The organism is uncultured Winogradskyella sp. (assembly GCF_947498005.1).
GTDB lineage: Bacteria > Bacteroidota > Bacteroidia > Flavobacteriales > Flavobacteriaceae > Winogradskyella.
Map to the genome: position 1 here is coordinate 173,015 of NZ_CANMIW010000002.1, position 57,671 is coordinate 230,685.

A 57,671-nucleotide genomic window follows, 5' to 3' on the forward strand; every position below is an offset into this window, starting at 1 on the left:
AATTAGTAAAAAAAGGAGCTATGTACCTAACGTTTTTAATAAGGTATCAGTTTTAAAAAAGAGTATTCAGAATAGATTAACATTAGCTGAAATTCATTACATAAGCAATCCAGATGTGTTTTTTAAGAGCTACTCTAATACAAGTAATGCCTTAAAAATATGCAGAAAATTGGGTTGGTCTATCGGTATTTTAATAGCAGATAGGTTTATTCCGGAAGATAGTACGGTCAAAAAAAAGTATTACCCTAGAAAAAGACCGTATGTTTATAGACATGCGGAAAATGATGAATTAATTGATACATTATATTCAGAATTTTTTATCTTAAATTTTTAATATGGATACTACCAAAGGAAAGATTTTTATTAAAAATGCACTTTCTCCCTTTTTTCGTGGATTATATCAAGGATTGGGTCAAATTGTTGTACTTCATCGTGTAATTCCTAAGTCAAGTAACGAGCGGCTTCGTAATACTGGTATTGAAATTACCGAAGAGCATTTAGAAGATTTAATTGTTTATTTTAAGAAAAGAAATTATGATTTTATTTCTTTAGATGACTTACCAGATTATCTTCAAGGAAAAATAAAAAGGAAATTTGTAATTTTTACATTAGACGATGGTTATGTAGATAACTTAACTCACGCGCATCCTATCTTTAAAAAACACAATGTGCCATTTACAATTTATGTAACAACAAATTTTCCAGATAAAAAAGCAGTCTTATGGTGGTATTTGTTAGAAGATTTATTACTTAAGGAACAGAGATTGACTTTTAATTTTAAAGAAGAAAATTTTAATTTCAATCTTCAAAGTTATACTGACAAAGAAGAAACTTTTAATTATTTACGCCACTTTATTAAAAGTTATGAAGGCGCAGAACAGTTGAACCTCATTGATACAATATTTTCAAAGTATAGCATGCCTCTTTACGAAAAAGTGGAGGATTTGGCATTAAATTGGAATCAAATTATTCAACTAAATTCAGATCCATTAGTAACAATAGCAGCTCATACTGTAAATCACCCTTCCTTTAAGGCTATTAGTGATAGCCAATTATTACAAGAAGTTAATCAATCTGTAAAAATTTTAGAGTCAAGATTAAATACTCCAATAGAGCATTTCGCATATCCATTTGGTTCTCCAGTAGAGGTTGGGGATAGAGAAGTTGAATTAATGTATAAAACTAAAATTAAAACCTCAACAACAGGCAGAAAGGGTAATATTATGGCAGAACATCAAAATCATATGCATGCCTTACCGCGTCTATATGTTGGTCCGCAAACAACAGAACGTTATTTAAATGATTTTATCAGTGGTAAAATATCTTTTGTGTCAGGTTCTAAACAACGCATTGTTACGGTATGAAAACAGGAGATACTTTAGTGCTTTTTACTTTGCATTATCCTTACGGAAAGAAATCTGAGACTTTCATTGAAAATGAAATTGAGCATTTGGCGGATGCATTTAAACGAGTTATCATAATTCCTAGGGAGAAAACACATTCAGGACAACGTGCGTTACCTCAAAATGTTGAAGTCAACGATTTTTTAGTAAATAGTGGAAAGGTTGATAATCATTTTAAATATATTTTAAGTTCTTTTAACCGTTTAAGAGCAGTTCTTAAAATTTATACGTATACGATTTTAAACGATAAAAAAAGAGTACATTATCTTACGGGAGGTTATTTTATATATTATTTAGCCAATGCTTTGAAAGAAGCAAAACTAATTGAATCATTTATAGAAAAATCGAATTTGAATAATCCCGTTTTTTATGATTATTGGTTTGTAAATTCTACATTGAGTTTAGCATATCTTAAATCTAAAAAAAGCATTTCTAATCTTTATTGTAGAGCACACGGATTTGATGTTTTTAATGAACGTTGGGATTGTGGTTCCGTTCCGTTTAGACAGTATATTCTCAAAAATATTGATAAAGTATTTGCTATTAGTAATTATAATAAAGAATATTTTAATCAGCAGTTAACTAAATATAGTGAAAAAGTAAAGGTGGCCTATTTAGGGGTTAGAGCGAATAAATCTAAATTGGAGTCTCAGCTTAAAGTTGATGAAAAAACGACATTTTTGATTGTCAGTTGCGCCAACCTTTTTCCTTTCAAACAAATTCAAAGGATTCCTGAGTTATTATGTTTAATGAAATTAGAGCATAAAACCATTAGATGGGTACATTTTGGAGATGGTCCTAAAGAAAAAGAAGTACTAGAAGCAGCTCAACATCTACCGTCTAATATAACATTTGATTACAAAGGGCATGTTGCAAATCAAAAAGTCCTTGATTTTTATTCAGAAAATGATGTAGATTTATTTTTATCTTTAAGTTTAAAAGAAGGATTGCCAGTCTCAATGATGGAAGCTCAAAGCTTTGGTGTCCCAATTATGGCTTACAGCATTTTTGGAATTCCAGAAATTGTAAATGATACAACAGGGGTTTTATTAGATTTGAGTGCGACTAACGAAGACATTGCACAGGAAATAGCTTTGATCGTAGAACATAAAATTAGTTTTAGCAAGTCAGAAATAAAAAGTTTTTTTAACAAAAACTTTAGTGCCGAGTCAAACTATAAAAATTTTACTAAAAACCTTTTAGATAAAAATGATTAGTAAACTTAAAAACAAACTATTTAATAAGGTTTATCTCTTATTGCGATTTGGGAATTTTATACCCATGTCTAGCAAGGTTAAAATAAATAAGAATTCAAAAGTATATGGATCGCGTTTAGATGGTAATATTGATATCGCTGAAGGTGCTATGGTTGCGAGATGTGAATTATATGGTAATATTGAAATAGGAAGATATACGAGCTTAAATGGACCTAATACTGATGTTGTAGCTCATGGAGGGAAAGTAATTATTGGTCAATTTTGTTCTATTGCTAGAAATGTTTCAATGCAAGTAAGCAATCATGCAATGGCTAGGGCAACAACGTATCCAATATTTAAGAACATTTTTAACGAAGAAATAAATGATGACTTTATTTCAAAAGGAGATATTGTTATTGGAAATGACGTTTGGATTGGTGCACATTCTTTAATTTTATCTGGCGTAAAAATAAATGATGGAGCTGTTATTGCGGCTAACTCTGTTGTAACTGTAGATATTCCTGCGTATGCAATTGTTGCAGGTTCGCCAGCTAAAGTAATAAAATATCGTTTTTCGCCAGAAACTATAGACCAGCTATCTGTAAAAAAATGGTGGGATTGGCCATTAGAAAAAATTAAAAAAGAAAGGGATTTTTTTAAAAATAGCTTAAAATAATTTAAACCCTTACTGTATTTATAATTTAGATATAAACAGGATAAATACAACTTACATCGCCTATAGAAAATAGAATGGTCTAAGAAATTGTTTTTTAAATACAATGTTTACTGATAGTATGAAAATAAGAAGATATGAAATTGATTACATTTTTAAGACGCTAGCGACTGCCAATTTGCACGATAAAACTATCAAAGCATCTGAAAAATTTATTTGTATTCCTCGTTATAACGTCTGTATTAATCTCAAAAGATCGTCAATACGTTTTTTCTTTAATTACGTTTATAAGGTAAGAACTTATAAAACGTACCTAATTTGGTCATTGCTAAATATTGTTGCCATTTTTCCTGTTTTCCATAAACTTTTGAACTTAATAGGACTCCAATATGACATTAAATATTTAAAAGCACCCAGCTCTATTCATTGGAATAAAATTGACTTAATATACGTAGAATGGCATTTTTTTGGTGTGTTTTCTAATAGTGATAAAACAGTGACTCATGTTTTAGCAAAGAAATCTTATGCTGAGCGATTTCAAAATGAAATTAATGCTCGTAAAATGGGTAAACAATTTAAAAACCTTTCTAAAGTGTTTCCAAGGCTTTTAAAAATATCTGATAATCCAAAGTATTATATTGAAGAGTTGGCTGTTGGCGCTGGAAATCAATTAATAAATGAGAACCAATTAATCAAAGCTCAGAAAAAAATCAAAAAACTTAATCGTAAAACATTAAAAAATATCCAATTAGACGAATATTATAAAACTTTAGTTAATAAATTAGGTGAAATTAACAATGATCGCTTGTTTCGGGCATCTCAAGAGTTAAGAGCCTCAATCGAAAATGACTATTTAGAAAAAGATATTAAGTTAGAATTAGCGTTAGTACATGGCGATTTTAATGCAGGACAAGTGTTGTCTAAAAATAACCGTATAAAAATTATTGATTGGGGTGATGGTGGTTTATTAAATCGTTTTTTTGATTATATTTCCATAACTATATATAAATCTCCAGATCATGCCTTTAATAAAGACTATTTTCCCAATGACCTTTCAGTATTAGAAAAATTCTTTTCAAAGAAATTAAATAGAATAGCTCATATGAATTTATATGTTAGAATTACATTATTAGAAATCCTAATTATTTCTAAAGGTGAGTTTGAAGCTAAAGAAGGTGCATATGACAGGTGGCTTACAGCGGTTAAGTCTAATACTTAGAAGTTTGCACAGTTAAAACAAAAGTATTCAAGAATTTATAGATTATCTATTTTGCTATGTCATTAGTTTCAGTAATAATACCCAATTATAATGGTTTAAAGTATATTAAAGATACTTTAGATTCTGTATATAATCAATCTTATAACAATATAGAAATAATTGTTGTTGACGATGGTTCTACAGATGGATCATTAGAATATCTTTTAACTTTAAACAAAACGAATGTTACAGTATTAAAAAATCCATTACAAGGGGCTTGTTCTGCTAGAAATTATGGGTTGAGTATGGCTAAAGGGATGTATATTCAGTTTTTAGATAATGATGATTTACTTAGTTTAGATAAAATTGAGTCGCAGGTAAAAGCATTATCTAATAATGAAAAGGCTATTGCAGTTTGCAATACAAATCATTTTTATGATACTATTGAGAATGGTGTGATTACAGATTGGAATTTTCTTTATACAACAGATAATACAGAAGAGTTTTTATTAAATCTTTATGGCGCAAATGGCCCTCAAAATATGGTTCAGACAAGTGCGTGGTTGGCACCAAAGAAGTTGTTAGATTCAACAAGACCATGGGATGTGACCTTAAGTAAAGATCAAGATGGTGAATATTTTTGTAGAGTTGTCACTCGAGCAAATCAAGTAATTTATGTGCCAGAAATATTAAATCATTATAGAAAACACATTAAAGGTTCTAATATTGCTAACCAAAAACAGAGAGAACATTTTGAGAGTCAACTAAAAGCATTAAACTCTAAATCGAAACAGTTTAAATATTCAATCGATACAATCGAATATAAAAATGCCATGGCCTTACAATATAAGATTATAGCAATTGGTGCATATCCTGAATTTAAGGACATATCAGAAGAGGCTATGTTTTTATCAAATCAATTTGGCGGTTCACAATTTGTTCCCGTTCTTGGAGGAAAATTAATAGAATTTATTAAAAATTGTTTTGGTTGGCGCATTGCAAAGTTGTTTTCAAAAGTGATACATAAAATAATATAGTTGGGTGTAATATGAATAAATTAAAGTTTTATCTTATTAAGGTTAGTGAAATCCTTAATTTTATAGTTAACATTAAGTTGGCAAAAGTAAAGCATAATCAAAATATATTGATTTATGGGATTTCTAGAGGAGGTACAACTTTACTAGCAGAAACTTTAGTTGGTGTTCTAAAAGCAAGATTAATATGGGAGCCCTTATTTAACCATAGAGCGGTTGGTTTTAATACTATAAATCCATACTCATTAAAGAGTTATAAAGAATTAGATTTGGGTTGGCATCCTCATATAGCCTCAATTGAAGACTCTGAAGTAAATACGTATTTTGACGCTTATTTTAATTTAGATAAAAGGAATATTCGATTTTTTCGCTTTTCCAACCCTAAAACATTTAGTAGAAGTAAGCACACAATTCATAAGATGTGTTTTGGGAATTTTATGTATTCTTATTTTCAAAAGAGGTACAATTTAAATTCAATTATTTTATTAAGACATCCATTTGCTGTGGCTGCCTCTTCATTGAATTTTGGTAAAAATTTTGACTATCATAAAGAAAATTTTTCATCATGGAAATATGAATCCTCAAACAAAAGTGATAGCTTTTTTTTGCAATATGAAGATAAATATACACTAATAAAATCTGCATTCACATTATTGGTCTTTCAGTCAGTTAGCCAATTTTCATATGCTTTAAATCATATGGATAAAGAAAAATCCATAATATTGTTTTACGAGGATTTAGTAATGGATAAACCATCATGTCATGAACAATTAGAACAATTTTTAAATTGTAAAATTGATTTTAATTATTTTGAGGACGCATTAAGTAAACAAAGTTTTAGTTCAGGTAAAGGTCATACAAATACGGACCCAATGGCTCAACTTTCAAAATGGAAAAAGGTAGTGTCTGACGATGATGTTAAAGCGGGTCTTGAAATCTTTGAGAGTTTTAATTTTAAATTATATAGTGATGATACACTGCCTGTCAAATCAATCATTTAGCTTTTTAAGTTTTTAAGATATAAAGAAGATTAAAAAACAATTGGCAAATGAAAAATATTCTCATCGTTGTTGGTACAAGACCAAATTATATAAAAGTAACTCAGTTTAAAAAAGTAGCAGAGCAACAATTTAAAAGTCAATTTAATATAAAAATTGTACACACAGGGCAGCATTTTGATAAGTCTATGGCAGATGTGTTTTTTCAGCAATTAGATATTTGGCCAGATTATTTTTTGAATATTTCACAAGCCACACCTAATACTCAAATGGCTGAAATAATGCTGCGCTTAGAAAAAGTAATTACTGAAGAATTTGAGCCTGACGTAATGTTGGTGCCTGGAGATGTTAATTCCACATTAGCCGCTGCTCTAACGGCTCAAAAATTAGGTATTACGTTAGGCCATATAGAAAGTGGGTTAAGAAGCTATGATAGGTCAATGCCAGAGGAAGTGAATAGAATCTTGGTTGACGAAATTTCAGATTTGTATTTTGTGACAGAGCAAAGTGGTATAGATAATTTATTAAAAGAAGGTAAGTCGGCATCTAAAATACATTTTGTTGGTAATACAATGATTGATACTCTTGTATCATTTAAAGACAATATAGCGGCTAAAACTATTTTACAATCTTATAAATTAGTAAAGGATGAATTTATATTAATAACTATTCATCGACCTGCAACTGTAGATAATATAGGAGGATTAAAAAAATTATTTTCTCTTTTGAAAGAAATACCTGATGATGTTTCTATTGTATTTCCAATACATCCACGAACTCTAAATAATATCAAAAAATTTAATCTAGAAGAACAGTTCAATAAAATAGAGAATTTACAATTATTAACGCCATTAGATTATTTTAGTTTTCAAAATTTAGTCCATAATTGTAAAATGGTACTTACTGACAGTGGAGGTATACAAGAAGAAACAACATTTAAGCAAAAACCTTGTTTAACATTAAGACCCAATACGGAGCGACCTAGTACTACAGAAATTGGTTCTAATACTTTGTTAGATTTTAGTAAAGAAGACATTTTAAGTAAGATAAACTTAATCATGGCTAATAAGTATAAGGAAGGGCAAATCCCTAAATATTGGGATGGTTCTGCCACTGAACGAATTTTAAAAGTTATTTTAGAGCCTTAATTAATCTTTTTTTCATATCAATTAAAATTTTCTTAATTATAGAAGGTATCCAATGCGAGACTCAATGTTGTCGTTTATCTGTGATTTGCTTCATGCATTTCGAATAATTAAACTTAGAAAATCTATCCTTTCAATTTATATAAAACCTTAAATTAAGGATTTCTATTTTAGGTTTTTGCAGTAATACTATAACTATTATAAAGACCTTGCTTAAATTAATATTATAACCAAGATCAAATGGTATATACCACTAATGAATTCTACAATATTAGGGCAAAAGGATTAAATGAGTTTGTTAAAGGATAATCTGAAAGATTTAAAAATATTGATTAAAATTAATTTTAAGTTGCAATGAGATAATCATCAAATAGTTTTAAACATTTGAAAGTTAGTAAGAGAGATTATTAAAAATAGCCATAAGAACTAATAATGCTAGATTATTTCGATTATTTTTGCAGTATAAATATCAAGTAAAAATTAAGTGTCAATTTGAAAAAAAAGCCTCATCTTTTATTTATTACAACTTCAAGTTTAGCAGCTAACCCTCGTTTAGTAAAAGAATTTGAAGCGTTAAAAAAAGATTTTAATTGTTTTGTTTTGAGTTACATACATCACGATTGGACGTTGGAGCTTACTGAGGCTATAAAAATAAGGAATCCAGAAGTACAATTTGTAGAGATAGATAGGAAAAACAAAGTGCTCCAAACAGTGCAATTTAAGATCAAACATAAATTGGCTATTTTACTGAATTCTGTTTTTTTAAATAGTTTTAAGATAGCTGCCTATGCTAGTAATGATAAAGCACCTCAACTTTGGTTGGCAGCAAAAAAAATGGCTAGAGAGTTTGCTTTTAGTAGGGTTTTTGCGCATAATTTAGGCGCATTCTATGCAGCTGTGAAGTTGTCAGATAACAGCCAAGTATCATTACAGTTAGATATAGAAGATTATTATCCTGGAGAGGCCTTATATTTTAATAAAAAATATGAAAAGCGAAATAGAATGCTGATCATGTCTCATGGGTTTTTAAAAGCAAATAGCATTACCTATGCTTCGAAAGGTATTGAAATAGAATGCGAAAAGCATTTTAATGTTAGTGCCCAAACAAAGCAAGCCACAATTATCAATGCCTTTAATGCAATAGATTTTAATCAACCAAAACCACAAGACTCAACTCACATAAAATGTGTTTGGTTCTCTCAACATATAGGGCCTAATCGCGGACTGGAACAGGTTTTTGAAGCTGCAAAAGCAATGAGTCAAGTGAAATTTCATCTCATAGGTAATAAAAATGAACCCTATATTGACACCATGACTTTAAGTTCAAACATCATTCTGCATGATATAATGAGTCAGGAAGATTTGCATAATTTTTTAGGTGAAATGGATATTGGTCTTGCATTAGAAAGTGAACAGGTAGATTATAATAGAGATATTTGTCTTACGAATAAATTTTTGGCTTATGCACAATCTGGTCTGTATATTTTGGCTACAAATACATTTGGACAATCTCAATTTTTAAATTCCTTAAATTATAATGCTGGTTTAATAATGGAATCTTCATTAAATGATAGTCTAATGCAGATAAATAGAGATGTTTTATCCACGGAAAATAAGATAGAGAGATGGCACAATGCCAAATTATTTTCATGGGAAAATGAACAAATAAAATTAAAGAAATTACTGGAATGAAAACCGTTTTAATAATATACCCACATTGGGTGCCTGCAAATTTAGCAGGTGTTCAACGTCCTCGTTTAATTGGGAACTACTTAAAGCAATTTGGCTGGAAACCTCTGTTGTTAACCGTAGATTCTAAATTTTATGAAGAAACACCAGATCCGCATATCGCTAAAACAGCATCAGAAGATATTGAAGTCATCTATACAAAAGCTTACAAAGTAGGGAAACCTAGAATAATAGGCGATATTGGTTTACGCGCTTATCCGTTTCTTAAAAAAGAAGCCTTGCGTATATGTAAGGAACGCAAAATAGATTGTATTTGGGTGCCGATACCATCATTTTACACTGCAATTTTAGGTAGAGTAGTTCATAATAAAACTGGCATTCCGTATGGTATTGATTATATAGATCCTTGGGTAAGAGATATTACAAACCAAAATGATACAAGAGCAAAATTAAGTCAATCTGTAGCGAGAACATTAGAGCCATATGCTGTAAAAAAGGCTGCATTTATAACAGGTGTATCTACACCATATTATTGGCCAGTAATAGAACGAAATTTTAAAAAGCCACCTGTACATGCAGGAATGCCATATGGTTTTGATCCAAATGATCATAAAATAAAATTAGAAGGATTAAAGATGCCTTGGGATGAGATTGAAAACTGTAAACCTTGGATTTATGCAGGTGCGTTTTTACCCAATTCGCATTTATTTATGGATTGTTTCTTTAATGCCATAAAAGAATTAAAAGATGCAGGTAACTGGGATCCTAATATAAAATTATTTTTTATTGGTACAGGTCCTTATCCTGCAAAACGCATAACGGCTTATGCTGCAGATTATGGTTTAGAAGAGATGGTTGTAGAACAAAGAGAGCGACAACCCTTCTTAAACATATTAAATTATTTGTCACATGCAGATCGCGTGATGTTATTTGGTAGTACTGAAAAACATTATACAGCATCAAAAACGTTTCAATGTTTGTTAAGTGAGCGTCCATTGTTTACTGTTTTGCATGCCGAAAGTTCTGCAGTACAAGTCATTAAAGACGTAAAGGCGGATGCTTATTTAGTAGCTTATGAAGAAGGTGATACTAAACCAAAAATTGTTAAAGCCATAAGTAACGTACTAGGTCCCTTTCAAAAGAATGAAGATTGGTCTCCAACACTTGAATCCTTAGATCAGTATTCGTCGAAACAATCAGCTAAAGTGTTAGCAGAGGCTATGGATAAAGTTGTAAGTAATTAATATCTATTGATTTGAAAAAGTTAGCTATAGTTACTACGCATCCTATTCAATATTATGCGCCTTGGTTTAAATTGATTGCAGAACGAGGTAATGTTGATATTAAAGTATTTTATACGTGGTCTCAGGCATCTGAAGAGGTAAAGGATAAAACCTTTGGCAAAACTATAAAATGGGATATACCATTATTACAAGGCTATAATTTTGAGTTTGTAGAGAATATTTCAACAGATCCAGGCACACATCACAAAAATGGAATTGATTGCCCTGCACTTAATGAGCGAATTAGACTTTGGCAACCAGATACTGTATTAATATTTGGTTGGTATTTAAAAAGTCATTTAAAGGCTATGAAATTTTTTAAAGGAAAAATTCCTGTGTGGTTTAGAGGAGATTCTACTTTATTAGATGATGTTCCAGGTATTAAACAATTATTGAGAAAATATTATTTAACCTACATTTATAGATACATTGACAAGGCATTGTATGTTGGTACTCAAAACAAAGCTTATTTTAAATCAGTAGGTCTAAAGGATGAACAATTAATTTTAGCACCTCACGCTATCGATAATGATAGGTTTTTTGATTCTGAAACTAAAAACTATGAATCTTTAGCTCTTCTTTGGCGTAAAGAGTTAGGGTTTAATGCCGATGACTTAGTGGTCTTATTTGCTGGTAAATTTGAAGATAAAAAACAACCCGATTTTTTATTAAAAGCCATACAGACAGCAAATAAAAAATTAGAACGCCCAATAAAATTATTATTGGTGGGTCATGGACCTTTAGAAGAAGGGTTAATGATATCAGCTAAGAATGATACTAATGTAAAAATGATGCCATTTCAAAATCAGAGCAAAATGCCAATTTTATACCGATTAGGTAATGTATTTTGTTTACCTTCTAAAGGGCCAGGAGAAACTTGGGGACTTGCTGTTAATGAAGCCATGGCATCGACTAGAGCGGTTATTGTCGCAGATATGGTAGGTGGAGCTTCAGATATGTTGATAGAAGGGATTAATGGCTATTGTTTTAAACATGATGATCAAACGGAATTGGTAAATATTATAGAAAATTTATCTATTGCTACACTTAAAGAAATGGGTAAGAATGCCAAAACTCATGTGAACAATTTTACAATGGGTAATATAGTAAAAGCTATAGAAAATGAAATTTAAATATTGAATATAGGTTAGAAAATAATGGAGACATGGTCTTACATAGGTATCATAACCGTAATATTTGTTGCTTTTAAATTTGTTAAGCGGTTAGGGAAAGGATTACCAATACTTGAGTTAATGTTGCTTATCGCTGGTTTGCAATGGATTGTTGGTCCTATAGTTGAATATGCATCTCCTTCAACACATTGGAAATATTACATGTATGTAACAGAAGTATCGTATATGTCTTTCGTTGTGCCAGCGTATTTAATTTTTTGTTTGTCAGTATTTCTTACCATTAGAAAAAAAGGGGCTTTTAACCTGAATTTAGAGGTGTTAAAGAATTATTCTAGTTATGGATTAGTAATATTTCTGATTGGAGTGGCTTTTGAATTATTAGGGAGTGCGCTACCAAGGTCTCTTGGTTTTTTAGTGTTTATACTGTTGAATTTTAAATTCGTAGGCGCCATAATTTTATTTTATTCTGAAAACAAAAAGCTAAAAAGAGTATTTTATTTGGCAATTATATATTTGTTATTAGTAGCAATTTCTAAAGCACTATTTCATGATTTTATTCTGTGGTCAATGTTTTTCTATATGTTCTATGCACTAAAATATAAGCCTGCAATTCGTACGATAGTGTTGACTTTTGTGATAGGTATTTTCTTTGCACTCACATTACAAACGGTTAAGGCTGCTTTTAGAATGCAAGTTTGGAATAACTATTCGGGAAATAAATTAGAATTATTTGTTAATTTAATGATGACTTCCTTAATAACCGAAGAAACCAACGGTCCTGAATCTGATGACGAAATTGGTGTTAACGTAAGATTAAATCAAGGATGGATTATAAGTGCTATTATAGATAATATGCCTAAAAATCAAGACTACTTAAATGGTTCAACTATAAAAGATGCTGTATTTGCCTCTGTTTTGCCGAGATTTTTAAACCCAAATAAGGCGAAAGCTGGTGGGCAAGAGAATTTTGCTTTATTTACAGGACTTTCGATTAGCGAAGGCGTATCAATGGGTATTAGTATCATTGGCGAAGCATATGGGAATTTTGCAACATCTGGAGGGATGATATTCATGGGAATTTGGGGCTTTTTTTTAGGAAGGGTTTGGTTGTTTTTGATAAGACTAATAAAAAATAATGTTTTATACATAGCCTTTATTCCACTAATTTTTTTACAAGTTATAAAGGCAGAAACAGAATTAGTTGTAGTATTAAATCACTTAATTAAATCAATGATTGTTGTTATGTTGTTTTTTTGGTTCGTTAAAAAACAATTAAGATGGAGCTTTAATAAATGAAAAGTACAATAACATACATATTTCGAAAACCAGATCCAAAATATAAAAGTATTGAAGGGGTTTTTACTAATATTCTAAAGCTAGTTAGTGAAAAAACTAAAACGTCATTATTAAATCTTAACGAATCAGGAGGCGGTTTAAAAACACTTTGGTCTAATGTTACTTCGTTTAAAAAAGACAAAACGAGTATCTATCATATTACTGGAGATGTACATTATATGGCATTGGCTACAGGCAAAAAGACAGTATTAACTATACATGATGTGCAATCCATTTTAAAAGGCTCATTTTTTAAGCAATTATATTTAAAAACGTTTTGGTTTTGGTTACCAGCATTGTTTGTTAATCGTATTACTGTAATCTCAAATTTTACAAAATTAGAACTAGAAAAAGTAATTCCTTTTGCTAAGAAAAAAATAAAAGTGGTGCACAACCCTGTAAATGAATTGTTTAGTTGTACTAATTATATTTTTAATAATAAGAAGCCCAGAATTTTACTTCTAGGTACTAAACCTAACAAGAACTTAGAGAACGTTTTTCAGGCTCTATCTACAATAGCTTGCGAAATTGTACTAATTGGCAAGATGACAAAAGAGCAAGAAAATTTGGCAATTGCTTTAGATGTAAAAATTAACTCAGTCTTTGATTTAAATATAGATGAAGTTATTGAAGCATATAAAGCTTGTGATATATTGTGTTTTGCATCAACCTATGAAGGGTTTGGAATGCCAATAATTGAAGCACAAGCCATGGGTAGACCTGTAATAACTTCTAATCTTGGGGCAATGAAAGAGATATCCGCTAATACAGCTTATTTGGTTAATCCATATAGTATTGAAAATATACGATCTGGAATTGTTGAGGTTATTGAAAATTCGGAGCTCAGAGAAAGTTTGATCCTAAAAGGATTACAAAATGTAAAACGATTTAAGTCTGAAGAAATTTCAAAAGATTATATGGCTATTTATCATGAGGTAATGGCAAATAAGTAAACCAAATTATTAAATAGAAAAGCATGAAATTAAAATTATGGATATTTATAGATTGGTATTTCCCTGCATATAAAGCTGGTGGTCCTATTCAATCCATCTCTAATTTGGTAAGTCGTTTAAAGGACGAGTTTGAAATAAGTGTAATCACTTCAAATTCAGACTTAGGTGAGGTTTTAAATTTAAATCAAAAGGAGTTAAATGTTTGGGTAGAAAAAGAGGGTTATAGGGTAATGTATATTGATCGTGAACATCAAAATAAGCAATTTTACAATGCTCTTTTTGACGCAGAGGCATTTGATGTTGTATATTTTAATTCTCTATTTTCAATTAAATATACGTTGCTACCATTTTGGCTTTTAAGAAATAGGCCTATAAGGCGAGTTTTAGCAACTAGAGGTATGTTAGGAGCAGGTGCATTAGCTATAAAACCCTTAAAGAAAAAAGTGTTTTTAGCAATGTTTAAATTTTTAACCTTACATAAAAAAGTGATTTGGCATGCTACTGCTCAAAGTGAAATTGATGAAATTAAATTACATTTTGGGGCAGATCGTAAAATTTTATTAGCGCCAAACCTATCGGCGATTTCAAAAACGGGTTTTTTGAATAAAACAAAAAAAGAAAATGAAATCAACATTTTTTTTCTATCGCGTATTTCTGTAAAAAAGAATTTGATTGGCGCTTTAGAGGTGCTTTCAAAAATAGATTCAAAGTCTACAGTGAATTTTAGTATAATTGGCCCAATAGACGATGAAAGCTATTGGCAGAAATGTGAATCAAAAATTGAATTACTTCCACAAAATATATCAGTAACATATTTAGGAGCAATACCCAATATTGAACTACCTAAGACTTTAAAGGCACAACATTTACTGTTATTACCAACCTTTCATGAGAATTTTGGTCATGTTATAATGGAATCTTGGCAAAACGGTTGTCCTGTGATAATTTCTGATCAAACACCTTGGCGCAATTTGCAAGCAGATAAATTAGGTTATGATGTGGCAAATACAAATGAAGATGGTTTTGTAGACGCCATTGAGCATTTTTGTGGAATGGAAGAAGGTGAATATATGCAATGGTCTAAATCATCGTACAATTTTGCCAAGGGATTTATTGAGAATCCTGAGGTGTTAGAACAAAATAAAAGCTTATTTTTGAGCGCTTAAAGATTATATAATGAAACGAATTTTAGTTACTGGTGGTGCTGGTTTTGTTGGCTCACATCTCTGTGAAAGATTACTTAATGAAGGAAATGAAGTTATCTGTTTAGATAATTATTTCACGGGTTCAAAACGAAATATAGAACACTTAATGGATCATCATTACTTTGAATTGGTAAGACATGATATCATTAATCCATTTATGATTGAAGTAGATGAGATTTATAATATGGCTTGTCCTGCTTCACCTGTTCATTATCAATATAACCCAATCAAGACAATTAAAACCTCTGTGATGGGAGCGATTAATATGTTAGGTTTGGCTAAACGTGTTGGTGCAAAAATACTGCAAGCATCCACTAGTGAAGTTTATGGAGATCCAGCAGTTCATCCACAACCCGAAACTTATTGGGGAAATGTTAATCCTATTGGATTGAGATCCTGTTATGATGAAGGCAAAAGATGTGCAGAAACACTTTTTATGGATTACCATACACAAAATGAGGTAGACATAAAAATCATTAGAATTTTTAATACTTACGGACCAAGAATGCATCCTCAAGATGGTCGAGTGGTTTCAAATTTTATCATGCAAGCTTTAAAAGGAGATGATATAACGGTCTTTGGAGAAGGAACACAAACTAGAAGTTTTCAATATGTCGATGACCTCGTAGAAGGTACTATTCGTATGATGGGAAGTAGAGATGGTTTTGTAGGGCCTGTTAATATTGGTAACCCAGTAGAGTTTACCATGTTAGAATTAGCAGAATTGGTTATTGGTCTTACGAATTCAAAATCTAAAATTATTCATTTGCCATTGCCTCAAGATGACCCAATGCAACGTCAACCTGTTATCGATTTAGCGAAAAAGGAATTGAATGGTTGGGAACCTAAAGTTCACCTTAAAGAAGGCTTAGGTAAAACTATAAATTACTTTGATGGACTAATTAAAGCCAATAAAGCTTAAAGGAAACATATACTTTGAAAACTGATCTTTCTAAATATGATAATAGTTGGTATCAACCAGGATCATCGGTAAAACGATTGTTATGGTATGTTATTAGTTGGTTGTTTTTTGAAGGTGGATGGAATATTTCTTCAGGATTAAAAATATTCTGGTTAAAATGTTTTGGAGCTAAAATAGGTAAAGGTGTAATAATAAAACCTAAAATTACAATAAAGTACCCTTGGAAATTACTAGTAGGAGACCATTGTTGGATTGGAGAAAGTGTTTGGATTGATAATCTTGATCAAGTGACAATTGAAAGTAATGTTTGTATTTCACAAGGCGCACTGTTAATTTGTGGTAATCACAATTACAAAACACCAAATTTTGATTTATTCGTTGCACCCATAGTACTGAAAGAAGGATGTTGGGTCGGAGCAAAATCTATAGTGTCACCTGGTGTAACTTTAGAAAGTCATGCCGTACTAAGTCTAGGCTCTGTTGCGACACAAGATTTAGAGGCATTTGGTATTTATAGTGGCAATCCTGCTAAAAAAGTGAAAACTCGGAAAATAGAACAGCAGTAAATGAAAATTTCTATAATCACGGCAACATATAATAGTGCTTCTACGATTCAATCTTGTATGGAATCTGTACTAAATCAATCTTATGATAATATTGAATATATAATTGTAGATGGCGGTTCTAGTGACAAAACGCTAGATGTTATAAAAGAAAAAGCCAATGGAGATGCGCGTATTTTATATAGTTCTGAACCTGATAAGGGAATTTATGATGCTTTAAATAAAGGTATAAACAAATCAACTGGTGATATCGTTGGTTTTGTTCATTCTGATGATTTTTTAGCTGAAAATACCATTTTAGAAAAAATCGTTAACGTTTTTAAGATTAAAAATGTTGACGGTGTTTACGGTAATCTTCATTATGTAGCCATTGAAAACACGGACAAAATAATAAGAAATTGGGTAAGTGAAAATTTTGAACCCAAATTATTAAATAAAGGATGGATGCCAGCACATCCTACGTTATTTTTAAAGAGGAAACTTTACAGTGATAATGGCGGTTTTGACCTGAGCTATAAAATAGCTGCAGATTATGACTTTATTTTGCGTATATTTAAACAACCACAACTCAGATTTTCTTACCTTCCCGAAACTATAGTGAAAATGAGAGTAGGAGGCGCTAGTAATAGAAGTTTAAAAAACATTATACAGAAAACAAAAGAAGATTATAGAGCTGTTAAAACTAACAGAACAGGCAATTGGATGACAATTTTCATAAAAAATGCTTCCAAACTTAAACAGTTTATATCGTAGTTATTAATCATATTTAACTAGTTCTATTTTAGACGCTTTTCATAAAAATTATGCATCTTTGCATCGCATAACTTTTTAAAGTAGCATCATAAGCCATGATAAAAGAATTACTAGAAAATTTTAATCCAGTTGATTACGTTGGTTGGTTGGTTCTTATCGCGTCCGCTATTTCATTTGTATTTGCATTTGGAAGTTACCCTGCAATTATTTTAGTAGCATTAAAGAAAAATTTAATGGACAAGTCTGGTGATCGCAGTAGTCATAAAGGCACTGTACCTAATTTAGGTGGTATTGGTTTGTACTTAAGTATAGTAGTTTCAATAACAATTACAGGTGCCACTTTAGATACTAAAAGTTTATTTTTAATTTTAGGTAGTATAACCCTTTTGTTTTTTTTAGGATTAAAAGATGATATATTAATATTATCACCTCGTAAAAAATTTATGGGTCAATTGTTAGCGGCTCTACTTCTAATTATTTTTACAGATACACGTATTTATGGGTTTTCTGGGATTTTAGGGATAACTATAATGCCCTATTGGGTATCAGTAGGTTTCACGTTATTCGTTTATCTTTTAGTAATCAATGCCTTTAACTTGATAGATGGAGTTGATGGTTTAGCGGGTTCATTGGCTTTAATGGCTTGTACTGCCTTTGGTGTTTTATTTTACTTATATAATGATATAAGCATGGTTGTATTAGCAGCTTCAGCAGTTGGTGCCCTTGTTTCCTTTTTGTATTTTAATTTTTCAAAACGCAGAAAAATGTTTATGGGAGATTCAGGTTCAATGATTCTAGGATTTATAATTGCGGTTTTCGCAGTTCGATTTATTGATGCCTCAGAAAGTTCTACTACAAGTCTATTTCGATCGTCATCACCAATATTGACATTGGCAATATTGTTCTTCCCTTTATTAGATACGCTAAGAATATTTTTTATCAGAATTGTTGTTCATAAAAAAAGTCCATTTTCTGCGGATAATAATCACTTACATCATCGCTTTTTGAGATTTGGATTTTCTCATGTTCAAACTACCTTAACCATTGTTTGTATTAATGTGGCTTTGATTCTTATTGCTTATTTCTGTAAAAATATTGATATCAATTGGCAATTAATTATATTACTCGCATCGGGAACGTTACTATATTCCTTATACTTTGTTTTTGATTGGATTAAGGGTAAATAGTTTTAATTTCTGGCAAAATTAACTATTAGTTTTTTAAAACTATAATTGAGTTATATTTGTCATTTTATAAATATAAAATAATGTCAAAGTACTTTTATTGTTTGCTAAGCGTTATGCTCCTTTTTTCTTGTACGAGTAAAAAAGAGATTCTTTATTTACAAGACGCTGATCAATATTCTAATAAGGAAATTAGCTATGTTAAATCAACAATACAGCCAAACGATGTATTGAGAATAAACGTTAGTGCGCTGATTCCTGAAACTGCAATTCCATATAATAAGATAACAACTGGAACTGGCGGAGCTAGTGTTGAGTTAATGCAATTAGACGGCTATTTGGTTTCAGAAAACTTAACGATTAAATTTCCAGTACTTGGCGTGTTGTCAGTTGCCGAAATGACTACTCAACAGTTCTCAGAATTTTTAAAACATAAATTAGAAGATGGAGGTCATCTTATTAATCCTTCGGTAGATGTGCGTTTAATTAATGCAAAAGTTACCATTTTAGGTCAGGTTGGTCAACCAGGAACCTACAGTTTTACAGAGCAAAATATTACTTTATTACAGGCACTAGGTTATGCTGGAGATTTAACTATCAATGGTAAACGTGAGGACGTAAAAATAATTAGGTTAGAAAATGGTGTACAACAGATTGCTCATATAGATTTGACTTCTGCAGATTGGTTAAATGGACCTTTTAGTTTTATTAAACCAAATGACACTATAATTGTTGATCCTAATAACCCAAAAGTAAAAAGCGCAGGGTTCATAGGTAATGTAGGTACTGTTATTTCTGTGGTTTCTATTTTACTAACAACGGTAGTTTTAATTACAAAATAAGATGAGTCAGGTTCCAGAAAGCAGTTATAAGTCAGATTCTGATAGAGGTGAGTATATTAAGAGGGAAGTACAAAAGTACTTGCAGTATTGGCCATGGTTTGTACTTAGCGTTATCTTGGCTTTAGTTGCTGGATACATGTATTTAAGATATACTCCGAAAGTGTATACAGCAAATGCTAAAATTAAAATTTTAAACAAAACCAAAGGTTTAGAATTACCTTCTTCTGCATTTGTTTTTAATCGTTCTAATATTAACCTTGAGAATGAAATTGAAATACTAAAATCGTACCGTATAATAGAAAATGTTGTAGATCGTTTAGATCTAACTATGCGTTTTTATGAAGAGGGTAATGTATTGACAACAGAGGTTAGTCAATTACCGTTTAATATTATTAAGACCATCAGTAATGATAGTATTTATGTAAGTTCATCTTATGTAATTGAAGTAAAGCCTAAAGGGTTTGAGGTAATACCTTCTAGTACTGGTCAAGTTTTATTATTTCCTGATTTCGAGTCAACTAAAACAAATCACAACTTACCTTTTGAATTAAGTTTAAATGAAGCGATTAAAGTAGATCAACTCATAGGAAAGTCTTATGTTGTTAAGTTTTCTTCAATTGCGTCAGTCACTAAAGGCCTAAAAGGAGGAGTAGGAGTTGGCGTACTTGGTAAAAATAGTGATTTACTACAGTTAAGTTTTACAAGTCAAAGCAAATCTAAAAATGAACGTGTATTAAATACATTAATAGATGTTTTCAATGAGGATGGTATTAGTGATCGTCAAGACATTTCAAGACGTACTATTGATTTTATTGATAAAAGATTTAAGTTACTTGCAAGAGAATTAGATTCAATAGAATTGGGGATTCAAGACTATAAGCAAGATAATAATTTAATTACTATTGAGTCAGATGCACAATTAGGAATCTCTCAAAGAACATTGTCAGAAGAAGAGTTGTTTGCATTACAAAACCAAATGACGGTTACGCAAATGCTACGAGAGTCTGTTGAAAATCAAAACTCTAATACCGACTTATTACCAGCTAATATTGGACTCGATAATGCCAGTGTTAATGGTTTAGTAAGTAATTATAACGCACTTGTTCTCGAACGAGACAATCTTAAAATAAGTGGAGGGAGTAACAACCCTAATGTAGTTGTATTAGAATCGAAATTAAAAGACGTTAAGTCTAACATATATGCTTCTATAGATTCTTATGCTAAGCAATTAGAGGTTTCAAAATCTCAATTATTAAGAAAAAACAGAAAATATTCGTCTCAAGTTTATAGTTTACCGGCTAAAGAAAAGGCAATTGTAGATATTACTAGACAGCGTGAAATTAAACAAAGCTTATATCTCTTTTTACTTCAGAAAAGAGAGGAGGCAGCTATCAATCTTGCCATTACAGAACCATCCATTAAGGTTGTTGAATACGCTATCTCTGGTGGAGCAGCAATTTCTCCAATACCAAGAAGTGTGTATTTGCTAGCGTTATTGGCTGGTTTATTGCTTCCTGCAGCTATCATTTATATTAGACATTTATTAGATACAAAGGTAAATGGAAGAGAGGATGTTGTAGAAAGAAACTCAAAAATTCCTATTGTTGGAGAATTACCGCGAGTAAAAGATCAGCAATTAATTTTTAGTAACCCAGAAGATAATTCAGTTCAAGCAGAGGCATTTAGAATTTTAAGTTCTAATGTAGATTATATATTGCCTCCAAAAGTTAAAGATAATGGAAGAATTATTTTTAGTACATCTACAATTAAAGGAGAGGGTAAAACTTATGTTAGTATTAATTTATCACTATCTCTATCAAGTATAAATCGAAGAGTACTATTAATAGGAGCTGATTTGAGAAACCCTCAAATTCACACGCATATTCTGGAAGAGAAGCACAAACCAGGCTTGTCTAACTATTTGCATGACACGGATTACGATTGGCGAGATGCCTTAATAAAGGGATTTGATAAGCATCCTAATCACGATATCATTTTGTCGGGAAGTATTCCTCCAAATCCAGCTCATTTACTTACTAATGGTCGCTTTAAAAAATTATTAGATGAAGCAAGATTGGAGTATGATTATATTGTAGTAGATACAGCACCAACGATTTTGGTTACCGATACAATGCTTATTTCTCAATTGGCAGATGCAACAATCTATTTGGTACGAGCTAATTATACTGAGAAAAATCTTCTGAACTACTCTAAAGATTTATTTGAGTCTGGTAAATTAAAAAATATGGCTTATGTACTCAATAGTGTTGATACAAATAAGTCTTACGGCTACGGTTATAATTACGGTTATAATTATGGTTATGGAAGTAAGGAGTAAATAACATTACTTAATTTATAAATGTGATAAAAGTCATGTTATTTCAGGTTCTTATATTTTACTTTTAATAGTGAATTTAAAAATCTAGAAATCATGTCAAACACAACTCAGATTTCCTCAATAATGTCTAAAAATATCATTGCTCTAAATAGAGATGATGATTTAGAAACAGCAGAAATTCTTTTTAAACGGCATAAAATAAGACATATCCCTGTGGTTAAAGGTGAAGTTATTATTGGGATGCTAAGTTATACTGATTTATTAAGAATTAGTTTTGCAGATGCTGTGGACGAAAGTGAGACGGAAGTAGATACATTGGTTTATAATATGTTTACAATAGATCAAGTTATGGCAAAAAATGTAATAACTGTTTCCTCTGATGCTACAATTAAAGAAGTTTCTAAGATATTAGCAGCAAAGGAGTTTCACGCTTTACCAGTGGTTGATAACGGAATTTTAGTTGGCATTATTACAACTACTGATTTAATTAAATATTTAATAAATCAACTGTAAAAAATATGGCAAAGCATTTTTAAGAATTAGCGATTGCTTTTAAATTTTTAATAGTAGCTGTTGGGTTTTCGCTTTTGAAAACATGACTACCAGCAACAAAGGTATCTGCGCCAGCCTCAACTAATTTTTTAATATTTTTATCTGTAACACCACCATCGATTTCAATTCTAGTACCTAGACCTTGTTCATCAATCATTTTACGCAAATTTTTAACACGCTTATAAGTAATGTCTTCAAATTTTTGACCTCCAAAACCAGGATTAATAGACATTAATAGTATCATATAACATTCTGGTAATATATCTTCTAAAACATTAAGAGGTGTTGTGATATTAAGTACAATACCAGCTTTACAACCAGCATCTCTAATTTGCCTAAGTGTTCTGTGTAAGTGCACTGTGGATTCATAATGGACTGTAATAATATCTGCACCAACCTTAGCAAATTCTTCAATATAACGCTCAGGTTTTTCAATCATTAAATGTACATCTAGTGGCTTTGTAGCATACTTTTTAATGGCAGCGATAACAGGCATTCCGTAAGAGATGTTAGGAACAAAGTGACCATCCATCACATCTATGTGAAACCAATCAGCATCACTGTTATTAACCATTTCAGTATCTCTTTGAAGGTTGCCAAAATCTGCAGCTAACATTGATGGTGCTATTAATTTAGAAGCCATTGTGAAATATTTTTAGTTGCTGCAAAGGTAATTAATTTGATAAGATTTTAACTTGAAAATAGCTTATAATAATTAAAGTCAGTAATGATTTTTTACAATTAAATTCAATAATACTAATATAAAAAATCAATTACTTTTAGAAAGTTTATAAAAAAGTGAACCCACGGTAATCAGCCGTGGGTTCTTTCATCAATCAAAAAACGAACAGTTATGTTTGTAACTGTTGTTACCTTCTTTAGGTTGGTCGTTAAATTTACTAAACCTAACCTAAATATGTCTTTAATATTTTACTTCTAGACGTATGTTTTAAACGTCTAACAGCTTTTTCTTTTATTTGTCTTACGCGCTCTCTTGTTAAATCAAATGTTTCTCCAATTTCTTCAAGTGTCATTGGGTGTTCATTGACCAATCCAAAATACAAACGAATAACATCTGCTTCTCGAGGTGTTAAGGTTTCTAATGCACGTTCTATTTCCGTTCTTAACGATTCATGTAATAATTCTCTATCTGGATTTGGAGATTCACCACTACGTAATACATCGTATAAGTTTGAGTCTTCTCCTTCTACCAAAGGTGCGTCCATACTTACGTGACGACCAGAGTTTTTCAAAGATTCTTTTACATCATTAATAGTCATGTCTAATTCCTTCGCAATTTCTTCAGGAGAAGGAGGTCTTTCATGACTTTGTTCTAAAAAGGCAAATGTCTTATTAATTTTGTTAATAGACCCAATTTTGTTTAAAGGTAATCTAACTATTCGAGATTGTTCTGCTAAAGCTTGTAAAATTGATTGTCTAATCCACCAAACGGCATAAGATATAAATTTAAAACCACGTGTTTCATCAAAACGTTGCGCGGCTTTAATTAGCCCTAAGTTACCTTCATTAATTAAATCAGGTAGAGTTAAGCCTTGATTTTGATATTGTTTAGCGACAGAAACTACAAAACGTAAGTTAGCTTTCGTCAACTTCTCTAATGCCAATTGGTCACCAGCTTTAATACGCTGAGCTAATTCTACCTCTTCGTCCGCTGTTATAAGATCTACCTTACCAATTTCTTGTAAATATTTGTCTAACGATGCAGTTTCTCTATTGGTAACCTGCTTGGTAATTTTAAGCTGTCTCATTCAATTTTAGATTTGTGCAATAATTGAGCAACGCTATGTTGCTATAATTATACGTAAAAATGCATAAAAATGTTACACAAAATCATAAAAAAATTAAATTTTTAGAAGTTTTATCGCATCAAGATTGATATCATTTACCGTTTCGTTAGTAAATTTATAATGTCCTCTTGTCGTTATTAATCTAAACCTATAAGCTTTTAATTGACTCAATGTGTTTAAAAATAGCCATTTGGATTTAAGCAATCTTGTTTTTTTTGATTTTAAACTCAAATCAAAGATATGCTTTCTTCCTTCTTTTTCTGCAACTATATCTGGTGTTACATCAATATCACTTCCTTTCTTGCGATATGATTTAGGGGTCTCATATCCTTCCGTATCAGCTTTAATATTAGAATAACCTAAATTTTTGAGATAAGTTATTGACTGATTTAACTCATCTGCATAATTGTTTTTGTCTTGTGTTATCATAGTTAATAAACTAAGAAAAATCTAGCAGAATTCCAAGTGAATCAACAATTACTTTGTAAGTTCACGTGTTAACCAACCTCTCTTATTTGCTGTTGCAATCGCATACGGCGTAATCCAAAATAAAGCAAATGTGTACATTATGCTATAAGAGTATGCCCAAATTCCTTGTGTTGTTTTGTACTGGCTTGTAAAAAACAATACAGAGAACGTTGAAGCAATTAATATGCTTACCAAAGTAGAGCCTAAAAATAATAACGGGTGAACTATAACAAAGAACAACATAGAGATCAGTAGAGGGTAGCTCATTAATATTTTTAAAAACTGACTAATAAAAAGTATACGTGTACCTGCTTTACCTGTAGCTCTAAAATTTGTAAAGACATATTTTGCCATTTCTAAACTCTCACGAACGTTACTTCTTCCCCAACGAATAAACATTTTATATAAGCCTAAATACTGATCTGGCACATTAGTATATGCTACAGCATTTTTCTGAAATAATACATGTTTTCCTTGTTTTAAAATCATGTTGGTCATGGCTCGGTCTTCACCAATATCTGATGGTTGACCCATAAATTTTTGGTTTATCCATTCTGGCAAACATTTGTGGACAGCTGTACTTCTATAAGCTGCTAAAGCTCCAGGTGTACAAAGCACTGAGTTAAGATTGCTTTCTGCGGAACGTACAAACTCAAAACTCATTACAAAACTGACGTCAAGCATTTTAGGAAGCATATCCTTCTTGTTATTTAGAACTCTAATATTACCTGCAACGGCACCACATTGTTCATCAACCATAAAAGGGCTCACTAAATTTCTTAAGGTTTCTTCTGTTACAATTGAATCACTATCAATCGTCACATAAATATCACCAGTACCCAAATTAAATCCTCGGTAAAGTGCATGACGTTTTCCTTGATTTTCTGGCTGTTGATAGATTTCTATTTGGTCACCTAATTTAGATTTAGCATCTAGCATCCAATCCCAAGTATCATCTTTACTACCATCGTCAATGGATATAACTTGTAGTTTGTGTTTAGGGTAATCACTGTTAGTAATACTCATTAAAGTATCCCAAACTTGTTTCCCTTCATTATAAGCTGGCACAATAACAGTAACCGTAGGTAATTCTTCATCAGTAACAGAATCAATAGGTTTATACTTAAAATAATTATAAGCTTTGAAAATAAAGAATGACGCTTTAAAGACAAATAAACCTGTTGCGATAGTAATAAAAGTATATCCTAAAGCAGTACTTGCTTTATCAGAACTAAGTTGTTCAAAGTCATTGTGAAATACAGATAGAAAATAGATACCTATTACTAAAAGTAAAAATGAGCTAAATAGTACAATTTTATTATAGGGATTTTCTGTTTTTGATTTGCTGTTTAGAAATAAATTAAAACTATTAGATAGTTTTGTAGTTGTTTTTATTGAGTTAGATATTGTTTTTTTACTTGAATTTTTTTTTGATGACATAAATCTTAACTATTGGATTGATTAATTAAAATAGATGTACGTTTACTATTACAAATTAGATTTTTTTTGAGATATATTTAACATTCACTACGTGTAGAATCTTTTTTACTATTCTCTTAATTTTTCAAATTAAAAAAGCCTGTTTCAAAATTTGAAACAGGCTTTAATATTATAAACTTTAAAAAGAATTAATCTTCTTTCTTATCGTTTCTTGGTTTACGATCATCACGTCTATTATCACGTCCGCGATTATCTCTACCTCTGTTATCACGTCCACGGTTGTTATCTCTTGGTGGTCTTTCCACATAACCTTCTGGTTTTGGTAAAATCGCCTTACGAGATACTTTTTCTTTACGAGTACGTTTGTCTATACCAAAGTATTTTACATCAAAAACATCGCCCATGTTTACAACATCGCTTACGTTTTCAGTACGTTCCCAAGCTAACTCAGATACGTGCAGTAATACTTCGTTTCCTGGTGCTTCAACATATTCTACAACCGCTCCAAAATCTAGCATTTTAATAACCTTTACTTCGTAAACGCTACCAACTTCAGGCTTAAATAATAAAGAGTCAATTTTTGCCATAACAGCATCAATACCTTTACTACCAACACCTAAAATTTCAACAATACCTTCTTCAGTAACAGGATCTTCGTTAATAACGATAGTAGTTTCTGTTTCTTTTTGCATTTCTTGAATCACTTTTCCTCCAGGTCCAATTAACGCTCCAATAAATTCATTAGGAATACGTCTAGAAACCATAGTAGGTGCATGATCTTTAACATCTGCATTAGGTGTTTCAATAGTTTCGGTAATTTTACCTAAAATATGTAAACGACCGTCACGCGCTTGTTTTAAAGCATTAACAAGAATTTCATAAGACAATCCTTTTACTTTAATATCCATTTGACAAGCTGTAATACCATCTGCAGTACCAGTAACTTTAAAATCCATGTCACCTAAGTGATCTTCATCACCTAAAATATCAGATAAAACAGCATATTTTCCAGAATCTGCATCAGAAATTAATCCCATTGCAATACCAGAAACAGGCTTTTTAAGTTGCACACCAGCATCCATCATTGCCATTGTACCAGCACAAACGGTAGCCATAGAAGAAGAACCATTAGATTCTAATATCTCTGAAACCACACGCACTGTGTAAGGACAATCATCAGGAACCATACCTTTTAAAGCACGTTGTGCTAAGTTACCATGTCCTATCTCACGACGAGATGTTCCACGTATTGGTCTAGCTTCACCTGTAGAAAAAGGAGGGAAGTTATAATGTAAATAGAAACGATCTTCACCTTCGTAAGATGGCATATCAATTTGTGCAGCCTCTCTACTTGTACCTAGAGTAACCGTAGCTAAAGCTTGAGTTTCCCCACGTGTAAATACAGCAGATCCATGTGTAGAAGGTAAATAATCAACCTCACTCCAAATAGGTCTAATTTCATCTGTTTTACGTCCATCTAAACGTAAACCTTCGTTCAGTGTTAAATCTCTAACTGCAGCTTTTTCAGCTTTAGCATAGTATTTTGAAATTAACCCACCGTAATCTGCTTGTTCTTCTTCAGAAAAACTAGCCTTTATTTCTTCTTTTATTTCTGCAAATGCAGCACTACGTTCATGCTTAGCAGATCCTGCTTGAGCAATTGCGTAAACCTTATCATAAGCCATATCGTGAATTTTAGCAGCTAAATCAGCTTCTTCTCTTTCACCATCATACTCACGTACATCTTTTTTGCCAAAAGCTTTTGCTAAAGCTTCTTGGGCAGCACATTGTACCTTAATAGCTTCGTGAGCAAATTTAATAGCTTCAGTCATTTCTTCTTCAGAAATCTCATCCATTTCACCTTCAACCATCATTACAGAATCAGCAGATGCTCCAATCATCATATCGATGTCAGACTCTTCTAATTGCGCTCTAGTTGGGTTAATAATGAATTCACCATTTACACGGCCAACTCTAGCCTCAGAGATAGCACATTCAAATGGAAAATCTGATAATTGAATAGCAGCCGAAGCGGCTAAACCTGCCATAGCATCTGGCATAACCTCTGGGTCGTGAGACATTAATTGTATCATTACCTGAGTTTCAGAGTGGTAATCTTTTGGGAATAATGGACGTAAAACTCTATCCACTAAACGCATTGTTAAAACTTCTCCGTCACTAGGTCTAGCTTCTCTTTTAAAGAAACCACCTGGATAACGACCAGCAGCAGCAAATTTTTCTCTGTAATCTACCGTTAAAGGTAAAAAGTCAACATCTGCTTGTTTGTAATTGGAAACAACTGTACATAATAACATACATTTCCCTGATTGAACAACAACAGAACCATGTGCCTGTTTTGCTAATTTTCCGGTTTCAATAGAAATTTCTCTACCATCACCAAGGTCAATGACCTCTTTAAATACTTTTGGAATCATAATTTTAGTTCTAAATTCTAACGCATTATCGCTCGTTAGAACAGTGTTAAACAATGGTCGTTGTGTTGTTGTAGTTGTCGTTGTTGTTTAGACCAATGAAAAACCTTTAGTTCCGAACCTTTTCGGAAACTAGCTTCTTCTATTTTTACGTCATTTATACTCTTACGTTAGAGTTATATTCTTTGGGCGTTACCACAAGGGTCGGGCTTTCCGTTTCAAGTCCTCGCACCTCCTTCGTTGGGCTGTGGGCTTTTCTCTGCAATCCCTAACGCAAACAAAAAACCACGCTGGTTAGCGTGGTCTTTTTATTGAGATTATTTTCTTAATCCTAATTCTTTTACTATTGCACGATATCTTAAGACATCTTTCTTAGTTAAGTAGTCAAGTAAAGCACGACGCTTACCTACTAATTTTACTAACGAACGCTCAGTATTATAATCTTTACGATTCTTCTTTAAGTGTTCTGTTAAGTGGTTAATTCTTGCTGTAAATAAAGCAATTTGTCCTTCTGCTGTACCAGTATCGTTTTTTCCTTTACCGTGTTTTGCGAAGATTTCTTCTTTTGCGTCTTTTGTTAAATACATTCTAATATTATTGTAAATGATTGTTATGTACACGAAAGCTTTTCTTTCGATCGGCAAATATACTATTTTTTTGCGATTTGGCTTTTTTTTCGTAACTTTTAATATTGATTACAATTTAAATATTGATTTTGCCCAGTTAACCCTTACTAACTAATAACTTTCAAGAAAGATTAATCTATTTAAAATTAATGCATGAAAGTCACAAATCATCTTCGAAATTTCTCTAATGCTTATGACGTATTAGAACGTACCTTTAATAATACTTATAACGGAATAGCCATAGTAAACTTAGATGGTAATTGGTTAAAAGTAAACGAAAGTGTTTGCGATATCTTTGGTTATACACGATGGGAATTATTTAACATGGACATTAATAATATTGTCTATGCCGAGGATCTTGGAGTTCATGAAAAAAAATATGAAGACCTTATTAGTGGTAACATTGATAAATATCGCGTAAAACAACGCTACTTTCATAGAAACGGTTCTATAATATGGGTTTTAATTTATGTGTCTTTGGTATATTTCAAAGAAGGAAGAGCGCATATGATTTGGCAGTTTACGGATATTACAAATAGACAAAGAAATCAAGATAAATTAAAATTAATGCTAAGTGTGGCAGAAGAACAGAACGACAGACTAAAGTCGTTTGCTAATATTGTTACTCACAATTTAAGATCACACTCTGGTAATTTGTCTTTATTAACCGATTTTATTGAAGAGGATTTTTCTACTATAAAATCTAATGACAATTTTCAACTACTAAAAAAAGCAGTTTCTAATTTGCAAGAAACGGTAGATCATTTAACCCAAGTAGCAAAAATAAGAGAAATAGATAGTGCAATTTTAGAGCCGCTTAACTTGTTTGATTATGTAGAGAAGGCAACTTATAATATTATTGCATTAGCGCAAAATGCAGAGGCAACTATTTATAATGAAGTTGATGAAGATATTTGTGTTATGGGAAAACCAGCTTACTTAGATAGTATTGTTCTTAATTTTCTTACTAACGCGATAAAATATAAATCTGAAGATAGAAAACCAATTATTGAGATTAGTTCTCATATAGAAAACGATTTTGTTGTTTTAAAAATATCTGATAATGGCCTTGGCATAGACTTAAATAAATTTGGAGATACACTCTTTCAAATGTATAAAACCTTTCATCAAAACGAAGATGCTATTGGTATTGGATTATTTATAACCAAAAATCATATTGAATCTTTAGGAGGAAAGGTTGAAATTACTAGTGAAGTTGGTGTTGGTACCGAATTCTCTGTGTTCTTAAAAAAGGCCAGTTGAAACTAAAATTAAAAAGCCTTTAAAATTAATTTTAAAGGCTTTTTAAAAAATCAATTACTGTTTATAAAACATCTATGGTAACTGTTAAATCAAAAGTAACCTCAACGTCAAAAGCTACAGGTGTTTCGTTAACCGTTCCTGTTAAAGACATATTAACGACTTGATCATTTTCTAAATCGTTAGCCAAGGAATTAAATCCACTCGTATCCGAAATGGTATAAATTGTATTATCAATATCAGATTGTTCAAGGTTAATATTAGAAACAGTTATAGAATTGGTGCCATAAGTTAATTGGCCATCCGTTAGCATAGCATCCTCTGAACCTGAAAAATTTATAATTTCATAGGTAATAGAATTAATAGAGATATTTTGAATTAAATCTATATTATTTTGAATGTCTTCATTATCCGTAATATCTAGGGTTATGGCAGAAGAAAAACTTTGTGGTTGACCTTCAGAATCCTCTTGTACAGACACATTAAATGTTCTCGTAAAATCTTGAGTAATGTCTATCTCAGTTATTTCATCGAGTTCATCACAAGAAAACGCTGATATAAATAGTAATAATAAAAGTCCAACTTTTGTTTTAATTTTCATTTTTAAGGTTTTTTTAGTTTCTTTTTGTTTTGGTTAAAAGTAAACTTGGTTAGTGCGCAATATATGATTTTTTTTTTAAAATACTGACATGCAGTTTATTATGTGTTTTGTTTGTTTGCCTTTTTTATATAATATAGCTATGAGATAAATTATGAATTAAAATTCTTAAGATTAATTCATCCAGAATAAAAAGATGTTAAAGAAGTGATCTATAACAATTGGTTTACGTAAGAGGGATACACATATCTTTAAGTACATCTCACGTAATTTTACATTATGATTTTAGTTTTTTAAGAGCATTACAGTAATAAACTAATAAGTAATAATTGTTTGACGTAATATCAGTAAAAAAAAGGAGATGTTTTCCATCTCCTTTATATAGTTGTGTACGAATAAAATTTAAAATTTATGCTCTTACAGGTTGATTTGTAATTAGGTCAATGTATAAATTTATTTTGTTTTTTAAATCTTTTCGATGCGTAATGAAATCTAAAAATCCATGTTCTAATAAGAATTCTGAAGTTTGAAACCCTTCTGGCAATTCTTTACCTGTTGTATCTCGTACAATTCTAGGGCCAGCAAAACCAATTAATGCTCCCGGTTCAGCAATATTAATATCACCCAACATCGCAAATGATGCTGTTGTACCTCCAGTTGTTGGATCAGTACATAACGATATATATGGAATACCTGCATCTGCCAATTGAGCTAATTTAACAGAAGTTTTTGCTAATTGCATTAACGATAATGCGGCTTCCATCATGCGTGCACCACCAGACTTACTGATAATCATAAAAGGCGTCTTCTTCTTGTAGGCGTATTCTGCTGCTCTGGCTATTTTTTCGCCAACAACACTACCCATAGAACCACCAATAAAACTAAAGTCCATACAAGCTATAACCAAATCCTTGCCGTTAGATTTACCAACAGCTGTGCGTACAGCATCCTTTAGGTTTGTTTTAGCTTGTGCTGCTTTTAACCTATCAGGATATTTTTTTGTGTCAACAAACTTCAGTGGATCTTTAGAAGTTAAATCTGGGTCTAACTCTTTATATTTATTATCATCAAATAAAATTTGAAAGTACTCGTTGCTACCAATTCTTACGTGATACCCATCTTCTGGACTTACATAAAAATTTTGTTCAAGTTCTTTAGTATCAATTATTTTTCCGGTTGGAGATTTATACCAAAGACCTTTAGGAGTATCTTTTTTTTCTTCTGTTGAGGTATGAATACCTTTTTCTTTTCTTTTAAACCAAGCCATATTTAGGTTACGATTTTAATCCCTCGTTTATCCGTGAGATAGGTTTATGATTATTGGTTGAAAAAACGAATAATCTAGTTTGTTTAGTTAGTTATTGTTTGTAATAATAAAGCGTACAAAATTACTATTTTATTAAATATAACTCAAAAAATGCACAAAGTATCTCGAATTTTGAATTTTATATGCAAACAAAAACCCATTAAAACTCTGATAATAAGTCTTAACGGGTTTTAAATATTTTAAGATGCTCTCTATAAAGTATCTACGTTATTTAAATCTTCGAATGCTTTTTTAAGTCTTTCAACAAAAGCATCTTCACCTTTACGTAACCAAACACGAGGATCGTAATATTTTTTGTTAGGCACATCATCGCCATCTGGATTACCTATTTGAGTTTGTAAGTAGTCTTTTTTATCTTGTACATAATCTCTAACACCGCTCAAAAAGGCATATTGCATATCTGTATCAATGTTCATCTTAATAACACCATAGCTAATTCCTTCTCTAATTTCTTCAACAGTAGATCCTGATCCACCATGAAAAACAAAATCAATATGATTGTGCTCAACACCATATTTTTCAGTAATGAAATCTTGAGAATTCTTTAAAATTTTTGGAGTTAATTTTACATTTCCAGGTCTGTATACACCATGCACGTTACCAAATGCCGCAGCAATTGTAAATTGGTCACTTACTTTACTTAATTCTTCGTAGGCATAAGCTACTTCTTCTGGTTGTGTATATAATTTTGAAGCATCAACATCGCTGTTATCAACTCCGTCTTCTTCACCACCTGTGATACCTAATTCAATCTCTAAAGTCATGCCCATTTTGCTCATACGCTCAAGGTATTTTTTACAGATTTCGATATTTTCTTCAATTGGCTCTTCAGATAAATCAATCATATGAGAACTATAAAGCGGTTTCCCTGTTTCTTTAAAATGCTGTTCACTAGCATCTAATAAACCATCAATCCATGGTAATAATTTTTTAGCACAGTGATCTGTATGTAAAATTACAGGTACACCATAGGCTTCTGCCATTTGGTGAACATGTTTTGCTCCTGCAATTGCACCATTTATAGCTCCAATTTGTCCTTCGTTTCCTAAACCTTTTCCAGCGTTAAACTGCGCTCCACCATTCGAAAATTGAATGATAACAGGTGCGTTTAAAGATTTTGCTGTTTCTAAAACACCATTTATAGTATTAGATCCTATAACGTTTACTGCAGGTAAGGCAAAACCTTTCATTTTTGCATAGTTAAAAATATTCTGAACTTCTTTACCTGTAGCAACGCCAGGTTTAATATTATGACTCATAATTATTGAATTGAAAATTTAGTACTCAAAAATACGCAATTTTTAAGAGTTTTAATAGATTGAAGTAGTATAAAATACCGAAAACGATGTAGTTTGAATCTCATATTATTTAGATAAAACAGATTTTAATTTCTTCAAATTCTTGTATTTAAAGAAATGCAAAATAAGATGGTTTTGTGCAGAGGAGCTTAAAATTAATATGAATCTTAAAACGGGTAGTTGATACCAATATTATAAACGGCATTGGTAAAATTGTAATTTCTAAACCAACGATTACTACTTTCCTGAGAAGGATCATAGGTTTTAAATCCGGTATCAAAACGTAAAACAAAGAAATCAAAATCATATCTAATACCAAAACCAGAACCGACAGCGATATCTTTAAGAGATGAGAAGTCTGTGAAAGCTGCTCCTTCATCTGTTACATTATCTAAAACATTCCAAATATTACCAGCATCAACAAAAATGGCACCATGCCACTGACCAAATATATTGAAACGTTGTTCTGCGCTTAAATGCAATTTAAAATTCGCCTCATTAAATTCATTAGTAGAATTAGAGCTGCCTGGTCCTAAATTATAAGCAGACCAAGCTCTGTTGTCGTTTGGTCCACCAGCAAAGAAACTTTCTGCAAAAGGAACACTGTTAGAATTGCCGTAAGGTATAGCTATGCCTGCATAAGATCTAAATGCCAAAACGTTCTGTCTTCCTAAATCTATATATTTTATATAATCTATTTCCGTTTTGATATATTGAGAAAAGGCCACATCAAATATTTCATAATTACCAGCTTCGTTTTTAGAAACGCTTGATAAGTCTGAAATAGCAGATAATAAAACACCAGCTGATTCTACTCGCCATTTAAAAATGGAAAAATCATTATCAAAAATGTTTTTTCGGTTGTCTTTTTTATAATCAAAACTGCTAGAAAAAATAAGGTTGTCTTCCGTAAGTCGTTCTTTACGTTCTTCTATATTTTGTACAGTTGAGTAATCATCATCGCTAGAGGTTAGACTTGTATTGTTATTTATAACATCGTCAATAAATGCATCTGCAGGCGAGTAAGGCGCAGATAACGTGTCATCATATAGTTCTTCGCCATCTGCTATGTAGCCGATATCTTCAGCAATAGAGTTTAAGCTAGAATAAGAATTGGTGTAAACACCAAAATAATTACTAGTATTAAGATTTTTTACAAAGTTTACGTTAAATAAATCGAGATTATTAGTTACCGTTTTAGATGGAAACCAGTTGTAACTAAATATACCAGAAAGCGATTGTTTATCTAACCCAATATTTTGCTGACTCGTAGCAGACAAATTAATACTTGTACTAGGCGACATGTATTTTGGTATAATTTTATTGGTATTAAAAGGACTAAAAATTCTAGGAATCGTTAATCTTATATTTCCACCAAACTCATTAATATCAAAAAAAGCGGCTTCAGGATCATTTCTGCTTTTAGAAGCACCAATGGCTGCAATACCTGAGATATCTAAAGTTTCAGCACCTCTAAATACATTTCTAATCTTTAGACCTGTACCAAAAGAAAAACCTATGGTTTGGATATTACTCGTATTAATTTCTGGATCAAAACTTAAACTGTATTTCTTTTTAGGCTCTAGTCTAATGTTGGCGGTGAGTGTGGAGTCCTCTTCGTTTTCAATATATTCAATATCTGGATACCTAAACATTTGTAGATCATTGAGATATCGTTGGGTTCTGCTTCTGGCTAAATCGCTGTAAATATCGCCTTTATTAATAAAAATAGCATCAGTTAAGGCTTTCGCTCTAAATCTAAGTTTTTCTTTACTGTATAAGTTATAGTTTTTGTAGTTTACGGTATCTGTAATAGCTTTAAACCTATTATTAAAATTACTATCGGTAAAGACATTTACTTCTCTTATTTTATAAACTTTAAACGGCGTAACGGTTATAGAATCACTGCCTCTAATTATTCTGTTAGCAATTCTTAGCTCAGTCTGTACTTTGTGATTGGTTTTAATAGTGTCTATTTCAAATCTAATATAGTCTTGGCCAAAGTAATAAAAACCAGAATTTCTTAATAACGTATTTATTCGTTCGCGTTCGTTTTCAAAATTTTGAGAATCATATTGTTCGCCTTTTTTTAATAAGGTGTTTTTGGCAATTTGAGGGTAAATGCTATCAATAGCAGGACTACTAATTATAGGGTTTAAAGAGTCTAAAATGTAGGGTTTATGTTTTACTACATTGTATGTTACTTTGGCTAATTTGTTACTGTCTTTTGCCGCTTCAAAAGTTACTTCGTTATTAAACCAGCCTTTACTATAGTAATATTTTCTTAGGTTGTTCGCTGTCTTTATGGTTTTGTCTTCATCATATATTACAGGCGCTTCACCAGTTCTTTTAAGCCAAGAATTAAAGTTTTTTCTGAAGTCTATAAACTTATCAAACTGCTTTTTAGAAAGTAAAGAAATATTGCGTTTAACTTTTAGCGAGTCACTTAAAATATTAGCTTCTAAAATAGAATCTATATTTGGTCTAGCCAGATTGTATATATGCAGTTTTAAGGGGAAACCAAAGAATTTACGCATTCCAGAATTTGTTTTCTGAATCACGATATTATTAATACGCTCTGTCATTACAGTATTACCATCTTCTACAATGGTATTGTCTGTAATAAGATGATCACCTTCTTTAACACGTTTTACCACATTACAAGAAAAAAGAAGTGACAAGCAAAAAACAACCAGTAAATACTGCGCTGTTGATTTATTAATAATTTTTAATATTGAAATTCTTTGTTGCAAGCTCTAATTCTAAGGATTTTTATAATGGTACTAACAAAACAAAAATAATACCATTTACTGTGTAGAAATAGTTTATCACTTTTAATTTGAACAAAATAATACCAAAAAATAGTTTTACTTTGTAAACAAGACGTTCCGTTAAACAAATGTAAAGACATTTTAATGTTATCAAAGAATCAAATAAAGTTAATTAAAAGTTTAAGCTTAAAAAAAAACAGACAGCAGAATGGTTTGTTTATAGTTGAAGGAATTAAAGGGATTTCAGAGTTTTTAAATTCAGATTTTAAACTGAAAAGCCTCTATACGACTAAATCTATTTTTGAAGCACCACAACCTTTAGTTATTGAGATTACTGAAGCTGAATTAAAAAAAATATCAGTATTAAAAAATCCTAATACAGCTTTAGCAATTTTTGAAATTCCAAAACAAAATCAGTCTACGGCAGGTGGTTTAGTTATAGCATTAGATGATGTGCGAGATCCTGGTAATTTAGGTACCATAATTAGACTTTGCGATTGGTATGGCATAACAGATTTGGTCTGTAGTTTTAATACTGTAGATTGTTTTAATAATAAAGTAGTGCAGGCCACAATGGGTTCTCTAACTCGTGTCAATGTTCAGTACGTAGATTTAGAAAACTATATTGAATCGTCTAACTTGCCTGTTTATGGGACTTTGCTTGAAGGCGACAATATATATACGTCCATTTTAGAACAACAAGGCATAATCGTTTTAGGTAATGAAGCTAATGGTATTTCAGAAGCTGTAAAAGCAACAATAGAAAGAAAATTAACTATTCCTCAATTTGGAAAAAATAAAGCTACGGAAAGTCTTAATGTAGCTAATGCAACTGCGATTGTTCTTAGCGAATTTAAACGTAGAACTATTGAAAAGTTAAATTAATAAAAAGTCCTCTAGTTTGCATTTTTGAAATATTACCTGTCCAAGGACTATTTGGGTCTGCATCTCTAATGTTTTCATCATTAATTGCAAAAATACCACGAATGGAAGGTGTGAATTTAAAATAAAGCAAATATAAATCTATACCAAAACCAATTTCATAAAAATAAGAGTTTTTAGTCATTCTAAATTCACCAGAGCTATTATCATTAGGATTATCTTGATTACTCGATAAATTTAACGCCGTAGAAATACCACCAATAACAAAAGGTTTAAAGTTATTAATACGCTTTGTGGAAACCTTTAGCAATAATGGAATATGAACATAAGTAGATTTTACTTCTCGGAACAAATCAGAATCATTAAATTCTACACCATTAAAGTAACTTTCGTCGTATTGAAGTGTTCTCGTCGTGAAAAATACGCCTGGCTCTAATCTTAAATTCAAATAATCATTAATTCGCATATCTCCAATAAGTCCTAAATGAAAACCTCCAGCGGTTTCAACTTGTATGTCTTCTAAGTTTTGGTTGTAATCAAAATTAAAGTCATATTGATTGAAGCCAATGAAATAACCCCAAGTTAAAAACTTTTTATCAATATTATCTACACTGTTAGTAACACGCTCTTTTGTGAACATTTGTGCGGACAAATCCTGAAAGACGAATAAAATTATTAAGATGAGTACTATGCGTTTCATATTATGCTTTAGATGCTGAATAAATGGTAGCAACTCCCATAGTTTGGGGTTGATGTTTCACATTAGTAAACCCAATTTTAGTCAAAATATTGTTTAAAGCTTTACCGTATGGAAAAACAGAAGCAGATTCGCTTAAATATTTATAAGCAACTCGGTCTTTAGAAAACAGCTTTCCTATGGTTGGCAAAATAAGTTTAGAGTAGGCTTTATAACCAAATTTATAGATTGGGTTAGTGGGTACAGAAGTTTCAAGAATAACAAAAATACCTTCAGGTTTTAATACTCGTAATATTTCTGCAAGGCCTTTTTCTAAATTTTCAAAATTTCTAACACCAAAAGATACGGTTATGGCATCAAATGTATTGTCTTCAAAAGGTAAATCTTCAGAATCACCAATAACCATAGAAATAGTATTGTCTAGGTTTTTATCCTTAATTTTCTGCCGTCCAACTTCTAGCATGCCATCGCTGATATCTAAACCAACAATTTCTTTTGCATTTGTAATGGCAAGGTTAATTGCTAAATCCCCTGTTCCGGTAGCAATATCCAAAATATTTTCAGGGTTGTTTTTAGCAACGAGGTCTACAACCTTTTTTCTCCATTTGACATCTATACCAAATGAAATTACTCGGTTTAAACCATCATATTCTTTAGAGATAGTATCGAACATTTTAGTAACCTGAATCTTTTTAGATTGGTCACTGTCCTTGTATGGATTAATCTTTTCGGCCATAAAAATTTTTGGCAAAAATACGTGATTTTTTTCACTTGAATGTTTTATAAAGAAATGAAAAAAAATACTTTGACGAACAAATAGGCATACGTTATAAACTTCTCTTCTCCGTTCAGAAACAGGAATTTTTAACTTTTCAGAATTAAAAATAACAATAAGTAAGTTCTTTAAGTTGTCTGTGGTCACAACAATAAATACTAACGGCACGCATTAACTTATAACTTATAAGTATATTTGCATGTTTATTTCAACAAGTTACAATGAAAATAATTATCGCAGGTGCAGGTGAAGTAGGATTTCATTTGGCGAAACTTCTTTCTTACGAGTCTCAAGAAATCACTTTAATTGATACTAAAAAGGATAGTTTAGGATATGCAGGGAATCATTTGGATATTAGAACTATAAAAGGTGATGCAACCTCAATAGAGGTATTAAGAGATGCGCGTATTGAAACTTCTGCTTTATTTATTGCAGTAACATCATCTGAGACTACAAATATAACGGCTTGTGTATTAGCGAAGCAATTAGGTGCTAAAAGAACTATTGCACGTATATCTAATACAGAATTTATAGAGCATAAGGAAACTGTAGGGTTCTCAAATATAGGAATTGATGAATTAATTTCTCCAGAATCTTTAGCTGCTTCAGAAATTGAGTTATTGTTAAATCAATATGGATTTAATGATACTTATGAGTTTGAGGATGGCGCTTTAACTATGTTAGGTTTACGTATATCTAGAACGGCAACTTTTGTTGATAAAACGGTAAAACAAGCAGCGGAATTATATTCTGAACTTCACTTTATCCCAATTGCAATTCAGCGCTTGGGAACTCAATATACCATAATCCCAAGAGGCGATACCATATTTAAGGAAGGTGATAAAGTAGTTTTTATGACTAGCAAAGGTGGTGATGAAGAATTATTTGAGTTATCTGGTAAAGTAAAAGTTGAGATAAAGGATATTATGATTCTTGGCGGAAGTCAAATTGGGTATAAAACCGCTAAAGATCTTTGTGCGAGTAAATTTAATGTTAAAGTAGTTGAGAGTAAAAGAGGTGTTGCAGAAGAATTAGCTGAAGATTTACCAAATGCATTAGTTATTTGTGGTGATGGAAGAAACGTTGAGATATTAGATGAAGAAAATATTTCTGATATGGATGCTTTTATTGCCGTAACGGGTAATTCTGAAACTAACATTATGTCTTGTCTACTTGCCAAATCAAAAGGTGTAAAAAAGACCATTGCTTTAGTTGAAAATATGGATTACTATCAGTTATCTCAATCCATAGGAATTGATACATTGATTAATAAAAAGTTACTGGCTGCAAATAATATATTTAGATATATAAGAAAAGGTGAGGTTGTAGCAATGACTAAACTTACCAATATGAATGCCGAACTTTTGGAATTTGTTGTAAAACCAGATTGTAAAATCACTAATAAGCAGATTAAGGATTTAAAATTTCCTAGGTCAGCAATTTTTGGAGGTGTTATTAGAGATGGAAAAGGTTTAATTCCTTTAGGAAGTTTTAGAATTGAAGCTGGTGATAGAGTTGTCGTATGTTGTTTACCACGCTCAATTTCTGAAGTTGAAACTTTTTTCACATAATTGATTATAGAATGTCTCGTATAAAGCTCAATTATAAAATAATCTTTCATTTTTTTGGACTCCTATTATTATTTAATGGTGGGTTTATGTTGATATCTACTTTAATAAGTCTTATTTATAATGATGGTGTTACTCTTGATTTATTTTTAGCGGGTCTTGCAACACTTGGCATTGGTACTTTGGTAATGTATAGAACAAAGGACCATCGCAAAGAAATGAATAAGCGAGAAGGATATATAGTTGTAGCCTTTGGGTGGATTGTAATGTCTTTATCTGGTACATTGCCATATCTAGTTACAGAAGCCATTCCCTCATTTACTGATGCTTTCTTTGAAACCATGTCTGGTTATTCTACAACAGGTGCCAGTATTTTAAATGATATTGAAGCTGTACCAAAAGGTGTTTTATTCTGGAGAAGTATTACGCATTGGATTGGTGGTATGGGAATTATTGTTCTTGCCATTGCCATATTGCCATTATTAGGTGTTGGTGGTATGCAGCTATTTGCTGCAGAAGCTCCTGGACCAGGTGGTGATAAATTGCATCCGAGAATTACAGATACAGCAAAGCGATTATGGTTAATTTATTTTGGCTACACTGCAGCAGAAACAATATTGTTACAAGTAGCAGGAATGTCGTTTTTTGATGCTATTAATCATGCCTTAAGTACATTGTCTACAGGTGGATTTTCAACAAAAAATGCAAGCGTAGCACACTGGAATGATAATCCAGCTATTCAATATATTATTATATTCTTTATGTTTTTAGCAGGAACTAATTTTGTGCTTAGTTATTACTTGTTTAAAGGTAAGGTAGCTAAAATAATAAAGGATGAGGAGTTTAAACTCTACTTTAGGTTTATAGCTGTATTTACATTTGTTGCGGCTATATTGATATACTTTAGGGCAGATGTATCCATATCTTCAATTGATCACCCAATGGTGTTAGGAGAAGGAGAGAGTGCTTTTAGGCATGGGTTATTTCAGGTATTAAGTGTTATTACAACAACAGGATTTGTCACAGCAGATTATACACTGTGGACGCCATTTTTAACTGTTTTCTTCTTTGGCTTAATGTTTTTAGGAGGTTCAGCAGGTAGTACCTCAGGTGGTGTAAAGGTAATGCGTCAATTAATTTTAATTAAGAATAGTTTTTTAGAATTTAAACGCGCTTTGCATCCTAATGCTATTGTCCCTGTTAGATATAACGGAAAATCTGTATCAAAAGATATTGTATTTAATGTACTTGGATTCTTCATACTGTATATGTTGTCTTTTATAGTTGGTGCTTTAGTATTCTCTATGTTTCAAATGGATTTTGAATCTGCCATAGGTCTTTCTGCATCAAGTTTAGGAAATGTTGGACCAGCCTTAGGTGATTTTGGACCTGTAAATAATTATGCCGCATTACCACCTTTAGGAAAATGGTGGGCTTCGTTTTTAATGCTTATTGGAAGATTAGAATTGTTTACTGTTTTAATTTTATTGACGCCTTTCTTTTGGAGAAATAGATAAATTTTCAAATTTTTTTTATTTTTTTTTAAATTTACCTAGCCTATATTCTCACTAATAGTTTCAAGTTTTTTATTGCTGTTATTTTGTTAAGTACTGATATGCAATGTGTAACATTTTAATTGATTGAGCGTCTTACTTGTATAACCAATTAAAATCATCAATCATGGAATTAGTATTAAACACAACATTAGAATCAGTACCAGAACCCATTGCGGTATCTAACTTTACAGCAAATGGCTTATTAAACTCTCGTTACAAATCAATTGTTAAAGAGAATTATAGAAAGTCAACGAAGAAATCAATATTTGGGATAAGACAACGTATTAAGTCTTCTCAATTTAGAATGGTAAACCATACAGGAGCAATTTTAAAGTTAACTGTATTTGCTATGGTATTAATAGCTATGTTTTAGATAGCATTACTACAATATATAGAACTTTCAACTGGCACATTAATTTGTGCCTTTTATGTTATTAGAGACCTATTTTAAAATGGTTTGTTATCATTTCAATTTTTTACTAACTATTTAAATTATAGAAATTATGTCTACAGGAGCAATGAATGTTAGTGTTAAGAATAACCTTAACTTACTTTCTAAACGAGATAAGTTGAGAAATACACTTGGTGGCTATAACCCAAATAGTAAAACAGAATATAACTTACCTACAGCAACAACCAAACAACTAAAGGATTTAAGTAAGCGTTTAAAAGAAGAGCATAAAATTAGAACCTTAAAAGTGATTTTGCTTACGGCTATTTTATTCATTTTACTTTTATGCATCTTTTTGTATTCTACCGAAGGAATTATTGAACTGATTACTTATTAATCGTTAAAAATTAAGACTTATGAGTTTTGGTGTTGTACAGACTATGATAACGACTTTAAAGAACAATGATAATATGCGTTCTAAAAGGAAAAAGTTTAAAAAAGGATATAGTCGAACTATCTTTTCAGAAAAACCAGAATATGATTTTCAAGAAGCTACACCAGAGTTGTTAAAGTCTATTGAGAAAAAGGTAAAAAGGGATAACCGAATATTATGGCTAAAAGTCGGAATTATTACTTTTATTATTCTATCTTTTTTTGTGTGGGCAATCATCAAATAAAAAGACCTTTCTAAATATAGAAAGGTCTTTTTATTTTAATAAAGTGTATGTTTTAACTCAAAGCAGTCTTTATACGTTTTATAGCTTCTTTAATTTCATCTTGAGATGCGGCATAAGAAATTCTAATACAATCCGGATTTCCAAAAGCTTCACCAGTTACGGTTGCTACTAAGGCTTCTTCTAACAAAAACAAAGAAAAATCAGAAGCATTATTTATCTCCTTTCCTTTAATCGTTTTTCCGAAATAGGCAGAAATATTAGGGAATACATAAAAAGCACCTTCTGGCTCATTAGATTTAAAACCTTCTATTTCACCGAGAAGATCTAAAATTAATTTTCTTCTTACTTTAAATTCATCTACCATATATTTTACACAAGAAGCTGGAGCTTCTAATGCAGTAATAACAGCACGTTGTGCAATACAGTTGGCTCCACTGGTTACCTGACCTTGAATTTTATTACATGCTCTAGCAATCCAATCTGGTGCGCCAATGTAACCAATTCTCCAACCTGTCATAGCGAAAGCTTTAGATACACCGTTTATTGTCACAGTTCTGTCGTACATATCATCAAATTCAGCCATACTAAAATGACCACCTTTAAAATTGATATGTTCATAGATTTCATCAGAAACAACATATATATTAGGGTGCTTTTGTAAAACATCTGCTAATGCTCTTAATTCTTCCTTACTGTAAACAGAACCACTTGGGTTACAAGGAGAACTGTACCAAATCATTTTAGTTTTTGGTGTAATAGCAGCTTCAAGTTGAGCAGCTGTCATTTTAAAATCGTTCTCAATAGATGTTTTTACTTCAACAGGTACACCATCATTTAATTTAATTATGTCACTGTAGCTAACCCAATACGGACAAGGTAAAATTACTTCATCGCCCTCATTTAGCATCACAGATGCAATATTGTATAAGGCTTGTTTTGCTCCAGTAGATACTACAATTTGCGGTAAAGTATAAGTTAGATTATTATCACGTTTAAATTTTGTGATAATTGCATTTTTTAAATCTACATAACCATCTACTGGAGTATAGCTGTTATAGTTTTGGTTAACGGCTTCAATAGCAGCTTCTTTTATAAAATCTGGTGTATCAAAGTCTGGCTCACCTAAACTTAATCCTATTATATCTTTTCCTTCAGCTCTTAGTTCTCTAGCTTTTGCTGCCATAGCAAGCGTTGCTGATGTGGCTAGGTTGTTAATTCTATCCGATAATTGATTCATGTGGTTGTGTTAGTTTTTGTAATGCGAAATATATTAAGCCATAGTTGGCTTTTGTCCTAATTGTTTCAATTGTTGGTAGTGTTCTGCAACAGCTCTCCACATTGTCTTATATTCGTTATATGGTAAGCTAAATTCGTGAGCAGTTTCTCTAACTATTTTTGCAATATGTTTATAATGCACATGGCTAATATTAGAGAATAAGTGATGTTCAACTTGTCTGTTTAATCCACCTGTATAGAACTCAACAATCCAACTTTTTGGCGAAAAGTTCGAGGTCGTAAATAATTGGTGAATAGCCCAAGTGTTTTTCATATTTCCATTTTCATCAGGCAATGGCATTTCAGTATTTGGCATCACGTGTGCTAACTGAAAAACAACACTTAAAATCATTCCAGCTGTGTAATGCATTATTAAAAAGCCTATTAAAACTTCCCACCAAGCATAACCTAGAGCTAATGGTAAAACAACCCAAATAGTGTAGTATAATATTTTGCCAATAATTAACTTGGTCCACTGTGTAGCCGGATTAGGAAAATCGCCATAAGATAATTTTCTCTTTAAATATTGGTAAGTTTGCTTAAAATCGGTTGTAATTGCCCAGTTTACAGTTAGTAAACCATAAAGTAAAAAAGCATAATATTTTTGGTATTTATGAATTTTTAACCATTTCGCATGTTTAGAAAAACGGATAATTCTACCAGCATCAATATCTTCATCGTGTCCTTGAATATTTGTATATGTATGGTGTAAAACGTTATGTTGTACTTTCCAGTTATAATCATTACCAGCTAAAATGTGAATGCTACTTCCCATTAATTTATTTACCCATTTTTTACTAGAAAATGAACCGTGGTTAGCATCGTGCATTACGTTCATACCAACACCAGCCATACCAATACCTATAACCATCATAGATATAATTTGAAGCCATCCAGGTAAGTCGTTAACGGTTAATAAAACCACTAAAGGTCCTAGTAACAACGTAAACATTACAATTGCTTTAATATAAAGTTTCCAATTACCTGTTTTTTTTATGTTATTTTCTTTGAAGTAATTGTTTACACGTTTATTAAGTGTTCTAAAGAATTTAGCAGAGTCTGTTCTAGAGAATTTTACAGTTTGTTGTGCCATTAGTCAAATTTATTTAAGTTATAACGTAAGGGATTTAAAATCATTATAACGCAGCAAAGATAGTTAATAAATAAAAAGCAACCTTATCGATTTAACATAATTTATACAGATTAAATTTAAGTATTTTTGGAAAAAATATTTCAAATGGAATTGATCCTCAAATACTTCCCAAATCTAACAGAAAAGCAAATTGAACAATTTACAGCTCTTGAAGCTTTATACATGGATTGGAATAGCAAAATCAATGTAATTTCACGTAAAGATATTGAGGAACTCTATCTAAGACACGTCTTACATTCCTTAGGAATTGCTAAGGTTATGAGTTTTGCAGATGGTTCATCAATTTTAGATGTTGGTACAGGAGGAGGATTTCCTGGTGTACCATTAGCCATTCTATTTCCAGAATGTCAATTTCACTTGGTAGATAGTATCAATAAAAAGCTAAAAGTTATAAATGCTGTCTCAGAAGCCATAGAACTTACCAACGTAAAAACAACACATAGTAGGGTAGAAGCCATTGATGAAAAATTCGATTTCATTGTAAGTAGAGCCGTTACTAAAATGCCGGAATTTACCACTTGGGTAAAAGGAAAAATTGCAAAAACGCATAAGAACGAATTAAAAAACGGCATACTCTACTTAAAAGGAGGAGACCTTACAGAAGAACTAAAACAATACAAAACCGTAAAAGCTTTTTTACTATCAGATTATTTTGAAGAACCATTTTTCGAAACTAAAAAAGTGATTCACTTACCAATAAAGTTTAAGTCTTAAAATATGCTTTAATTTGGGTGTTGGTCGTTTTCAGTAATTTAAAAACCCTGAAAACAGGGTAATTTGTTATTAAGAATTTATAGAATTTTACATCGTAATAAACCGACACAAATATGTCTAACCCATTTAAAAAAATTACAAGTAACGCAGCACAGAGCAAAAACTCTATGTATAATACAGAAGCTCACAATGAAACTACTGTTAGTACAAGAGATTGCGATACTTGTGGTGCACCTAGGCCAAAAAAATCAGATTTAACAATATGTAGTTATTGTAAAACCTCTTTTATGGACATTGGGACGGTTATAAAATCTGATAATTAAAATGGACAAAAAACAAGAGTTAATTAATAAATGGGATGCTTTTTTACTAAAAATTGAAAGTAGGTTTACGGATTCTTTAAACCATGCCAAAGAAGCTAGCGTCAATCAATTAGCAGAATCAGATTACGACTTTGAGACTACAATGCGTGGTTGGCAAGGCATGAAAGCGCAAATTAGACAGTTAACCGATAAGATAGATGAGGTTTGGGATGAAAAGGTAGAACCTCAAATGGAATTAATTGGCGATTTCGCGTCAGATGAATATTCAAAAGGTTCAATTTTAAGCGATAAACTCGAGGAGAATTTACAATGGTTTGAACGTCAATTAGAAGGCGAACTCTCGCAGTTATTTTACGACCATGCTATTAAAATTGCAGATAAAAAACACAATTGTACACAGTGTGATGCAGAGATACAAATTAGGAACGATCTGTTTAGAGCACAATACATAACTTGTAGTTTTTGCAATACAGTAAATACAATTGCACCAGAAGCCAAGTTTTTAAAAGTAGGTTGGGGAATTGTAGACAATATTGCAAAAGTAAAAACTCAGACAGAATTTGATGTCATGGAAGCGGCTATTGAAGCCATTAGACTTCATCGTGGGCAAGCACCTGAATCGTATTGGGAAACTTATGAAAAAGCACATTCAGAATATTGGAATAGTTTTTTTAAGGCACGAATAACTCTAAATTCAGAATTACAAAATCGTTATGATGACGATATAAAACGTAAACAAAAAGAATTCGAAAATTATAAAAAAATACAAACGACTTAAAACTTAAAATTATGGAAAAAATAAACGGAGTTTCTTTTGAAGATTGGGGAGCAGCTTGTGGAAACATAGCACAAGGCATGCAAGAAGATGAGGTGTGTAAAATCTTAGGCTTAGAATTACCAGTATGGCAGCAAACTAACGAAGCTTGGGGAGGAAAACTAGGCGATATTATGGCAGAAGATATGACCTTAGCAACGACCTATGCTGGTTTTTTTACAAACCCTAAAGTTGGGAAGTTTTCAGAAGTATCTGGTGGAAATAGTTTAGATACACTTTTAGAACAAGTACCAGATTACGATGCATTTCAGAAAATATTTTGGCATCAATCGGTAGCTTCAGAACAAGGTATGGATGCTGCTGCTATTTTAGAACAATACAATTTTAATTTGCATGATTGGAGCAGTATAAGTATGCATTACAGTACGTGGTTTCATAATTACGTTAATCATGAAAGTGCAGAATATGAAGCCAATTATAGAGAAACATCAGCAATTTCAGATAAATGGCAAAATTACTGGAAAGAGAATTTTAAATCAGATGGTGTAGATTTAGCAGAAGATATAGATTTCTAAAAAACGAAAATTATGGGTATTTTAAATCAAATGCGTTCAGTAATTCAGTGGGAAAGTCCTCAGCAATACCAACTGTTTTACAAATTTACTGATAGAGGCGACGAGTTAAAAAATGCATCTAAACTTATTTTGCAAGAAGGGCAAGGCTGTGTATTTACATATGAAGGTAAAATAGAAGGTGTTTTTGATGAAGCTGGTATTTATGATCTCAAAACAGATAATAAACCTTTTATTACCACTATTAAAAAATTAATGAATGCTTTTGAAAGTGAGCACAAAACAGGAATTTGGTTTTACAGAAAAGCAGATATGCTAAACATTCGTTGGGGAACACGTATTCCAATTACTTATAATGATCCTGTATATGCTTTCCCAGTACACTTAAGGGGCTATGGAAATTATTCATTGAAAATTACGGAACCTAAAAACTTTTTTATCAATGTATTGGCTGGTCAATCCAACTATTATGTTGATGAATTGCAAGAAATATTCTTAAGTAGAATTACACAACCGATTTCTAATTATTTAGCAAACGCTAAATTTTCTTACGCAGAAATTGATAGTAATATTGAAAACATAGCGAGAGAAACTCAAGAGCGAACTGTACAAATTTTTGAAGAATTAGGCTTTCAATTATTAGATTTTAGAATAGAAGGTACCTCCTTTGATAAAGATACCAACGAGAGGATTGATGAGATTAGTAACATGCAAGCTGAGGTAAAAGCCGCAAATATTGCAGGTGTAGACTACGCAGAACTTCAAAAACTAAAAGCGATGCGAGATATGGCTAAAAACGAAGGTATGGCTGGCACAAGTATGGGCATGTTTGCTGGTATGAACATGGGTAATGCCATGCAAGCAAATGCTTCAAACGAAAAAAAGGAACCAGAAGTTAATGATATCAGGTCTAAACTAAAGGATTTAAAATCCTTATTTGAGGATGAATTAATCTCTGAAGAAGAATTTTTAGCAAAGAAAAAAGAATTATTAGATAGCATATAATTTGCATCAAAATGTAAAACAATTTAAATGAAAAATAAAGTAATATTACTACTAATAGTATTGTCTTCTGTACTAAAAATAAATGCTCAACAAGACACCATTTATTATAATATTGACTGGAAGGAAACGGTAAAAGACAGTGCTGCTTTTTATAGAACACCAGTAAAAAAGGAAGGCGATTTATTTAGAATAGAAGACTATTATATTTCAGGACAGCTTCAAATGAGTGCGCTTTCTGTAACTGAAGATAAGGCATTGTTTCAAGGAAAAGTTACTTGGTATAATGAAGATGGTTCAGTATATCAAAGTGGACATTATGATAATAATCGATTAAATGGCGAGTTTGTATCCTATCTTAATAAAAAGAAATTAATAGCGATTTACAAAGATGGCTATTTTATTGAAGGCGCAACTAATAGAGGTCGCGGACGAAATAGTTTTTATTCCAAAATTGAAAATGATACTATAGTAGATATTGTATACGATGGAGACATAGAAGGTATACGATATGAAACTTATAGAGTTAAGAAAGGTGCTCGTTTTCTTTCTAAATATTATGATGAAAAAGGAGAGCTTATAGATGAGTTAAAAGAGACAATAAAAGGTTATAGAACTGGTGCAGAAGTCTTTTATTATTACCATCCTATGCGAGTAAAGCAAATTAGTTATTATCCGTTTGGTCAATATCTTGGTGCAACAAGTTTCTATAGAAACGGACAGGTACGAACCAAATTTGAGAAAGAACCAGAGTTTAAGAATAGTTATTTTACAACAGAAGGAGTCGCTTTAGGTAGTGTAACGTATACATTAGATAACAATTACTTAAACCCGTATAATGGAACAGAGTTTAAATTTTCTTACAGTAGCAGGGAAGAATTCGAAGGAGTTATACTTTCTGAAAGAACCTATAAAGAAAGTAAATTGCAAAAGGACGCATTTTACTACGAGAATGGAAGTTTAAAATCCTTTAATACCTATAACAATGGTACCAAAGAACTTCAGGTTAGTTATAATGAAGAAGGCGAAGAAATTGCCAGAATAACTTATAAAGATTACTATCCTTATTCAGGAACTGAAATAGTTGGCGACAAGAGGTCAACGTATAAGGAAGGAGAATTAGTGAAAGAAATTAATTTATATCCCAAAACGGATTTAATCTTTAACGAAAAGACACAAGAAAAAGAAACTTATTTTGATAAGAAAGGCAAGGTTATAGGAACGTTGTTTATAGAATATAAAAATAATTATGGAAAACCATTAAACGGAAAACGTTTTTTTCCTGGATATGATATCGATATTTCAAGTGTTGAGACTTATGAAGACGGTTATGTTATAGAAAGAACAACATTTAGACCAAAATTGTTAGGAGAGAAGAAGAAAGTGATTTTTAAGCGTACAGATTTTTATAAAGGTGGTAGCTACGAAAAGGTAAGAGAAATTGTTTATTATAGTAATGGCTCTAAACAAAGTGACATAACTTTTAAATCTTACAATAAAATGCTTGGGAAATTTTATAATGATAAAGATGAACTTATAGGCACTTATGATTATGCTAAAATGGACGGTGTTTTATATGAATTCTTTTACGACACTAATGAAATTCAGCTTATAAAAGAAGAAAAGGAAGGCGAATTAATAAAGCTAAAAAAGTATGACTATGGATTAACTAGAAACTATGATAAAGTAAACCCTGTTTTAATTGAAGAAATAGATATTGCATGCTGTTCAGTATCTTATTTAAAAAATGGAGACGTGTTTGCAAAATCAACTTTTAAAGACGGAATGCCGTGGGAAGGAACATTGTATGATCAAAGTTCTCGTGTAAAACTTACTGTAAAAAATGGTGTAAAGGAAGGAGCTTACAAAAAGTATGATTATGGTCAAAAACAAATATTAGAAGAAGGCCAATATGTTAATGATAAAAAAGAAGGTGTATTTAAAAGCTATAGTTATCTTGGTAAAATACAGAGTACCGAAACCTATAAAAATGATATTTTAAATGGAGAGGCAGTTTATTATGATGATGAAGGCGAGGTTATTTCATCTCTAATATATAAAGACAATCAGCCATTTGAAGGTAAGAAAATAATAAATAGTGGTTATAATGACAAACCTACTGAAGAGACCTACAAAAATGGATTTTTAACTGAAAAGATTTCATACGATGACAACGGTAGACGTATTTCTAAATTTGAAAATGGGAAAGAAATAGAAACCCTAGCATATCATAAAAATACTGATGTAAAACGATTAAAATATACTGTAGATAATAATTATATTAATGGAGAAGTAATTAGGTATGATGAAAGTGGAAAAGAACAAAATAAGGCAATTTTTAAAAATAATAAGTTAGAATCTGGTGTTGTTTTTATCTCTGGATCCATCACTTATGATAATAATGTGAATTTTATTATTTTAAGTAAACAGACAGATAAGTTAACTATTAAATTAATAGGTCATAATGATGAAACGATTTTCTTTGCTAAAGAGAATTTAAAAGAAGGACGTAGTGTTAATTATATAAATAAACTAGGAATCTATCTAGATAACATTACAGCCAAATCATTGTATTAAAATTTAAAATAAAAAACCGTTTGAAATTAATCAAACGGTTTTTTTATGTGGCTAAACCAAAGAAGTATTTATTCTTTTATTATTTTTTTTGTTATAGTTTGTCCTGCTTCATTAGTAAATCTAATAATATAAGGTTGTGCAGATAAATCAGCTAAATTGATTGAATCTCCTCCAGAGGCAATATTTGTGTTTTTTACATTTCTGCCTAATAAATCATAAACATCAGCTGTTAAGTTTTCATTAGATTGTACTGAAAGTTCGTTCTTTACACTAGTTGGGTATATCTCTAAAGATGATAACTCAGAGTTGTCAACGCTCAACGTTGGATTATAATTATAAGTAATGCTTAAAGGTGTTCCTGTATTATTTCCACTAGCATCTAATTGTTGAAATCTAAACGTCCAACTCATAGGAATTGTGGTAGCACTATCATTTTGATTCCAAAAGTTATTTCCCACACTATTGGTTGATCCTGCAGTAATTAATGCAGCTGTATTTGGGTATCCACTATTAAGTTCTACGCTGTTTAAGCAAACGGTAGCAAAACATAACTGAAAATCTGATCCATCTGTACCTGTAAGATTATCAACAAATATTCTCATGTAGAAATCTTCACTAGAGGTGTTAGTCACTTTAAATTTAAAATTGCAAGGATCTGCATATGCACAACCAGCTTCAGAAAATGATACAATTTGCCCATCAGTTAATAAGCTGTCATCACTTTTGTCTCTAACTTCAAATTGAGCGAATGAAGCAAATGAGGTTAGAAATAGGCTCATAAAAAGTAGTTTTTTCATCATAGTTTTTTTTTTTTTTTTAATTGAATTGAATACACGGTTAGTTTCAAATATACATTATTTATTAAAAAAGGGAAACATCTAAAAATGCTTCCCTTTATATATGCTATAAGTGATTTATTTATTTATAATAAATTTGGCACTATAACTGGCTGAGCCGTTGTTAATATTCATAATATAATGTCCAGCATCTAATTGAGACACTGGTAACTCAATATTTTGATTTCCATATAAACCCTCGTAATTGTTTTTGATTACAGTTCTTCCTAACATATCTGTAATAGTTACATTATAATTTCCATTTCCATCGCTAAAGGCAATGTTGATTTTATCAGATGCAGGATTAGGATACAATTTAATTGAATCGATTCCTGAAACCTCTTCAATACTCAACGCTTGTGCTACTGTACTCTGTTTTGCACTTACAATGCTTCCATCATTTGAGTCTATTAATACAGCGACAATATGTAAATCTGCTTCACTACTAGTACTAGGAATTGTGTAACTAAAAGTATATGAAGCTATATCTCCACCATTTATTACGGTAGGTACAGAATTAGGTTGACCATCAAACCCACCTAATAAAGCTCTTCCGACGTGGTTATATACCATTTGAGCAGCAGGTACAGATTCTGGTAGGTTCTCATAACCACCCATTGCACCACTTCCACCACCAGAATAATAATTGGTTTGATTATACCCAGAAGCAGTGCCAGTTACGTTGTCTTCTGTGATAATAACTCCTAACCTGTAATTTGCAGCACCAAATGATGTGTAAAAATTTGCATTAGCGGTAATTGATAAATTACTTCCTGTTTGTATTGCACCAATTGTTATATCCACAGGTACAACTTCTGCTATTTGGGTATTATATCCTGCTTGTAAAGATGCTTGACCAGGATCTATACCTACTAATTTTCTATCCGCACCGGCATTTGGCCATCCTGTGCCAATTACATTTACTAATGCTGTATCGTATTCAGAAACCGTCATAGGATCTCCATTGTGTACCGCTATACCAACTACACTATTTGGATATGTAGAAGTCATATAATCTAAGCCAACAGTACCTCTTGGGCACCAACCACACCATGTCCCTGTAGATTCTTCAATAAGAACTGCTTTTGTGCCAGATTGCGTCATAGTATTAAAAAATACAGTTTGCATATTATTAGATGGGTTGGAATCTACACCACCATTAACCGATGTTATTGTAGCTGAAATTGTCTTTTCTACTGTAGTACTATAATTTACAATATCAGGATGAGTTATTGTTGCAGTTGCACCACCTGCAATATTCGTTGAAATTGTTGCAGAGTTAGTAACTGAACCGTCTGTCCATGAAAGGTCTAATGACGAAATGGTATTACCTCCAGTATTGTTTACTGTAATTTCAAATGGGTAGTCTGTACTTACTAAACCGTAACGAGGTAAGTTAATACTTGTTAACTCAGCATCATCGTCATTCACACTTCTAACAACAACATCATCAATATTTATACGAAATTGATCAGAAACATTGTGATGTCTAAAAGCAACATAGATAGTTTGTCCTACGAAAGATGTAACATCTATATTTCTATCCACATATGCTCCAGTAGCACCAATAACCTCATTAAATGAGGTTGATGAATTACTTAAAGAAGCAATGTCTGAGGCAGTCGATACATAAACGGAATAGTTTTCATTAGCCCAAGATTGATCTTGTGCGTACGCTTTCCATTGAAGAAATACATTACCTGTAGCTGTTGTAAGATCTATAGCAGATGAAACCATCCAGTTATCAGGTGTTAAAATTCCAGCGGTAGAATTCCATGATGCAGAAGTTGCATGTTCAGCTTGCACAGCTTCAAGATTGGCAATTGACCAATTGTCACCGTCACCATCAGAGTCTGTAAGCGTCCATAATGACAAATCTCCAGAAGAGAAATCATCTGAAAAATAAGTTTGCGCTGTTGTCAACTGATTAGCAGAAAAGCAAAGTAAAAATACGAGGGTAATTTTTTTAATCATAGTTGGAAGGATTAATTAAAGTTTTGTTAAAATTGATGCTTCAAGATAACCAAATGCTTAAATAACGCAAAGTTCTGGCATAAAAAAAACGACATTTGAAAACAAATATCGTTTAAATACATTTTTTATGGTTTAACTTAAAAGGCGACGGTAAGGTTTGCACTTAGACCTGTATTTTCAGGTACAAATCTACAAACACCACCAATACAAATTAGTCCTCCTCGTTGTCTTCCGTAATTTAGTCCTAATCTCGTATTGCCTTTGCTGTAGCTTCCTCCTAGACTATAGTAATGAATTTCATTATTACCACCATAATTCCAGTTGTCTGCTGCATATATAGCAAAACGGGTAGAAAAATTATACTCAATAACACTAGCTGCCCAATTTTTTCGATCATCATCGCTCCATAAATGTTGCGCAACTAGGCGTATTGCTCTTCCTTTATCAAATTTGCGTGTAGATTCAATCACACCGATATTAGCTAAAATAGAACTGTTGCCTAAAGGGCCTCCTTCTACAACGCCTTTATCTACTATGACGTTTTGATAGGTAAAAACAGAACTCCATTTTTTAGACCATTTCTTTTTAACTTCAAGATTAATGTCTCTAAATAGTTGATGTCCTTTTCCTATAAATTTAGCTTTATACCAACGATTTTCAATATTGTATTCGGCATCTAGTCCGCCCCAATATGAAAAATTAGCGGCTAGTTTTGTACCATATTTTCCTCCTATAGTTGTACCTTTTTTAAATGAGTAATACAAATCGAATTGTGTACCAACCTCACCTGATCTTTGATCAAACGATTCTATTATTAATCTTGGTTGAGGATTGTAAACATAGATGTTTGTTAAAAGATAATCTTGTTGTTTTGTGAGTCCAGGTACATAGTTAACAACCTGTTGATTGAATACATTTCCCTCAGCTAAACGATCTGAATAAAAACTAAAATTTTCTAATCTTCTAAAAGTGGCGTTGATACCCAAGCCTTTTTTTGCATAACCAGCATTAACTTGTAAAGCTGTTCCGTCATAAAGTTTATTAGATGAAAGTACACCTTCATTAGCAATAGCATCAGGATCTTTAATAATAGCTTCTACACCTGCGTAAAAATTATCGACAATAAAATCTAGACGCCCACCATATGCACCTACTGTAGATGGTAGTGCTTCATTTCCATTGGTGTCTTGGTTTCTAGCGACGTAGCTTGCGCCAAATTGAATATCTATTGATTCAATATTCAACGCACTACTTAAGTTTAGGTCTGCATCTAACCCTTGAATTGTACCTATAGATTCTTCAAATCCATGACGTTGTTTTCCAAAAACACCCTTCAATCTTAAATCTTTAGTTATGTCTAATTTAATATTAAGTCCTTTTAAGGCGTTATTTAAACCTAATTGTCTGTCTTCCCAAGATCTTAATATTAATCCACTACCAAACTGCTCATAAAAATAGCCTCCAGTAACATCTATCTTGTCATCTTTATAGTTAAAGTAGTATGTGGCAACATCATTTTGGTTGTCAAAAATTGGATCGTATCCTAATAGAGCAGAGGGTAAATAAGATTCATATTGAACACCTGCAGTAAAATTTCCGAGATTGTAATTCAATAGAACATAATTGTTTGCTCTAAATTGATCTTCTGGAGCTAAGAAATTAATGCCTTTGTCTGTTTGTAGCCACTGAGAGTTAGACTCTAAGCCACCATAAAAATTACCAGTTTCTTGAGCGTTAAGGAAATAAATATTTGAAAAAAGCGTAGCTAGAATGAATAATTTTTTCATTTTAATTTGATTGTTAGCGATAAATGGGAACTGGATGTTACTCGTTAGATAATTCTTTGATTTTTTCATATAATTCCGATTCTGCACCAGGACTATAACCAGAATGTTCGTAAACGATTTTGCCGTCCTTTACCAAAATAGTTAAAGGTATACTTGAGGCATTCAAAGCACGTTTTAAATCACTATTTGTGTCTAAAAGAACTGTGTAATCCCAGTCTTTTCCGTTTACTAAAGATTTAACTCGTTTTACCGTTCTACTATCATCTACAGAAACGGCTAATAATTCCACATTAGTTTCATCTTGCCAATCTTCATAAACATCGTTAATTGCATCTAACTCTTTTATGCAAGGTACACACCATGTTGCCCAAAGGGAAACTATTGTAATGCCATCTTCATTTGTGGCATCATCTAAGGTGATAGATTTGCCTTCTAAAGTTGTTAAATCTGCGTTAGGTAAGTCGTTTTGAGCTATAGATATAGAGCTAAATATAGCAAAGCAAAAAAATACAAGGAGTTTTTTCATAATTAATTATTGGAATATTGGTACACAATATTAGTTAAATTTTTGTCAAATGTATTGTTGTTCTAAAAATTAATTAAATTAGCGAAAAAAAATACGATTGCTATGATTTCAAAAAAAGTGCCAAAGTTATTTATCCTATTATTTACAATTTTAATTATTTCTTGTAGTAAAACTGAAGAAAATGTTCCGTTAACAACACCTACTGCACAGATAGATGTAGATAAATTAGTAAGAAAGGCATCATTAATAAATCAAGATATTCCATTTAAGATAATAAATGAAGCAGATGAAGATGTTACTTCTTTAGCAACGTTTTATGTTGATGGTAATGCAGTAATTGGTTCTTCTTTTTCTTCAGATGAAATTGGTGATTTTGAAGTTTACGGTGTTTACATGGAAGATGGTGTTGAGATTACCACAAATACCGAGAGTTTTAGTGTTATAATTCCAAAACGAAAAATAGTTGTTGAAGATTATACGGGTACATGGTGTGGCTTTTGTCCACGAGTTTCTGCAGCTTTAACGTCTTTGCATGAAGAAACAAATGACATTACTGTAATCGCTATTCATGAAACTGCAAATAGTTTTGAGGATCCAATGCATTTTGAGCAAATTCAAATTTTAAAGGATGCTTTTGATGTTGAAGGTTTTCCTGCAGCTAAAATTAACAGAACCGCAAATTGGCAAAATCCTCACGTCAATTCTGACGTGACAAGTATTGCAGGTTTAGATACAAATTTGGCTTTAGCGATTAACTCGGAATTAGTAAATAGTGAACTAACTGTTCAAGTTAATGTGGTTTTTGAAGAAGGTTCAATTGCAGGTGATAAATTAGTAGTTTATTTGTTAGAAGATGAAATTATAAACGATCAGGTTAATTATTATAATGCAGATAGTACTAGTCCTTTCTATAATATGGGAGATATTATTCCTGATTTTGAACATAACGAGGTTTTAAGAAATTCATTATCTAGCGTTTTAGGTGATGCTATTCCAGTTACAGAAGCACTAACTGAATACATAACATCGTTTACGGTTACTGTGCCAGATGATTATAATATAGACAATTTAGGAATTGTAGCCATGGTTGTGAGTGATGATAATTCGTCTAAAAATTCTCAGTATGCTCATATAAATGAAGACAAGGCATACGAATAGTCTTTGAATTATAAAACATAAAAAAC

53 protein-coding genes (1 of these 53 cut by a window edge) are annotated in these 57,671 nt (G+C 31.6%); 35 read left to right on the forward strand and 18 right to left on the reverse strand.

What is annotated here, in order from left to right; translation table 11 throughout:
* The 21 genes from Q0891_RS04125 to Q0891_RS04225 all read left to right on the forward strand — a co-directional run.
* Positions 1-334, forward strand: the final stretch of a protein-coding gene (locus tag Q0891_RS04125; RefSeq protein ID WP_299099015.1) for a hypothetical protein. It extends 575 nt beyond the left edge of the window; 334 of the gene's 909 nt are visible here — the last part of the coding sequence; its start codon lies beyond the left edge, outside the window; it ends in the stop codon at positions 332-334.
* Between the two features lies 1 nt (position 335).
* Positions 336-1,364, forward strand: coding sequence for a polysaccharide deacetylase family protein (locus tag Q0891_RS04130; RefSeq protein WP_299099017.1), 1,029 nt, complete (start codon positions 336-338; stop codon positions 1,362-1,364).
* Positions 1,361-2,620 (forward strand): glycosyltransferase, encoded by a 1,260-nt coding sequence (locus Q0891_RS04135; protein WP_299099018.1) that lies wholly within the window; start codon positions 1,361-1,363, stop codon positions 2,618-2,620. Before Q0891_RS04130 ends, Q0891_RS04135 begins: the two co-directional genes overlap by 4 nt.
* Positions 2,613-3,275: a CatB-related O-acetyltransferase gene (locus tag Q0891_RS04140; RefSeq protein WP_299099020.1), complete on the forward strand. Its 663-nt coding sequence runs from the start codon at positions 2,613-2,615 to the stop codon at positions 3,273-3,275. Before Q0891_RS04135 ends, Q0891_RS04140 begins: the two co-directional genes overlap by 8 nt.
* 364 nt (positions 3,276-3,639) lie before the next feature.
* The gene (locus Q0891_RS04145) at positions 3,640-4,491 is read left to right on the forward strand and encodes a phosphotransferase (RefSeq protein ID WP_299099022.1); all 852 of its coding nucleotides are present in this window, start codon (positions 3,640-3,642) and stop codon (positions 4,489-4,491) included.
* A 56-nt stretch (positions 4,492-4,547) separates the two neighbouring features.
* On the forward strand, positions 4,548-5,507 hold the full coding sequence (locus tag Q0891_RS04150) for a glycosyltransferase family A protein (protein ID WP_299099024.1): 960 nt from the start codon (positions 4,548-4,550) through the stop codon (positions 5,505-5,507).
* Positions 5,508-5,518: 11 nt separating this feature from the next.
* Entirely contained in the window at positions 5,519-6,505 is a 987-nt protein-coding gene (locus Q0891_RS04155) for a sulfotransferase domain-containing protein (RefSeq protein WP_299099026.1), read from the forward strand.
* Between the two features lie 47 nt (positions 6,506-6,552).
* Complete coding sequence (gene wecB, locus Q0891_RS04160; RefSeq protein ID WP_299099028.1) at positions 6,553-7,650, forward strand: non-hydrolyzing UDP-N-acetylglucosamine 2-epimerase; 1,098 nt, start codon at positions 6,553-6,555, stop codon at positions 7,648-7,650.
* 489 nt (positions 7,651-8,139) lie between these two features.
* The gene (locus Q0891_RS04165; RefSeq protein WP_299099030.1) at positions 8,140-9,339 is read left to right on the forward strand and encodes a hypothetical protein; all 1,200 of its coding nucleotides are present in this window, start codon (positions 8,140-8,142) and stop codon (positions 9,337-9,339) included.
* On the forward strand, positions 9,336-10,580 hold the full coding sequence (locus tag Q0891_RS04170) for a hypothetical protein (RefSeq protein ID WP_299099032.1): 1,245 nt from the start codon (positions 9,336-9,338) through the stop codon (positions 10,578-10,580). Before Q0891_RS04165 ends, Q0891_RS04170 begins: the two co-directional genes overlap by 4 nt.
* Positions 10,581-10,591: 11 nt before the next feature.
* Positions 10,592-11,752: a glycosyltransferase family 4 protein gene (locus tag Q0891_RS04175; RefSeq protein WP_299099034.1), complete on the forward strand. Its 1,161-nt coding sequence runs from the start codon at positions 10,592-10,594 to the stop codon at positions 11,750-11,752.
* 24 nt (positions 11,753-11,776) lie between these two features.
* Positions 11,777-13,048 carry a hypothetical protein gene (locus Q0891_RS04180; RefSeq protein ID WP_299099036.1) on the forward strand — a complete coding sequence of 424 codons (1,272 nt, stop codon included), beginning with the start codon at positions 11,777-11,779 and terminating at the stop codon, positions 13,046-13,048.
* Positions 13,045-14,040: a glycosyltransferase family 1 protein gene (locus tag Q0891_RS04185; RefSeq protein WP_299099038.1), complete on the forward strand. Its 996-nt coding sequence runs from the start codon at positions 13,045-13,047 to the stop codon at positions 14,038-14,040. Before Q0891_RS04180 ends, Q0891_RS04185 begins: the two co-directional genes overlap by 4 nt.
* Positions 14,041-14,063: 23 nt before the next feature.
* Positions 14,064-15,206: a glycosyltransferase gene (locus Q0891_RS04190; RefSeq protein ID WP_299099040.1), complete on the forward strand. Its 1,143-nt coding sequence runs from the start codon at positions 14,064-14,066 to the stop codon at positions 15,204-15,206.
* A 10-nt stretch (positions 15,207-15,216) separates the two neighbouring features.
* Positions 15,217-16,167: a UDP-glucuronic acid decarboxylase family protein gene (locus tag Q0891_RS04195; RefSeq protein ID WP_299099042.1), complete on the forward strand. Its 951-nt coding sequence runs from the start codon at positions 15,217-15,219 to the stop codon at positions 16,165-16,167.
* A gap of 14 nt (positions 16,168-16,181) precedes the next feature.
* A complete protein-coding gene (locus tag Q0891_RS04200) occupies positions 16,182-16,733 on the forward strand; it encodes a WcaF family extracellular polysaccharide biosynthesis acetyltransferase (protein WP_299099047.1) in 552 nt (183 codons plus the stop codon).
* Positions 16,734-17,483, forward strand: a complete 750-nt coding sequence (locus Q0891_RS04205; RefSeq protein ID WP_299099049.1) for a glycosyltransferase family 2 protein — start codon at positions 16,734-16,736, stop codon at positions 17,481-17,483.
* 95 nt (positions 17,484-17,578) lie between these two features.
* The gene (locus Q0891_RS04210) at positions 17,579-18,670 is read left to right on the forward strand and encodes a glycosyltransferase family 4 protein (protein ID WP_299099050.1); all 1,092 of its coding nucleotides are present in this window, start codon (positions 17,579-17,581) and stop codon (positions 18,668-18,670) included.
* Positions 18,671-18,750: 80 nt separating this feature from the next.
* On the forward strand, positions 18,751-19,509 hold the full coding sequence (locus Q0891_RS04215) for a polysaccharide biosynthesis/export family protein (protein ID WP_299099052.1): 759 nt from the start codon (positions 18,751-18,753) through the stop codon (positions 19,507-19,509).
* A 1-nt stretch (position 19,510) separates the two neighbouring features.
* The gene (locus Q0891_RS04220) at positions 19,511-21,847 is read left to right on the forward strand and encodes a tyrosine-protein kinase domain-containing protein (RefSeq protein WP_299099054.1); all 2,337 of its coding nucleotides are present in this window, start codon (positions 19,511-19,513) and stop codon (positions 21,845-21,847) included.
* Positions 21,848-21,940: 93 nt separating this feature from the next.
* Positions 21,941-22,360 carry a CBS domain-containing protein gene (locus tag Q0891_RS04225; RefSeq protein WP_299099056.1) on the forward strand — a complete coding sequence of 140 codons (420 nt, stop codon included), beginning with the start codon at positions 21,941-21,943 and terminating at the stop codon, positions 22,358-22,360.
* A gap of 19 nt (positions 22,361-22,379) precedes the next feature.
* Here the strand turns inward: Q0891_RS04225 and rpe are convergent, their stop codons facing one another.
* The 6 genes from rpe to rpsO all read right to left on the reverse strand — a co-directional run bounded on the left by rpe (position 22,380) and on the right by rpsO (position 29,134).
* Positions 22,380-23,042: a ribulose-phosphate 3-epimerase gene (gene rpe / locus Q0891_RS04230; RefSeq protein WP_299099058.1), complete on the reverse strand. Its 663-nt coding sequence runs from the start codon at positions 23,040-23,042 to the stop codon at positions 22,380-22,382.
* 262 nt (positions 23,043-23,304) lie between these two features.
* The gene (locus Q0891_RS04235) at positions 23,305-24,168 is read right to left on the reverse strand and encodes a sigma-70 family RNA polymerase sigma factor (protein WP_299099060.1); all 864 of its coding nucleotides are present in this window, start codon (positions 24,166-24,168) and stop codon (positions 23,305-23,307) included.
* A gap of 93 nt (positions 24,169-24,261) precedes the next feature.
* Positions 24,262-24,636 carry a hypothetical protein gene (locus Q0891_RS04240; protein ID WP_299099062.1) on the reverse strand — a complete coding sequence of 125 codons (375 nt, stop codon included), beginning with the start codon at positions 24,634-24,636 and terminating at the stop codon, positions 24,262-24,264.
* Positions 24,637-24,684: 48 nt separating this feature from the next.
* A complete protein-coding gene (locus Q0891_RS04245) occupies positions 24,685-26,115 on the reverse strand; it encodes a glycosyltransferase family 2 protein (RefSeq protein ID WP_299099064.1) in 1,431 nt (476 codons plus the stop codon).
* A gap of 188 nt (positions 26,116-26,303) precedes the next feature.
* The gene (locus tag Q0891_RS04250; protein ID WP_299099066.1) at positions 26,304-28,550 is read right to left on the reverse strand and encodes a polyribonucleotide nucleotidyltransferase; all 2,247 of its coding nucleotides are present in this window, start codon (positions 28,548-28,550) and stop codon (positions 26,304-26,306) included.
* Positions 28,551-28,864: 314 nt separating this feature from the next.
* Entirely contained in the window at positions 28,865-29,134 is a 270-nt protein-coding gene (gene rpsO / locus Q0891_RS04255) for a 30S ribosomal protein S15 (RefSeq protein WP_299099068.1), read from the reverse strand.
* Positions 29,135-29,326: 192 nt separating this feature from the next.
* Between rpsO and Q0891_RS04260 the strand changes: the two genes are divergently transcribed.
* The gene (locus Q0891_RS04260) at positions 29,327-30,436 is read left to right on the forward strand and encodes a PAS domain S-box protein (RefSeq protein WP_299099070.1); all 1,110 of its coding nucleotides are present in this window, start codon (positions 29,327-29,329) and stop codon (positions 30,434-30,436) included.
* A gap of 61 nt (positions 30,437-30,497) precedes the next feature.
* Here the strand turns inward: Q0891_RS04260 and Q0891_RS04265 are convergent, their stop codons facing one another.
* The 4 genes from Q0891_RS04265 to Q0891_RS04280 form a co-directional block, all read right to left on the reverse strand.
* On the reverse strand, positions 30,498-31,034 hold the full coding sequence (locus tag Q0891_RS04265) for a hypothetical protein (protein ID WP_299099072.1): 537 nt from the start codon (positions 31,032-31,034) through the stop codon (positions 30,498-30,500).
* 406 nt (positions 31,035-31,440) lie between these two features.
* Positions 31,441-32,298: an acetyl-CoA carboxylase, carboxyltransferase subunit beta gene (gene accD / locus Q0891_RS04270; protein WP_299099073.1), complete on the reverse strand. Its 858-nt coding sequence runs from the start codon at positions 32,296-32,298 to the stop codon at positions 31,441-31,443.
* Between the two features lie 251 nt (positions 32,299-32,549).
* Positions 32,550-33,617: a class II fructose-bisphosphate aldolase gene (fbaA, locus tag Q0891_RS04275; protein WP_299099075.1), complete on the reverse strand. Its 1,068-nt coding sequence runs from the start codon at positions 33,615-33,617 to the stop codon at positions 32,550-32,552.
* A 206-nt stretch (positions 33,618-33,823) separates the two neighbouring features.
* A complete protein-coding gene (locus Q0891_RS04280) occupies positions 33,824-36,337 on the reverse strand; it encodes a BamA/TamA family outer membrane protein (protein ID WP_299099077.1) in 2,514 nt (837 codons plus the stop codon).
* A 234-nt stretch (positions 36,338-36,571) separates the two neighbouring features.
* Between Q0891_RS04280 and Q0891_RS04285 the strand changes: the two genes are divergently transcribed.
* Positions 36,572-37,312: an RNA methyltransferase gene (locus Q0891_RS04285; RefSeq protein ID WP_299099079.1), complete on the forward strand. Its 741-nt coding sequence runs from the start codon at positions 36,572-36,574 to the stop codon at positions 37,310-37,312.
* Here the strand turns inward: Q0891_RS04285 and Q0891_RS04290 are convergent.
* Together Q0891_RS04290 and ubiE are read right to left on the reverse strand one after the other, a co-directional pair.
* Positions 37,293-38,009 (reverse strand): porin family protein, encoded by a 717-nt coding sequence (locus Q0891_RS04290; protein ID WP_299099081.1) that lies wholly within the window; start codon positions 38,007-38,009, stop codon positions 37,293-37,295. The two genes, Q0891_RS04285 and Q0891_RS04290, sit on opposite strands and share 20 nt — an antisense overlap.
* 1 nt (position 38,010) lies before the next feature.
* The gene (gene ubiE, locus Q0891_RS04295) at positions 38,011-38,742 is read right to left on the reverse strand and encodes a bifunctional demethylmenaquinone methyltransferase/2-methoxy-6-polyprenyl-1,4-benzoquinol methylase UbiE (protein ID WP_299099083.1); all 732 of its coding nucleotides are present in this window, start codon (positions 38,740-38,742) and stop codon (positions 38,011-38,013) included.
* 260 nt (positions 38,743-39,002) lie between these two features.
* Between ubiE and trkA the strand changes: the two genes are divergently transcribed.
* The 5 genes from trkA to Q0891_RS04320 all read left to right on the forward strand — a co-directional run bounded on the left by trkA (position 39,003) and on the right by Q0891_RS04320 (position 42,973).
* Positions 39,003-40,352, forward strand: coding sequence for a Trk system potassium transporter TrkA (trkA, locus tag Q0891_RS04300; protein WP_299099084.1), 1,350 nt, complete (start codon positions 39,003-39,005; stop codon positions 40,350-40,352).
* 11 nt (positions 40,353-40,363) lie between these two features.
* Positions 40,364-41,866 (forward strand): TrkH family potassium uptake protein, encoded by a 1,503-nt coding sequence (locus tag Q0891_RS04305; protein WP_299099086.1) that lies wholly within the window; start codon positions 40,364-40,366, stop codon positions 41,864-41,866.
* A gap of 163 nt (positions 41,867-42,029) precedes the next feature.
* Entirely contained in the window at positions 42,030-42,278 is a 249-nt protein-coding gene (locus Q0891_RS04310) for a hypothetical protein (protein WP_299099088.1), read from the forward strand.
* A 130-nt stretch (positions 42,279-42,408) separates the two neighbouring features.
* Positions 42,409-42,693, forward strand: a complete 285-nt coding sequence (locus Q0891_RS04315) for a hypothetical protein (protein ID WP_299099090.1) — start codon at positions 42,409-42,411, stop codon at positions 42,691-42,693.
* Positions 42,694-42,712: 19 nt separating this feature from the next.
* Positions 42,713-42,973 carry a hypothetical protein gene (locus tag Q0891_RS04320; protein ID WP_299099092.1) on the forward strand — a complete coding sequence of 87 codons (261 nt, stop codon included), beginning with the start codon at positions 42,713-42,715 and terminating at the stop codon, positions 42,971-42,973.
* A gap of 52 nt (positions 42,974-43,025) precedes the next feature.
* Here the strand turns inward: Q0891_RS04320 and Q0891_RS04325 are convergent, their stop codons facing one another.
* Positions 43,026-44,210: a pyridoxal phosphate-dependent aminotransferase gene (locus tag Q0891_RS04325; protein ID WP_299099094.1), complete on the reverse strand. Its 1,185-nt coding sequence runs from the start codon at positions 44,208-44,210 to the stop codon at positions 43,026-43,028.
* A 33-nt stretch (positions 44,211-44,243) separates the two neighbouring features.
* Positions 44,244-45,341 carry an acyl-CoA desaturase gene (locus tag Q0891_RS04330; RefSeq protein WP_299099096.1) on the reverse strand — a complete coding sequence of 366 codons (1,098 nt, stop codon included), beginning with the start codon at positions 45,339-45,341 and terminating at the stop codon, positions 44,244-44,246.
* A gap of 144 nt (positions 45,342-45,485) precedes the next feature.
* On the opposite strand from Q0891_RS04330, the gene rsmG reads away from it, so the two are divergent.
* The 6 genes from rsmG to Q0891_RS04360 all read left to right on the forward strand — a co-directional run bounded on the left by rsmG (position 45,486) and on the right by Q0891_RS04360 (position 51,364).
* Entirely contained in the window at positions 45,486-46,115 is a 630-nt protein-coding gene (gene rsmG, locus Q0891_RS04335) for a 16S rRNA (guanine(527)-N(7))-methyltransferase RsmG (RefSeq protein ID WP_299099098.1), read from the forward strand.
* A gap of 113 nt (positions 46,116-46,228) precedes the next feature.
* The gene (locus tag Q0891_RS04340; RefSeq protein ID WP_299099100.1) at positions 46,229-46,438 is read left to right on the forward strand and encodes a hypothetical protein; all 210 of its coding nucleotides are present in this window, start codon (positions 46,229-46,231) and stop codon (positions 46,436-46,438) included.
* Between the two features lies 1 nt (position 46,439).
* The gene (locus tag Q0891_RS04345) at positions 46,440-47,216 is read left to right on the forward strand and encodes a hypothetical protein (RefSeq protein ID WP_299099102.1); all 777 of its coding nucleotides are present in this window, start codon (positions 46,440-46,442) and stop codon (positions 47,214-47,216) included.
* An 11-nt stretch (positions 47,217-47,227) separates the two neighbouring features.
* The gene (locus Q0891_RS04350) at positions 47,228-47,788 is read left to right on the forward strand and encodes a hypothetical protein (protein WP_299099104.1); all 561 of its coding nucleotides are present in this window, start codon (positions 47,228-47,230) and stop codon (positions 47,786-47,788) included.
* Positions 47,789-47,800: 12 nt separating this feature from the next.
* Entirely contained in the window at positions 47,801-48,790 is a 990-nt protein-coding gene (locus Q0891_RS04355) for an SPFH domain-containing protein (protein ID WP_299099106.1), read from the forward strand.
* A 27-nt stretch (positions 48,791-48,817) separates the two neighbouring features.
* Positions 48,818-51,364 carry a hypothetical protein gene (locus tag Q0891_RS04360; protein WP_299099108.1) on the forward strand — a complete coding sequence of 849 codons (2,547 nt, stop codon included), beginning with the start codon at positions 48,818-48,820 and terminating at the stop codon, positions 51,362-51,364.
* A gap of 68 nt (positions 51,365-51,432) precedes the next feature.
* Here the strand turns inward: Q0891_RS04360 and Q0891_RS04365 are convergent, their stop codons facing one another.
* The 4 genes from Q0891_RS04365 to Q0891_RS04380 form a co-directional block, all read right to left on the reverse strand.
* The gene (locus Q0891_RS04365; RefSeq protein WP_299099110.1) at positions 51,433-52,143 is read right to left on the reverse strand and encodes a T9SS type A sorting domain-containing protein; all 711 of its coding nucleotides are present in this window, start codon (positions 52,141-52,143) and stop codon (positions 51,433-51,435) included.
* 135 nt (positions 52,144-52,278) lie between these two features.
* A complete protein-coding gene (locus Q0891_RS04370; protein WP_299099112.1) occupies positions 52,279-54,174 on the reverse strand; it encodes a choice-of-anchor J domain-containing protein in 1,896 nt (631 codons plus the stop codon).
* Between the two features lie 137 nt (positions 54,175-54,311).
* On the reverse strand, positions 54,312-55,961 hold the full coding sequence (locus Q0891_RS04375; protein WP_299099114.1) for a DUF6029 family protein: 1,650 nt from the start codon (positions 55,959-55,961) through the stop codon (positions 54,312-54,314).
* 37 nt (positions 55,962-55,998) lie between these two features.
* A complete protein-coding gene (locus Q0891_RS04380) occupies positions 55,999-56,487 on the reverse strand; it encodes a TlpA disulfide reductase family protein (protein WP_299099116.1) in 489 nt (162 codons plus the stop codon).
* A 102-nt stretch (positions 56,488-56,589) separates the two neighbouring features.
* On the opposite strand from Q0891_RS04380, the gene Q0891_RS04385 reads away from it, so the two are divergent.
* Positions 56,590-57,645: an Omp28-related outer membrane protein gene (locus Q0891_RS04385; RefSeq protein ID WP_299099118.1), complete on the forward strand. Its 1,056-nt coding sequence runs from the start codon at positions 56,590-56,592 to the stop codon at positions 57,643-57,645.
* The last annotated feature ends 26 nt before the right edge of the window (positions 57,646-57,671 follow it).

Excerpts from the sequence above, each read along its gene's own strand:
- Q0891_RS04315 (WP_299099090.1), top strand. The coding sequence starts at position 42,409 with ATGTCTACAGGAGCAATGAATGTTAGTGTTAAGAATAACCTTAACTTA.
- Q0891_RS04360 (WP_299099108.1), top strand. The coding sequence starts at position 48,818 with ATGAAAAATAAAGTAATATTACTACTAATAGTATTGTCTTCTGTACTA.
- Q0891_RS04370 (WP_299099112.1), bottom strand. The coding sequence starts at position 54,174 with ATGATTAAAAAAATTACCCTCGTATTTTTACTTTGCTTTTCTGCTAAT.
- Q0891_RS04195 (WP_299099042.1), top strand. The coding sequence starts at position 15,217 with ATGAAACGAATTTTAGTTACTGGTGGTGCTGGTTTTGTTGGCTCACAT.
- Q0891_RS04355 (WP_299099106.1), top strand. The coding sequence starts at position 47,801 with ATGGGTATTTTAAATCAAATGCGTTCAGTAATTCAGTGGGAAAGTCCT.
- Q0891_RS04340 (WP_299099100.1), top strand. The coding sequence starts at position 46,229 with ATGTCTAACCCATTTAAAAAAATTACAAGTAACGCAGCACAGAGCAAA.
- Q0891_RS04385 (WP_299099118.1), top strand. The coding sequence starts at position 56,590 with ATGATTTCAAAAAAAGTGCCAAAGTTATTTATCCTATTATTTACAATT.
- Q0891_RS04235 (WP_299099060.1), bottom strand. The coding sequence starts at position 24,168 with ATGAGACAGCTTAAAATTACCAAGCAGGTTACCAATAGAGAAACTGCA.
- Q0891_RS04350 (WP_299099104.1), top strand. The coding sequence starts at position 47,228 with ATGGAAAAAATAAACGGAGTTTCTTTTGAAGATTGGGGAGCAGCTTGT.
- Q0891_RS04135 (WP_299099018.1), top strand. The coding sequence starts at position 1,361 with ATGAAAACAGGAGATACTTTAGTGCTTTTTACTTTGCATTATCCTTAC.
- Q0891_RS04155 (WP_299099026.1), top strand. The coding sequence starts at position 5,519 with ATGAATAAATTAAAGTTTTATCTTATTAAGGTTAGTGAAATCCTTAAT.
- Q0891_RS04210 (WP_299099050.1), top strand. The coding sequence starts at position 17,579 with ATGATAAAAGAATTACTAGAAAATTTTAATCCAGTTGATTACGTTGGT.
- Q0891_RS04225 (WP_299099056.1), top strand. The coding sequence starts at position 21,941 with ATGTCAAACACAACTCAGATTTCCTCAATAATGTCTAAAAATATCATT.
- Q0891_RS04305 (WP_299099086.1), top strand. The coding sequence starts at position 40,364 with ATGTCTCGTATAAAGCTCAATTATAAAATAATCTTTCATTTTTTTGGA.
- Q0891_RS04170 (WP_299099032.1), top strand. The coding sequence starts at position 9,336 with ATGAAAACCGTTTTAATAATATACCCACATTGGGTGCCTGCAAATTTA.
- rpe (WP_299099058.1), bottom strand. The coding sequence starts at position 23,042 with ATGGCTTCTAAATTAATAGCACCATCAATGTTAGCTGCAGATTTTGGC.
- Q0891_RS04205 (WP_299099049.1), top strand. The coding sequence starts at position 16,734 with ATGAAAATTTCTATAATCACGGCAACATATAATAGTGCTTCTACGATT.
- Q0891_RS04285 (WP_299099079.1), top strand. The coding sequence starts at position 36,572 with ATGTTATCAAAGAATCAAATAAAGTTAATTAAAAGTTTAAGCTTAAAA.
- Q0891_RS04380 (WP_299099116.1), bottom strand. The coding sequence starts at position 56,487 with ATGAAAAAACTCCTTGTATTTTTTTGCTTTGCTATATTTAGCTCTATA.
- rsmG (WP_299099098.1), top strand. The coding sequence starts at position 45,486 with ATGGAATTGATCCTCAAATACTTCCCAAATCTAACAGAAAAGCAAATT.
- accD (WP_299099073.1), bottom strand. The coding sequence starts at position 32,298 with ATGGCTTGGTTTAAAAGAAAAGAAAAAGGTATTCATACCTCAACAGAA.
- Q0891_RS04320 (WP_299099092.1), top strand. The coding sequence starts at position 42,713 with ATGAGTTTTGGTGTTGTACAGACTATGATAACGACTTTAAAGAACAAT.
- trkA (WP_299099084.1), top strand. The coding sequence starts at position 39,003 with ATGAAAATAATTATCGCAGGTGCAGGTGAAGTAGGATTTCATTTGGCG.
- ubiE (WP_299099083.1), bottom strand. The coding sequence starts at position 38,742 with ATGGCCGAAAAGATTAATCCATACAAGGACAGTGACCAATCTAAAAAG.
- Q0891_RS04240 (WP_299099062.1), bottom strand. The coding sequence starts at position 24,636 with ATGATAACACAAGACAAAAACAATTATGCAGATGAGTTAAATCAGTCA.
- Q0891_RS04130 (WP_299099017.1), top strand. The coding sequence starts at position 336 with ATGGATACTACCAAAGGAAAGATTTTTATTAAAAATGCACTTTCTCCC.
- Q0891_RS04150 (WP_299099024.1), top strand. The coding sequence starts at position 4,548 with ATGTCATTAGTTTCAGTAATAATACCCAATTATAATGGTTTAAAGTAT.
- Q0891_RS04330 (WP_299099096.1), bottom strand. The coding sequence starts at position 45,341 with ATGGCACAACAAACTGTAAAATTCTCTAGAACAGACTCTGCTAAATTC.
- Q0891_RS04310 (WP_299099088.1), top strand. The coding sequence starts at position 42,030 with ATGGAATTAGTATTAAACACAACATTAGAATCAGTACCAGAACCCATT.
- Q0891_RS04185 (WP_299099038.1), top strand. The coding sequence starts at position 13,045 with ATGAAAAGTACAATAACATACATATTTCGAAAACCAGATCCAAAATAT.
- Q0891_RS04190 (WP_299099040.1), top strand. The coding sequence starts at position 14,064 with ATGAAATTAAAATTATGGATATTTATAGATTGGTATTTCCCTGCATAT.
- Q0891_RS04365 (WP_299099110.1), bottom strand. The coding sequence starts at position 52,143 with ATGAGCCTATTTCTAACCTCATTTGCTTCATTCGCTCAATTTGAAGTT.
- Q0891_RS04180 (WP_299099036.1), top strand. The coding sequence starts at position 11,777 with ATGGAGACATGGTCTTACATAGGTATCATAACCGTAATATTTGTTGCT.
- rpsO (WP_299099068.1), bottom strand. The coding sequence starts at position 29,134 with ATGTATTTAACAAAAGACGCAAAAGAAGAAATCTTCGCAAAACACGGT.
- Q0891_RS04260 (WP_299099070.1), top strand. The coding sequence starts at position 29,327 with ATGAAAGTCACAAATCATCTTCGAAATTTCTCTAATGCTTATGACGTA.
- Q0891_RS04265 (WP_299099072.1), bottom strand. The coding sequence starts at position 31,034 with ATGAAAATTAAAACAAAAGTTGGACTTTTATTATTACTATTTATATCA.
- Q0891_RS04345 (WP_299099102.1), top strand. The coding sequence starts at position 46,440 with ATGGACAAAAAACAAGAGTTAATTAATAAATGGGATGCTTTTTTACTA.
- Q0891_RS04140 (WP_299099020.1), top strand. The coding sequence starts at position 2,613 with ATGATTAGTAAACTTAAAAACAAACTATTTAATAAGGTTTATCTCTTA.
- Q0891_RS04375 (WP_299099114.1), bottom strand. The coding sequence starts at position 55,961 with ATGAAAAAATTATTCATTCTAGCTACGCTTTTTTCAAATATTTATTTC.
- Q0891_RS04245 (WP_299099064.1), bottom strand. The coding sequence starts at position 26,115 with ATGTCATCAAAAAAAAATTCAAGTAAAAAAACAATATCTAACTCAATA.
- Q0891_RS04290 (WP_299099081.1), bottom strand. The coding sequence starts at position 38,009 with ATGAAACGCATAGTACTCATCTTAATAATTTTATTCGTCTTTCAGGAT.
- wecB (WP_299099028.1), top strand. The coding sequence starts at position 6,553 with ATGAAAAATATTCTCATCGTTGTTGGTACAAGACCAAATTATATAAAA.
- Q0891_RS04325 (WP_299099094.1), bottom strand. The coding sequence starts at position 44,210 with ATGAATCAATTATCGGATAGAATTAACAACCTAGCCACATCAGCAACG.
- Q0891_RS04250 (WP_299099066.1), bottom strand. The coding sequence starts at position 28,550 with ATGATTCCAAAAGTATTTAAAGAGGTCATTGACCTTGGTGATGGTAGA.
- Q0891_RS04215 (WP_299099052.1), top strand. The coding sequence starts at position 18,751 with ATGTCAAAGTACTTTTATTGTTTGCTAAGCGTTATGCTCCTTTTTTCT.
- fbaA (WP_299099075.1), bottom strand. The coding sequence starts at position 33,617 with ATGAGTCATAATATTAAACCTGGCGTTGCTACAGGTAAAGAAGTTCAG.
- Q0891_RS04220 (WP_299099054.1), top strand. The coding sequence starts at position 19,511 with ATGAGTCAGGTTCCAGAAAGCAGTTATAAGTCAGATTCTGATAGAGGT.